Genomic DNA, 57671 nt, shown 5'->3' on the forward strand with positions numbered 1-57671 from the left:
GGGGCGCCCCCGACCCCGGGGACCCGCCTCCCGGCCGCCCCCCCCGGGGCCCGCGGCTCACATCGCGACGGGCTGCGGCCGGGGCGCGGTGAGGCGTCCCGTCCGGGCGAGGGCGGCGACCGCCGCGGCGCAGGCCGTCCCGGTCGCCGTAAGAGCCGCCCAGGTCAGCCAGGCGGCGTCATGGCGTCCGGCGAGGTCCCACAGCGCCCCGGTCCCGAGGTTGCCCAGGGTGATGCCGAGTCCGGAGACGGTGTTGTAGAGGCCATAGTGCGTGGCGACCAGGCGGTTGCCGGACAGGGCGACGACCGTGTCCATCTCGAAGGGATAGACGATCGCGGATCCGGCCGCCAGCAGCACCACGGCCACGACCAGGGACACGAGTACGGCCGCTGTGGAGCCGCGCGGGCTGAGGGCGAGCGGCACGAACGCGAGCCCCATGGCCGACAGCCCGCGTACCAGGGCCTCACTGGGCTGCCAGCGGTCCTTGGCCCAGCCGGTGAGCCTTAGCTGGCCCACGACGGAGACCGCGGCCGAGACGACGAACAGTCCGCTGGTGACCGCGGTCCCCTGGGCGCCGAGGGCCTCGGACGCGGCGAGCGGCAGCGCGAGATAGACCTGGAAGGCCAGGACGTACGAGCCGGTCATCGCGGCGGAGAAGAGGAGGAACGGACGGTTGGCCACGACGCCCCGCCACTGCGCCGGCACACTGTCCCGCCCGCTGTCCCTCGTCTCTCGGTGACGTGCGGGCAGCGCGCGCCACTGCAGCAGGGTGAGGACGGCGAAGACGGCGGCGGCGACCGTGCACACGAGCCGGAAGTCGGCGGCCAGCAGGACCAATCCCACCAGCGGGCCGAGCAGCATGCCCGCCTGGTAGTAGACGTTGAAGGTGGCGAAGGCGTCCACGCGCCGTTCGCCCGCCTCGTCGGCGAGGTAGGCGCGGACCGCCGGGTTGAACAGGGCGCCGGCGAAGCCCGTGGCGGCAGAGGCCACGACGAGTGCGGGCAGGCTGCCGACCCAGCCGAGCAGGCCGAAGCCCAGGGTGCGCAGCAGGCACCCCGCCATGATCGGGGCCTTGTAGCCGAGGCGGTCGGCGAGGGTGCCGCCGATGAGGAACAGGCCCTGCTGGGAGAAGTTGCGCACGCCGAGCACGAGCCCGACGGCCCAGGCGGCGAGGCCGAGTCCGTCGGACAGGTGGGTGGCAAGGTAGGGCATGAGCATGTAGAAGGCGAGGTTGATGCCGAACTGGTTGGCCATCAGCAGCCTCGCCGCGGGCGGGAAGGAACGGGTCTGCCGCCACAGCTGCTTCATCGGGTCGCTCCCGCCAGGTCGTGGCGTTCGTCGCCGGTGAGGGGGTCGGTGACGTGGGTGCAGCGGGTCCAGCGGGTGACGGTGCGCTCCCGGGTGTCGGTGATCTCGTCCGGGTCGTCGGCCGGAGGGGCGCCCAGGAGTCCGTGGCGGCGGCAGTAGGCGTCGTCGAAGACCGTGCCCACGTAGCGTTGCGGGCCGTCGGGGAAGACGGCGACGATCCGGTTCTCCGCGGGCAGGATGCGGGCCAGCCAGCGTGCGACGAGGGCGACGGCGCCGACGCTCCAGCCACCGCCCGCGTAGTGGCGGCGGGCCAGGTGCCGGGCGGCCCACACGGCCTCGGGGGCGGCGACCCAGTGCACCTCGTCGAAGAGGCCGTAGGCGACGTTGCGGGGGTGGATGCTGGAGCCCAGGCCGCGCATGAGGCGGGATGCGGCGGGCTGGCCGAAGATCGTCGAACCGGTGGCGTCGACCCCGACGATCCGCAGGCGGGGGAAGAAGCCGCGCAGCACGGAACCGATGCCGGCCGAGTGGCCGCCGGTGCCGACGGAGACCACCAGGGTGTCGGCGCGGCCCAGCTGGGCGACGAGTTCGTGGGCGAGCGGGGCGTAGGCGACGACGTTGTCCGGGTTGTTGTACTGGTCCGGGCACCATGCGCCCCGATGGACGGCGAGCAGCTCCTCGACGCGCTGTCGGCGGGCCTGCTGCCAGCCGCCTTGCGGATGGGGCGTGGTGACGACGTCGACCCGCGCCCCGTACGCGGAGAGCAGGCCCGTCATCAACGGCTCGATGCCGGGATCGGTGACGACGGTGACCGGATGGCCGTATGTCGCACCGGCCAGGGCCAGGCCGAGCCCGAGGGTGCCCGAGGTCGATTCGATGATCCGGGCACCGGGCCGGAGCCGGCCTCGCTCACGAGCGGCTCGGACCATGTACAGGGCGCTGCGGTCCTTGATGCCGCCCGGGTTGTGACCTTCGAGCTTGGCCCAGAAGCCGCGGCCGGCGGCGGTGAAGGGTTCGCCGATCCAGAGGACGGGGGTGTCACCGACGAGGCCGGCCGGTGTGTGCAGAGGGTGCCTGGCGTCGGCCGGCGAATGGTCCGCAGGCATCGGGCGTGCGGTGTGTGGGGGCTGGTTCATGGCGTGCTTCTCCTGCGACCGGCGCCGGGTCCGGCGGCCGGCCGATGGTGGGAACGGGGGCGGAGTCGATCGGTCGCCGTGGGCTCACGTCGTGTGGAACACGGCGAGGTGCCGATCAGGTCCGCCACACGCCCAGAAGCGCACGCCCATGTCCTGCGGAGGACTCGGCGGGGACAGCGGGGGAGTGGTGATGTGCCGACGAGGGGGCGGCCGCGGCGGGGCCGGGAGGATCGGGCAGCACGAGGTCGGGGAGCGGCGGTCCGGTCGGACGGGGGTGACGCGGCGGCTGTACGGTCGGCTCGTCCAGGGCGCAGCAGTGAGCATCCTCGTCGGACGCGGGTGTGCCCTGCCCGGCTGTGCTCTCGCCGGCTGTGCTCTGCTCGTCCGTGCCCTGCCCGTATGCGCTCCGCCCGGCGGTGCCCGGCCCGGACGTGGTGTCCCGATGCCAGTCGGCGGGCCGCGGTCCGTGGCTGCCGGGCGCCACCTGCGACAGGGCGTCGGTGCGCAGGGCCTCGGCTGCCGCAGGACCGTGACAGCAGCCGAGCAGATGCAGGAGCGTGGCCAGCAACACGACGACCACCGCTCCGGCCCGCGGCACGGAGCGGCCGCTTCGGGCGATGACCGACCCAGCACGCACGAACGCACAGCGTAGTTGGCCGTGTACGCAAAGTCCTGATCGGAAAGCCCGGGGCTTCCCCGTGCTGTCCGGCGGCGGAGCCGCGCTGGTTCCGGTGCTGCCGGGCCTGGGCGGGACCGACTCGCCCGCCGTCCGGGAGACGGATTTGGTGCCGGCGTCCACCACATCGGGTGAATCCGGGCTCCGGGCGTGCCTCGTGCTCGAGGCGGTCGGCGCCCCGGGAGTGTCCTGCCCACGGCGCGCGCAGCGGTCACGGCGGGCCGTACGACGCGCGAGCGCGAGCAAAGCACGATAGAAGTGGGGTATGGGGTCGGCGTGGCGAGGCCGGCCGTCCCGGGCGGCCCGTGACCCCCGTGGCGTTCGCCCGGGGCCATGCGGTCCGAGCGGGCGGAACGGGTGGTGAACCGTCGTGGTCGATTCCACACCGCTCGGCGCAGCCCCCGATCCCGCGGACGCGGCCACGGCGGTCGTCGATGCCCACGGGATCGTGACGGCATGGAGTGCGGGTGCCGAGCGGCTGCTCGGCTACGCCCGTCAGGAGGCCGTCGGGAGCCCCGTCACCCGGCTGATCGTCTCGGACGCGGCCCTCGGGGACCGCTCTGACACCGCCCTGCACGGGTACGGCACGACGACCTTGCTCCGGCACCGCGACGGCCGGCACATGGCGGTCCACGTGTACGCGTACCCGTCGGTCGACGCCGAAGGCCGCGCCCAGCAGCTCCTCGTGGTCGCACCAGCGCACCGGCCGGGACCGGAGCCGGTGTCGGCGGAGGAGGCGTTCGCGCAGTGCCGGCTGCCCGTGATGGTCTACGACTCGGCGCTGCGGGCCGTCCGCGCCAGTGCCGGCGCCGTGCGTGAACTCGGCCTGAACGAGGGGCAGATGTACGGTCAGCGGGTCACCGACATCCTGCCGCCCCACATCTGCCGCACCGTCGAGGACGGCATGCACCGCGTGCTCATGACGGGCGAGGCCGAACGGTTCCACGTGCGGGGCAGGGCCCGGCCGGAAGCACACGAAAGGGTCTGGTCCATCACGGTCTCCCCGCTCACGACCACGGCAGGGCGGGTCGGGTGCCTGGAGCTCTCCGCGCTCGACGTCACCGAACAGCACCTGGCGCGGGAGCGGCTCACCCTGCTGAACGACATCAGCGCACAGGTCGGCAGCACCCTGGACGTGATGCGCACGGCCCAGGAGATGGCCGACGTCGCGGTGGGCCGGCTCGCCGACTTCATCACCATCGACCTGCTCGACTCCCTGTTCCGAGGAGTCGAACCGAGGCTCTCCACGACGGGCAGGGTCCCCCTGCGCCGCGCGGCGCACCAGTCCGTCCTGCCCGGCGTACCCGAGTCGTTGGTCAAGCCGGGAGCCGTGGACGACTACCCGGAGGACTCACCTCCCATCCGCTGCCTGGCCACCGGCAGAGCCTCGCTGCACCGCATGGAGGACCCGACGGTCAGGGACTGGGAGCAGGCGGATCCCGAGCGGGCGGGCGTGGTCCGGAAGTTCGGCATGCACTCCCTGCTGATCGTTCCCCTGCGCGCCCGCGGCATCACCCTCGGCATCGCGGTCCTCGTCCGCCACCGGCGCGAGGAGCCCTTCACCGAGGACGACCTGCTCCTGGCCGAGGAGATCGCCGCGCGGGCCGCCGTGGCCGTGGACAACGCCCGCCGCTACACCCTCGAACGCGGCACCGCCCTGGCCCTGCAGCGCAGCCTTCTCCCGCGCCGGATCGCCGCCCAGGCAGCGGTCGAGGCCGCACATCGCTATCTTCCGGCCCGCACCCGGGCGGGACTGGGCGGCGACTGGTTCGATGTGATCCCCCTGTCGGGCGCCAGGGTGGCGCTGGTCGTGGGCGACGTGGTGGGTCACGGGCTGCGGGCGTCGGCCACGATGGGGCGGCTGCGGACCGCGGTGCGCACCCTGGCCGACGTCGACCTTCCCGCCGACGAACTCCTCACCCATCTCGACGACCTCGTCACCCACCTGGCGGCCGAGGAGGACGGCCCCACGGAGCGCGAGCCCGCCCTCGAGGCCTCCACCGGCCTCGTCGCCACGTGCCTGTACCTGGTCTACGACCCGGTGGCGCGCCGTTGCACGGCAGCCAGCGCCGGCCACCCGCCGCCCGCGGTCGTCACGCCGGCCGGCTCGGCGGAGTTCGCCGGCATTCCTCCCGGCCCTCCGCTGGGTGTGGGTGGGCTGCCCTTCGAGCCCTTCGAGTGGGAACTGCCGCCGGGCAGCCTTCTCGCGCTGTACACGGACGGCCTCGTCCAGGGCGCCGATCGCGATCTGGGCAGGGGCCTGGCGCTGCTGCGCCGATGCCTCGACCGGACCGACTCCCGGTCGCTGGAAGCGCTGTGCGACGACCTGATCCACCGTCTGCTGCCCGAACAGCCCGAGGACGACGTGGCTCTGCTCGTCGCCCGTACCCGAGCCCTCGACGCGGGCCGGATCGCCGCCTGGGACCTGCCCTCCGACCCGGCCGCGGTGGCCGACGCCCGGGCGCACGTGCTCGCCCGGCTGGACGCCTGGGAGCTGGACGAGGTGGCGTTCACCGCCGAACTCGTGGTCAGCGAACTCGTCACGAACGCGATCCGCTACGGGCAACCGCCCATCCAACTGCGTCTGATCCGTGAGGCGGCACTCATCTGCGAGGTGTCCGACGGCAGCGGCACCGCCCCCCATCTGCGGCGGGCCCGCACCTTCGACGAGGGCGGCCGCGGCCTGCTGCTCGTCGCCCAGCTCGCCCGGCGCTGGGGTACGCGCCACCTCGCCCAGGGGAAGACCATCTGGGCGGAGATCGAACTTCCCACCGCGGCACATGACGGCACCGGCCTCGTGGAGTGAGTGCCTGAACCTCCCGTGCGTTCAAGACGTCCGGCCCGCTCTCGCGCTCACCGCCGCTGCCACTGCCGCCATGCTGACCACCGGACTGCTCTCCTGGCCCGGTGTCGGGCGGGCGGCGGCCGCTCCTGCCGCCTTCGTCCACCCGGGCGTCACCGTCTCGCGTGCTCAACTCGACTTCGCCCGCAGCAAGGTTCTGGCGGGCGCCCAGCCCTGGAAGGCCGCCTACGACCAGATGATGGCCGGCCGGTACGCAAGCCTCGGCCGCACCCCCGAACTCCGTGCCGTCGTCGAGTGCGGCCCCTACTCCGACCCCGACCACGGCTGCACGGACGAACGCGAGGACGCCATCGCGGCGTACACCGACGCCCTCGCCTGGTACATCACCCGTGACGAGCGGTACGCGAGAAAGGCGATCGAGCTGATGGACGCCTGGTCCGCCACGCTCACGGACCACACCGACAGCAACGCGCCACTCCAGACCGCCTGGGCGGAGCCTCCTGGGCCAAGGCCGCCGAGCTCATCAAGTCCTGCCCAAAATCATCAACGGCTCCCATTCCAACGGGAACTGGGAGCTGACGATGATGGAGGCGGCCGTCGGCATCTCGGTCTTCCTCGAGGACAAGGCCTCCTACGACTCGGCCATGGCCCGCTTCCGCACCCGCACCGCCGCCTACGTGTACCTCTCCTCCGACGGCGACCTGCCGAAGACCGTGCCGAGCCAGAACCTGAACACCCGGGGCAAGATCGTCTCGTACTGGCAGGGCCAGTCCACCTTCGTGACCGGACTCACCCAGGAGACCTGCCGCGACTTCGTGCACACCGGATACGGCATCTCCGCCATCTCGCACGTCGCCGAGACCAGCCGGATCCAGGGGCAGGACCTCTACGGCACCGACGTCGGGGAACGGCTGCGGCAGGCGCTCGGCTTCCAGTCCCGGTACGAGCTGGGCGCACCGGTCCCGAGCTGGCTGTGCTGCGGATCCGTCAGGCGAGGGCTCGGCCCCGTCACCGAGGTCGGCTACAACGCCCTGCACAACCGACGGGGCATCGCCATGACCAACACCCAGACCCTGACCGAGCGGAACCGCCCGGCCGGCACCGACAACCTCTTCGTGGCGTGGGAGACGCTCACCAGCGGTGACAATCCCAACTGACCGTGGAATCAAGCCGCAACGGGGAGCCGACAACCTCGGCCCGCAACAGAATGCCCCGACCGGTTCGCCTACGGGACGAGGCTGGTGCGGACGAGACGGAACGCGGCCGCCGGATCCGGGGCACGCGTCACCGCTCGCCCCACGACGACATGCGACGCGCCGGCGGCGATCGCGGCACGCGGTGTTCCAGGGCGGACATGTTCGGCCGGAGAGCCACCGGGCAGGGTGACTCCCGGGGTGACGATCAGGGGATCGGCCCCCAGCGCGCTCCGCAGGGCCGCGACCTCCCGGGGCGAGGCGATCAGACCGTGACAGCCGGCCTTGCCCGCCAGCCGGGCCAGTCTGAGCACCTGCTCCTCGGCCGAGTCCGCGATCCCGATGTCGGTGAGGTCCTCGTCGGTCATGCTGGTCACCACGGTCAGCGCGAGGACCCGCAGTCCGGGGAAGGCACGGGCGGCGTCGACGGCGGCGGTCATGATGCGCGGGCCGCCCATGCCGTGCACCGTCACCATGGAGACGCCCAGCGCTCCCGCGGCACGGACCGCGCCGGCGACCGAGTGGGGGATCTCGAAGAGCTTGAGATCCAGGAACACCTCCTTGCCCTGTGCGACCAGGCCCTTGACGAGGTCGGGGCCGGCCACGGTGAGCAGTTCCAGGCCGACCTTGTAGAAACGGCACTCGCCGCCCAGCCGATCGACGATGCCTTCGGCCGTGGCCCGGTCGTCGCAGTCCAGGGCGACGATGATCTGATGGCGCGTATCCACGGAGCCATTGTGCCCGCCGCCGGCTGTCGCCCGGTCAGAGGAAGCTGACGCCCTGGGCGAGGTTCAGTTCGCTGGAGTAGTTGACGGTGTTGGTGGCCGAGCGCATGTAGGACTTCCAGGCGTCGGAGCCGGACTCCCGGCCGCCGCCGGTGTCCTTCTCGCCGCCGAAGGCACCGCCGATCTCGGCCCCGGAGGTACCGATGTTGACGTTGGCGATGCCGCAGTCGGAGCCGGCGGCGGACAGGAACAGCTCGGCCTCCTGCTGGTCGCGGGTGAAGATGCTGGACGACAGGCCCTGGGGCACGTCGTTGTGCAGGGTGATCGCCTCGTCGAGGGTGTCGTAGGTGAGGACGTACAGGATCGGTGCGAAGGTCTCCTCCCGTACGACGTCGCTCTGTTCGTCGGCGCGGACGAGGACCGGCTCGGTGTACGCCGCCGCGGGTGCCGCGTCGGCGAGGCGCCGGTTTCCGCCGGCCAGGATCTTTCCGCCCTGGGCCTGGACGCGGGTCAGGGCGGCCCGCATGGCGTCGAGCGCCGCGGTGGAGATGAGCGGGCCGACCAGCGTGCTGTCGTCGAACGGGTTGCCGACGGGCAGCCTCGTGTAGGCGGCCGTCAGCCGCTCGGTGAGGGTGTCGGCGATGTCGCGGTGCACGATGAGGCGGCGCAGCGTCGTACAGCGCTGGCCCGCGGTGCCGGCCGCGGCGAAGACGATGGCCGGGACGGCCAGGTCGAGGTCGGCGGAAGGAGCGACGATCGCGGCGTTGTTGCCGCCGAGTTCCAGCAGGCTCCGGCCGAAGCGGGCGGCGACGCGGGGGCCGACCTCGCGGCCCATGCGGGTGGAGCCGGTGGCACTGACGAGGGCGACGCGCGGATCGTCGACGAGCCTCTCGCCGACCGTGCGGTCCCCGAGGAGCAGACGGTGCACGTCACGGGGTGCCCCTACGTCGCCGGCCGCTCGGGTGAGCAGATGGCCGCAGGCCAGGGAGATCAGCGGCGTGAGCTCCGAGGGCTTCCAGACCACGGTGTCCCCGCAGACGAGGGCGATCGCGGTGTTCCAGGACCACACGGCGGCCGGGAAGTTGAAGGCGGAGATGACACCGACCACCCCGAGCGGATGCCAGGTCTCGGCCAGCCGGTGGCCGGGGCGCTCGGAGGCGATCGTACGGCCGTACAGCTGACGGGACAGGCCGACCGCGAAGTCGCAGATGTCGATCATTTCCTGGATCTCGCCGAGCGCCTCGGAGCGGATCTTGCCCGCCTCGAGGGTGACGAGGTCCGCCAGGTCGCTCTTGTGCTCGCGCAGCAACTCACCCAGACGGCGCACGAGTTCACCACGGCGCGGGGCGGGCGTGGTGCGCCAGGCGAGGAAGGCCGTACGGGCGGCGGCGACGGCCTCTTCGGCGTCGGCGTCGGTGGCGGCCCGCAGGCCGAAGAGGTGCTCGCCGGTGATGGGCGTGCGCGCGTGGAGGCCGGTGCCCTCGGCCACGTCGACGCCGATGTTCCGAAGGGCGGCACGGGCGCGGGCACGCAGGTCGTCCGTGGCGGGCAGGACGGTGCTGGTCATGGTGGTCCTTGACGGTGTGAGGGGGTGGTGTCAGCGGAGGGTTTCGGTGAGGCCGAGTTCGCGGGCGACGCGGGCGAGGGAGCGGTTCTGCTGCCGCTCGTAGAGGTCGAACGGGTCCAGGACGTCCCGGCCGATGGCGCCGGAGAGCCAGGCGGCGTCGTAGGCCGTGCCCTGCCGGTCGTTGTCGCGGGTGCCCTCGCCGCCGAGGTTGGACTGGAAGATGCCGGCCGCCGAGCGGGGCAGAAAGTCCTCGTAGACGAGGGGCTGGGCGTGCACCCACCCCTCCCGCAGCAGGCCTTCGAGGTCCGCCGGCGGCCGGCTTCCGTCGCGGGGCCGATCGGGGTCGAGCCGGTACGTGAAGTAGGCCAGCCCCTCGGCGGCGAGTTCCTGTTCGCTGCCGGGCATGTGCCGCTCCCATACGGCGCGCGCGATGTCGCTGCGGGCCTCCGAGGGTTTCTGGGCCGCCTGTTCGTCGACGAGGCCGAGGAGTTCGTCGTACAGGGCGCGGCCCTCGCGCGTGAGGGCGATGCCGCGGGCCTCGACCTCGCCGAAGCGGACCCGCAGGGAGCCGCTGACGACGCCGCCGTCCGGGGTGCGCATGGCGCGGGGCTCGGCCAGGGCCCGGAAGGAGGTCTGCCGCAGCAGCACATCGGGGCCCTTCCAGGCCGGCGGGCCCTGGATGGTGTCGATCATCTCGATGCCGCGCTCGGTCATACGCCGGTACAGCTCGTCGATGTCCAGGACGCGCGGGGTGAGGTGGTTGATGTGGGTGCTGCGCACGCCGCCGATGTCCGCGGCGACGGCGGAGATTCGCTCCAGGGTCCCGTACCAGGCCTTGTCGACCGGTTCGGGAGACAACTCGAAGGCCTGCACGGCCAGTTGGAGGAAGCGTTCGGCCTGCTCCCCGGGCAGCTCCTGCTCGGCTGCGGCGCGGTCGGCCAGGGCGAGCAGCTCCGGCGGAAAGAGCTCGCGGCCCGCGAGGAACGCTTCGAGGCGTGTGCGCAGATCGGTGTCGAAGAAGCGGGGGTCGGCCGGGGTGAGCATCGAGGTGAACACCCGGAAGGGGTTGCGTGCCAGCTCCGCGCCGTCGACCGGCCGGAACGCGGTGGAGACGACGGGTACGGCGCTGGCCGCGGCCTCCCTCAGGTCGTAGAACCCGACCGGGTGCATGCCGAGGGCGGCGAAGACGCGGGCCACCTGCTGCAGTTCCCGCGGCGTGCCGACGCGGATGGCTCCGTGCCGCTCGGCGGTCACCCGGCCGATGGATCCGAGACGTTGGGCGTCGGCGCCCCGCGCGCGCAGGACGTCCTCGTTGACCTCGCGGGAGACGTCCACGAGCGTGGTGTAGGCGGGCACCTCCTGCCCGTACATGTGCGACAGCCGCTCCGCGAACGCGGCCCGCAGCTGCCACTGACTGATCGTCGACATGGTTCGGCCTCTCGATCGGGGTTCACACCACGTGAGCTTCGGGGCGGACGTCGGCGCCATGGCGGAACCGGTCGGCGCTGAGCGGGGAGATGTCGGTGAACGGCTCGCGCTCCAGGTACAGGTCGCGCATGACCTCGCCGACCGCGGGCGCCTGCAGGAAGCCGTGGCCGGAGAACCCCGTGGCGTACAGGAAGCCGGTCAGCTCACCGGAGCGGCCGATCAGCGCGTTGTGGTCGGGTGTGACCTCGTACAGGCCCGCCCAGCCCCCGACGGTCTCCATGCCGGCCAGGGCCGGGGCGCGGCGGCGGGCGGCGGTGCGAAACAGCTCCAGCCAGTCCGGGGTCCAGGTGGTGTCGAAGCCGTCCTCCTGGCCGGGATCGGCCAGCCCGAACAGCAGGCCGTCGTCGCTGTTGTGGAAGTAGGCGGTCGAGGAGAAGTCGATGGTGAACGGGATACGCGGAGCGGGCGGCGTGAGCGGCACGGTGAACGCCAGCTGCCGCTTCACCGGCCGTACCGGGAGGTCGACGCCGGCCATGTCGCCGATCCGCGCCGACCAGGCCCCTGCCGTGCAGATGACGGTGGAGCACGCGATGCGGCCTCGGCAGGTGTGTACGCCGACGACGCGGTTCCCGGCGGTGTCGATGCCGGAGACCTCGGTGTGCGTGGCAAGGGTGACTCCGGCCCCGGCCGCGGCCCGCGCGTAGCCCTGGACGACCAGTCCGGGGCGGGCGTGCCCGTCGGCGGGGGAGTACGCGGCGGCCACGAGTCCCTCGGTGCTGAGGTAGGGACACAGGCGCCCGGCCTCGCCGGGGCTGATCACGCGGCTCGGCACACCCAGACCGTTCTGCAGCTCGACGCCGGCCTCGAAGTCGCTCGCCTGCTGTCGGCTGTCGAGCAGGAAGAGATAGCCGACCGTGTCCAGCCGGATGGCGGAGCCGGGGCGCTGGGGGAACTCCCGGTAGGCGCGCAGGCTGCGGCTGCCCAGTTCGATGTTGAGCGGATCGGAGAACTGGGCACGTACGCCGCCGATCGGCTTGCCGGAACTGCCGCAGCCGAGTTCTCCGCGCTCCACGACGACGATGTCGGTCACCCCGGCTTCGGCGAGGTGGAACGCGGTGCTCACCCCCATCACGCCGCCACCGATGATCACGACATCGGCGGAGGCCGGAACGGTGCGGAAGACCGAGGAGGACAACGGGCCACTCCCTTCCGGAGACACCCCGTCGGCCGGATCCGATTCCGGGGCGGCGGGGCTGTCAGTGACAGAGTCGTGCCGATCAGCCGTCCGTGCGTCATCGTGCAGCAAGCCGACCGTTGACGTCCATCAACGGTTGGTGCTTCCGAACTTTGGGCATTCCTGAATGGACTGGACGAGTGGGGTGGGACGCCGCGTGGAACTCACCGAGGCCGGGGCGACCCTCGCCCTGCGCGTCGGCCTCTTCGCCACGGCCGCCGCCGAGATCCTGCCGCCGGCCCTGCGCCAGGTACGCCGGTTGCACCCCGGCACTTCCGGACGTGCCCATTCCGCGGGATCCGCCCCCGCGGGTCAGGGAGTTGTCCAGGAACGGTTCTCGCTCGCGGCTCCCACCGGGGCCATGCCCGGCCGGCACAAGGTCTCCCTCTCCTTCGCCGAGCACCGGCCGACGGTGGCCGCCCTGGTGGATGTCCTGCGAGCCTCCGCGGGCCACCACTCCCGGCCTGGTGGGAGCAGCTGAGGCGCAACACGCTCGGGTCCCGCTGAGCCCGGGCGGCGCATCCCGCGGACGTCGGCGCGAACGCACACGCCCATGGCACTGTCAGTGGTGGCTGCGAGGCTGGCGGCATGGACAGGGACGATGAGCAACTGCTGCGCGGCCGGGTCTACGGCCAGGACCACGACCGACCGGGCCCGCGGCCGGGACGCCGGTACGCCGAACTGGTCGGCGGGCCGTTGGACGGGCTCCTGCTCGACATAACCGACTGGACAGGAGACGAGAGCGGTTCCGGCGCCGCCCTCCCCACCGAACTGGGCCGCTTCGGTGCCGGTGGCCGGGCGATGTACACCCCGCGCCCCGGCGACCCGCGCCACTTCGACTGGGACGGGGATGTCCCGTGACGGCAGTCGGCCGGCCACGGCGGCGCCGCTCGGCCGGATGAACGTCCCGCACCCGGTGCGTGTGCGTCGGCGAGCACGTGCGCGTCGCGTCGCCGCCGGCCTCAGGACGTGGCCCGGGCCAGTGCCGAGAGGGTTTCGAAGTCCCAGGTGAGCGCGCCGGAGCGGAGGTCGGACGTGACCGCGTCGAGCCAGTCGAGCTCCGCGGTCAGTACGGCGCGGCGGTACTCGTCCTCGAGCATGGTGACACGCGGCAGCGCCAGTTGCCGCGCTCCCTCGGCGGCGGCCTCCAACTCGGCGAGCCGCGCGCGTACTTGTGCGGCCCGAGCGGACAGATCGGCCTCCGCCTCCTGCGGCAGCAGCATCATCGTGAAGGAGAGCGCGGCGGGGAACTCCGGGTACTCCGCCCGCGGCGCGACCAGCATGTCCCGCAGCCACTCACGCGTTGCCGCACGGCCCGCGTCGGTCACCTCGTAGACCGTGCGTTCCGGGTACTGCTGATCCCGGCTGGTCTCGCGTACGGCGATCAGTCCCGCCTCGAGGAGCCGGTCGATGGTCCGGTACAGGCTCGCGCGCTGACTGACGTTGACGACCTGGTCCTTCCCCCACTGCTTGATCAGCCGCTGGATGCCGTACGGGTGCAGCGGCTGCAGGTGCAGCAGCGAGAGAACGGTGAGGCCGAGAGGGGAGCTGCGCATGCCGAGAGCCTACCGGAGCCAATCTCAGATGAACTAGTTGACGCGAGACTAGTTTCATTGCAACTATCGAACCATGAAGACAGCGACTCCGCTCGAGTCCGCCGAGCGCATCCATGCGGACCACGCCACCGTGAAGCGTCTGGGTCACTGGACCGAGGCCACCGAGTTCGACGTGCGCGCCCGCCGCGCCCTCGTCGTTCTGGACCTCCGCTCGCCGCAGATCGGCTGGGACGAGCCGGTCACCCTGAGGCTGGAGCTCGTCTCGGGCGCGGTCGGCCTGCTGCTGCCCGAAGACACCGCCGTGGACTGCTGGGACCTCGCCTTCGCCCGCCGTGGCCGGGTGAAGGACGCGCAGCCGGGCGCCGGCCCGGCACTGCTGCGGCTGACCGGAGAGGTCACCGACGGCGAGATCCGGATCCGGCGCGGCGGCATCGCGCAGCTCACCGCCATGTGCTCGCGGGCCTATCTGGACGACCTGCGCCGCGCCCACCGCGAGGGCGGCCTGCCGTCCGTGGACGACCCGAATCGAGAGAGGACCCGCTGACATGACCCGCACCCGCACCGCGATCGTGGTGGGCGGCGGCATCGCCGGCCCGGTCGCAGCCCTCGCGCTGCGCCGGGCCGGGATCGAGGCCACCGTGCACGAGTCCCACGCGACGACCGCCGACGGCATCGGCGGAGCCCTGAGCATCGCCCCCAACGGCCGGGCCGCCCTCGAGCTCGTCGGACTCGAGCGCATCGGCGCCCCGATGAACGCCATCGTGCTGCAGAACCACAAGGGCCGGACCATCACCGAGATCCGCCAGCCCATGCAGTTCAGCTGGCGTGCCGATCTGTACCGGCGGCTCTACGAACTGGCCCTGAGCCAGGGCGTCCACGTCCAGCACGGCTACGAGTTGGTGGACGTGCGCGAGAGCGGCACCGGCATCCGGGCCGTCTTCGCCGACGGCACCACCAGTGCCGAGGCCGACGTCCTGATCGGCGCCGACGGCCTGCGCTCCACCGTGCGCCGGTTGATCGACCCCCAGGCGCCCCGGCCGCGCTACTCAGGACTGCTGGGCTTCGGCGCACGGGTCGACGGCGCGGGACTGCCGCCCACCGGGGACCGGATGTACATGGCCTTCGGCCGCCGAGCCTTCTTCGGCTACCAGTCCTTCGACGACGGCACCGGCGTATGGTTCGCCAACCTGCCCCATCCCCACCTGACGTCGAACCAGGTGCGCCAGACCTCCGACGAGGAGTGGCTGCACCGGCTGGGCGAGGCCTTCGCCGGGGATTCCGTACCGGCTCTCGACCTGCTGCGGCGCACCCCGCCCGAAGACCTGGTCAGCGCCGGACCCATGGAGGATCTCCCGCACGTCCCACACTGGTATCGCGGCCGGATGGTGCTGGTGGGCGACTCCGCCCACGCCACCTCGCCCAGCTCCGGCCAGGGTGCCTCGCTCGCCGCGGAGAGCGCCGTGGAACTCGCCCGCGCCCTGCGGGACCTGCCGCACCCTCAGGCCTTCGCCGCGTACGAGCACGCCCGCCGTGCCCGGGTCGAGCGAGTGATCGCCCAGGCCGCCCGCACCAACAGCGGGAAGGCCGCCGGGCCGGTCGGGCGGGTGCTCCGTGACGCCCTGCTGCCGCTGTTCGCCCGCCTCGCCACTCCCGAGAAGATGGCCTGGCAGTACGACCACCGGATCCACTGGGAGGCCCCGATCGCCGCTTGAGGAACCGGATCCGCTGCGCCACGGCGTCCGTGGTGACGACTGTCCCGCCGGACCGCGCCCGCTGAAGGCTCCCGGCCCACCCGCCGGGAGCCAGCCGTGTGGTCGACCGGATGCCTTTGCCGCTGGACGCGGACGGGCAGACAGTACAGAGGCGCCGTACCGGACGGCCTTCACAAACGCCCGGCAGATCACCATGAGGGCTCGGTCGGCCGGGCCACTACCGAGGAGTCGTCACGTGAGGGTCGTCATCACCGGTGGGTTCGGCTTCCTGGGCTGTCGGCTCGCCGCCGCGCTGCTCCGGACGCGGACGCTCGGCGGCGCACCGATCGAGCGTCTGGTGCTCGCCGACCGCACCGTACAGCCCGACTCCCCACCGGCGACCGACCCCCTCGTGGACATCGTGCACGGCGACCTGATCGACCGCCTGGACGACCTGTTCGCGCAGCCGGTCGACGTGCTGTTCCACCTCGCCGCCGCGGTGTCGGCCGAGTGCGAGGCCGACGTCGACCTCGGCATGCGCGCCAACGTGGACACGACCCGCGCCCTGCTCGATGCCGCCCGGGCACAGTCGGCCACCGGCGGCCCGAAGCCGCGGGTGGTGTTCTCCAGCAGCCTCGCCGTCTACGGCGGCGGCCCCGGGCTGCCGCTGCCCCCGGTGGTCGACGAATCGACCCTGCCCCTGCCGCAGTCGAGCTACGGCACGCAGAAGCTCATCTGCGAGCACCTGATCGCCGACCACACCCGCCACGGCTTCCTCGACGGGCGTATCGCCCGTCTGATGACCGTCTCGGTACGGCCAGGGAAACCGAACGCCGCCGCATCCGGCTTCCTGTCCGGCATCGTCCGTGAACCGCTCGCGGGACTCCCGGCGACCTGCCCGGTGAACCCCGGCCTACGGGTGGCCCTGTCCTCACCACGCCGCACGGTCCACGGACTGCTCCGCATCGCCGAAGCCGAGCGCGGCACCGGACCGGGACGGCTCGAAGGCACGGTGCCGGTCAACCTTCCCGCGCTCACCGTCTCGGTCGGCGGCATGCTCGCCACCCTGCGGCAGGTGGCCGGCGACGCCGTCGCCGACCTCGTGAGCATCAGGCCCGATCCGGCCGTCGAAGCCATCGTGGCCTCATGGCCGGCCGTCTTCGACAACCAACGCGCCGCCGCACTCGGTCTCCAGGCCGACCCGGACTTCCTGTCGGTCGTACAGGACTACGTGGCCGAGCACGCCGACGCGGTACGCGTCGACCCGCCTCCGTGGCGGGTGCGGCGGCGAGATTCGTGATCATGCGAGAATTCCGGGCACGGCGCCGACGCAGGCCGGACGGCTCCCGGTGCCGACCCCGACCACGAGGAGGGCCGCGATCATGCGTGAACTGGCCGAGACAGCACGGCAGTGGGCGGCTCAGGGGCGTACGGGCTTCCTCGTCCGCCCCCTCACCGAGCGGGGCTTCGGACCCCGGCGCCCCGCTGACGCCCTGCTGATCGACGAGGACGGTCACTGCCACGGCACACTGTACGGCGGGGCGTTCGACGCGTACCTGGCGGCGGAGGCCGCAGCCCTGCCCGCGGACCACACGGCGGGCGTGCGCGAGGTGTCCGTCCATGACGACGAGGTGAAGCGGGCGGGCCTGACCTGCGGTGGCCACGCCGAAGTGCTGCTGCAGTCCCTGCACACCGTTCCCGCCCGCTGGTGGGACCTGCTGGCGGACGGAACCGACGCCGCGCTGATCACGCGGCTGGACGAGGCGCGGACCCGGGCGGCCGGCACCGTGACGGCACCCGGGCCGGAGGCCGACGGCGGGCCCGCGGAGGCCGTCGAACGTGCTCGGGAACTGCTCAGCCGCCGCCGGACCGGCCGGGACATCCGCCCCACGGACGACGGCCTGATCCTCATCGAGACGTTCCCGGCCGTACCCCACCTGGTCATCGTCGGAGGAGGCGAACTGGCCGAGCTGCTCGCCCGGCAGGCCCGCCTGCTGGACTGGCACGCCACGGTGGAGTCCGCCGCCGAGGACGCCGTCCGGCTGCTCGCCCAGCGCCCGGCCGCCGCCTGCCTGATCGTCCTCAGCCACGAACCGGACGTCGACGTCCCCGTCCTGTCCGCCGCGCTGACCACCGGCGTCCCCTACGTCGGTGCGCTCGGCTCACGCCACACCCAGGACCGCCGTGCCGCGGATCTCGCCAAGGCCGGCCTCGACGAGGAACTCCTCGGTCGCATCCACGGCCCCATCGGCCTCGACCTGGGCGCGCGCACCCCGGCCGAGACGGCACTGGCCATCTGCGCCGAGGTGCTCGCCGCTCTCGACGCCCGTGAGGTCCGGGTACTGCGCGACGCATCTGCGTGACCTGTCAGGCGGAACCGGTCGCAGATGCGAGCTGTTGCGGCAATCGGTTCTCGTATCTGCGTTTCCCGGTCGCTGCCGTCCGGGTACGGTCGTGCGGGAGGTGGTGGGCCGGTGATCCAGATCGTGGAGCAGGCACCGCAGGAAGGGCCGTACGCCGTCGGCGCCGCGCTGGGGAAGGCCGGAGTGCGGGTCCAGGTCTGCCGGACCTGGGCGGGTGACCGGGTACCGGAGACGGTGGACGGCATGGTGGCCCTGATCGTGCTGGGCGCACCGGTGGGCGTCCGCGAGGACCTCCTCGGACAGAGCGCGGAACTGGCCCTGTTGAGGGCCGCGTTGGAGGCCGAGGTGCCGGTGCTCGGCCTGTGCCTGGGCGCCCGACTGCTGGCGGTCGCGGCGGGTGGTCTCGCCCGGCCCGGCGGCACCGGCGCGCGGCTCGGCTGGGGCGACGTACGGATGACGGCGGCCGCGCTCACCGATCCGCTGTTCGCGACCGTGCCCGACCGGCTGCGGGCACTGCACTGGCACAGCGGCACCCTGGACCTTCCGCAGACCGCGACAGTGCTGGCGTCCTGCGGCCACCAGCCCGCGCAGGCGTTCCGGATCGGCGGCTCGGCATGGGGGATCCAGTTCCCCTTGGACGCGGACGAGGCAACGGCGGAGGGGGCCGTCGTGCCCTGCCCGGAAGACGCGGCCTCGGTACCGGACTTCGTGGAGACCCGGTCGACGGAACCGCCGGCAGCGCCGGCCCGGCACCGCGACACCGTGGTGAAGTGCTTCGCCGACTTCGTCGCGGGACGGGCCGAACAGACGGCGACCCGCGCGTTCTTCACCCGGCGGGCGGCCACCTGGGAGGAGCGGTTCGCCGTCGACGGCCCCCGGTACGCGGCCGCCGCCGGGCGCATGGGGCTGCGCCCCGGCCAGCGCGTCCTGGACCTGGGCTGCGGCACCGGCCGGGTACTCCCCGCTCTGCGCGCCCAGGTCGGTGACGGGGGCGTCGTCGTCGGGATCGACCTGACACCCGCGATGCTCACCGCCGCGGCGCGCGAAGGCCGTACGGCGGACGGCTCCTTGCTGCTGGCCGACGCCTGCCGGCTGCCGCTGCCGGCCGGCGCGGTGGACGGCGTCTTCAGCGCGGGCCTGATCAACCACGTTCCCGACCCCGCGGCGGCACTGCGTGAGTGGGCCAGGGTGACCGCCCCCGGCGGCGTACTGCTGCTCTACCACCCCTCCGGCCGTGCCGAACGCGCCGCCCGCCACGGACGTCCACTCGACCCCGAGGACCCACTCGCCGAGGAGAACCTCCGGCCCGCCCTGGACGCCACGGGCTGGGACCTCTCCTGCTACGAGGACGCACCCCGCCACTCCCTCGCGCGCGCGGTCCGCGCCGACGGATGAGCGTCCCCGGAGGTGCGCCTGAGCCGCGCCTTCGACGAGGAGGCGGAGCTGTACGACCGGGCCGGGCCGGGATGTCCGCCGAAGCTGTACGACGGCCTCGCGGACGGCGTTGCCTCGTCGGTCTCGGGCCGTCACGGCGTCGGTGACCGCCTCGGGCCGTGCGTCCGGCGGCCGGTGTCAGGTGCGCAGCAGCCGCAGGTCCACCGCGTCGGCCATGGCCTTCATGCCCGCGTCGCCGGGGTGGAGGTGGTCGCCCGAGTCGTAGGCCGGGTCGAGGGCGGCCGGGTTCGCGGGGTCCCGCATGGCCCGGTCGAAGTCGATGACGCCGTCGAAGGCGCCGCCGGTGCGGATCCACCGGTTGACGCTCTGGCGGATCGCCTCGGCGGCAGGCGTGTAGTACCCGTTGCCCTTGTCGGGCATCAGGGTCGCACCGATGACGCGGACGTGCGCGGCATGCGCCTGATCGATCAGGGTGCGGTAGCCGTTGATGAGGTCCTGGGCGGTCAGCGGCCTGCCGTCGGGGCCGGCGTTGTTGCCGATGTCGTTGATGCCTTCGAAGAGGATCACGTCCCTGACCCCCCTCTGGCCGAGCGCGTCATGCCCGAACCGTTTGAGGGCGCTGACGCCCTGCCAGAGGTTGGGGACGTCGGTGAGGACCCGGTTGCCGCCGATCCCGGCGTCGACGACGCTCAGCCTCTGCGGACCCGGTCCGGCGGCGAGCCGGCGCCCGAGGAAGTCGGGCCACCGGCTGTAGGTGCCGGTCGAGGAGTGGTAGCCGTCCGTGATGGAGTCACCGAAGGCGACGACGGTGCCCCGCGCGGTCGGTGACACGACGTCCAGCCCCGCCAGGTAGTACCAGGAGGTCGTGGTGGTGCCGAAGGCGGCGGCGCTGTCGTCACCGGTGTGGTTGCCGGAGGCGATGTAGGTGGTGTCGAACGCGTCGGAGTGCCAGGTCGACACCCCCGTCGTACCGGGGACGTAGAGGCTGACGAGCAGGTTCTCCCCGGCGCCGACCGGGATCGGGACGACGTTGCTGACCACCTCTGCACCGGCCGGGATCGCGACGTGGCGGGATCCGCCGAAGGTGACGTTGCGCGTGGTGCCGCGCTTGGCCTCGCCACCGCTCGCCTGGACGGCCACGTCCACGGCGCTGACGTCGAGCGGGGTGGGGCTGTACCGGTTGGACAGGGTGATGCGGGCGCCCGAGCCCGAGACGCTGCTGTGCACCACCATCCGGATGGTCCGGTCGGTGAAGGACGGCCCGCCGGTCGTCATGCTGGGCGACCAGGCGCTGACCCGGGTTCCCTTGCTCTGCTGTGAGGAAGTGGCGGCGCTCGCCACCTGCGCGGTGCTCAGCGGAACGACCGCCAGGGCACATCCGGTCAGCGCGCCGCACACGGACAGCAGGGTTCTGCGACGCGGTCGGCGACCCGTCGCCATGGTTCTCTCTTCCGGGGACATCCTCGATCTCTCCACTCTTCTCGTGGTCCGCGTCCTCAGCCGAAAGTGCCCAGAGTGACGGACTCTCCGGGCTTGAGGCTGATCTTCCGTGAGGTACCGCCCGAGACGACGGTCGTGTCCCGGCCGCCGACGCTCTTCAGCGTCACCTGTGTGACCTTGCCGTTCTTCCACTTCAGGCCGGCCACGAAGCCGCCGCGGACTCCGACGCCGGACACCGAGCCGGACGCCGCCCAGGCGGAAGGCAGCGCGGGCAGCAACTCGACGTGGCCCGGGCGTGAGTAGACGAGCATCTCGATGATCGCGGAGGGTGTGCCGAAGTTGGCGTCGATCTGGAAGATGCCGCGGCCCTGCCCCATGTCCATGATGTCGAAGAGGTTCGGCGCGGTGCCGTTGCCGCCGTTCACCGAGGGCTTGAGATTGTTGACGACGAGCTGGTAGGCCTTCTCCGCGTTCTTCAGCCGGGCCCAGCACAGGCTGCGCCAGGCGTTGGACCAGCCGTAGCTGTTCATGCCGCGGGCGGTCAGCAGGGCCGTGGCGCCGGCGAGGATGTCCTTCGGGGTGGAGTCGTCCGGGCGGATCCGGTCGCCGGGGAAGAGGCCGATGAGCGGCGAGAGATGCCGGTGTGTGGTCTCGCCGAGGTTGTCGGGCGACATCCACTCCTCCAGCCACCCGGTCCTGGGGCTGACCACGGGCAGGTACAGGCGCCGGCGCAGACCGTCGATGGTCGCGCTGTAGGAGGTGTCCTTGCCGAGCACCTGGGTCGCGGTGTGGTAGTTGCCGAAGAGGTTCCACACCAGTTCCTGGGCGTAGGTGATGCCCTTCGCGTCCAGCGGCCCCTGCTCGGGCGACCAGTCGCTGTCGGCGATGAGGACCTCGCGCGAGGCTCCGGAGGCGTCGGTGACGGTCGTGGTGACGAGGCGGGCCTCCCAGAACTCCACGGCGCCCTTGACGAGGGGGTAGATCTTCTGCAGGTAGGCGCGGTCCTGGGTGTACTCGTAGTGCTCGAACAGGCTCTGGCACAGCCAGGCGTTGCCGGCCGGATGCCACCACCAGCCGCCACCGCCGTAGGGGTTGGTGGAGATGGCCACGGTCCAACCGGCCAGCTTCCCGCTGGAGTTGCGGTATCTGTTGGCCGGGCTGTTGAACAGCCGTTGTGTGATGTCCGTCCAGGAGGGCAGCTGCGCGAGGCAGTAGTCCGCGAAGGCGTCGAAGCAGCCGGACAGGCCGGCACGGTCGGCCATCCAGTAGTTCATCTGGACGTTGATGTCGGTGTGGTAGTCGCCCATCCAGTCCGGGTCGTTGCCGTCCAGCCAGGGGCCCTGCAGGCCCATCGGCAGCGTGCCCCGCGATCCGGAGATCATCAGGTATCGGCCGAACTGGAGGTAGGCGGCCTCGAGTTCGGGGTCGGGGACGTCGTCCCGGTAGCGGGCCTGCACCCGTTGCCAGGTGTCCAGCCTGCGCTGTGCGGCGGACGACGTGCCGAGGTCGATGTCCAACTGCTCGAACACCGGGCGGAAGTCGGCGACATGGGTGTGCAGCAGGGTGGTCGCGGAGTGCCCGGCCGCGGCGGCGACCTTGGTCCGCGCCAGGCGCTCCGGGTCCATGGACGGGTCGCGGAACCCGGCGGCCGCGTCGGGCGCGTAGTCGCTGCCGCCGCTGACCACCACCGTGAGGTCCATGCAGCCCCTGAAGGAGATCGACGTACCGTCGACGGCGACCGTGCCGCTGCTGCTGCGGGCCGTGACGGCGGCGCCGTACTTCAGCCCGTTGGGCAAGCAGGCGCCGAACGACGCGCAGCGCCCGGCGCTGTCGGCCGTGGTGGTCTCCCCGTGGGTCCCGGCGAGGGTCACGGTACCGGTGTAGGTGCCGCCGCCCTGCTGGGAGAAGTGCAGGACGATGACGTCGTCCGGGCGGCTGGCGAAGATCTGCCGCTGGTAGGTGACGCCGGACAGGTCGTAGGAGGCGCTGACGAGGCCCTGGGCCAGGTCGAGGGAGCGGCGGTAGTTGTCGACCGATCCCAGGTCGTGCCCGTCGATGGTGACGGTGAGCTCGGCCAGCAGGGTCAGGGAGCCGAAGTCGTCCCGGCCGTAGGGGAATTGGCCGTCGCTCTGCAGGGTGTCGTTGCGGCCGCCGGTCCACAGGGTGGCGTCGCTGATCGTCAGCAGTTCGGCGGCGGGGTCGTTGCCCGCGAGCGCTCCGAGGCGCCCGTTGCCCACCGGCAGGCCCTGCCGGATCATCGAGTTGGCGGAGCCGGGAGCCTGCCACCACAGCTGGTTCCTGGCGGCGGCGGCCGCGGACAGCAGCGGCGAGGAGGTGGGGCGGACGGGGGCCGCCGATGCGGTGAAGGCGGGCAGACCGCCGAGGGCGGCGGCCGCGCCGCCGGCGGCGGCGAGAGCGAGAAAGCCCCTGCGGCTCGGGTGGTTGTCGCGCGATTCGGTGTGCTCGGTGTGCTCGGTGTCCACGTGGTGCACTCCATGTGAGGGGAACGGCGCGGTGCGGGGCGGTGCGGCACCGGGGGGCGTGTCCCACCCCGGCCCCGCGCGAATGGTCAGGCTGACTTGGGTACGTCGATCCTGTCGATGTCAGGGGAGTAGTCCCAGCCGCTGTCGAACGTGATGGTGTTGGAGCCCGCCTTCAGCGCCAGCTGGACGCTGACCGTGTCGACGGTGTCCCAGTCGCCCGTCGAGGGGAACTTCAGGCTGGTGCCGTTGCCGCTGTTGGAGTAGACGGTGACCGAGCGGGGATCACCGCTGACGTAGGCGACGTTGACGGTGTAGATGCCGTCCTTCTTCACCGTGATGTCGTTGAACTGCAGCTTGCTGTCGAGATAGAGGTTGCCGACCTTCTTGCCGCCGGAACAGGAGCCGCACGCGGCTGTGGAGGCGTTGCCGGTGAGGGTGTTGTCGGCGGACTCGGCCTCGTAGCGGGTGGTCGCCGGCGGCGTGCCGCCGGGCTTGACGGTGAACAACCGTGAGCCGTGCGCGGGCAGCGTCGCGGTGATCCTGTTCTTGTACGTGCCGAGGTTCCGGTGGTTCCACAGGTCGCGCACGGAGGCCGCGCCGGTGAAGCCGAAGGACGCCCAGTCGGCGGTGACGGAGGCCGGTGAACCGCCGAGATCGAACAGGGCCACGGTGTACGTGCCGTCGGCGTTCCTGGTTCCCCAGACCTGCTGATCGCCCAGCGGCGTGACGGGGCGTGCGACGGGCGAGTCGTTCTGGTCGACGCCGATGACTTCCTGGTTGGTCAGCAGGGAGAGGCCGTAGCTGTCCAGCTTGGTGAGGTCGTCACCGGTGAACAAGGGCGACTTGTTGATGGCCCACAGGGTCATGTAGCTCTGTCGCTCGGCGTTGGTGAGACCGTCCATCGCGCCGTTGCCGACGTCGATCGCGTCGAGGTCGTTCCAGCCGCCCGGGCCCGCCCTGTGGCTCCACGCGGGGGCGTCGTTCCACCGGTCGTTGACCGAGTTCTCCCAGGTGACCAGGGTGTTGCAGTAGCACTCCACATCGGTGTCGATGCGCCAGCCGTTGGAGTACTTCTTCCAGTCGGCGGCGTGGCCGATGTCGAGCGACCAGGACAGCTCCAGATGGATCGGGCGCCCGGTGCCGGCGATGGCCTGGTGCCAGGCGGCCACGTCCGCGACGTTGTTGTAGTTGTCACCGGACTTGAACGAGCCGGGGCCCACCCCGTCCAGTTTGAGGAAGTCGTAGCCCCAGTCCGCGAGCATCTGCGCCTGCGAGTCGACGTACTTCTGCGCGCACGGGTTGTCGAAGTCCAGCTTGTAGGCGCTGTCCCAGCCGTTGGTGGTGCGCAGATCCGGGTAGACGATGTCCGCCGTGGTGCAGCCGGGGGCGTTGTGGACCGGAACCTTGCCGTCGCCGTACGCCCCCTTCTCCAGGCCGACGGGCAGATAGATGCCGGCCTTGAGACCCTTGGCGTGGATGTGGTCGGCGACCGACTTCATACCGTCGGGGAACCGGACCGGGTCGGGTGTCTGCCGGCCGTACTGGTCGAACTCGGACGTCCAGTTCTTGTCCATCCACCAGCCGGCGTCGATGTTGACATGGTCGTAGCCGTACTTCTTGAGCGTGGCGGCGAGGGCGTCGGTCTGCTTCAGGACGTTCGCCTCGGTGAGGTAGCTGTAGTTGCCGTCCGGGTTGAGGCCCGGGTACTGGGAGGACTGCATACTCCAACTGGACCAGCCCATGTACGGCTTGGCCGCGATACCGGAGGCGGCGCCGTCCGTGGTAGCGGCCGAGGTGACGGCTGTACTCGGGGAGCCGGAAGCGACGGCCTGGGTGGCGACGGCCGGGGCCACTGTGGCGAGTCCGGCGGTGACGGCCAGGACCAGCGCCGCTCTGACGGTGCGGCGCGGAAGGCCGGGGAGGGCTCCGCGCAGGACTCTGTACGGGGATGACCGCATGGGTCGCCTCCTGAGGTGAGGTGGGGTGGGGCTGAGGGAGCGGGAACGCGCGGTGGCACCCGGTGGGGGGCGGGCGTGGTTCAGGGTGGGGGAGGGGCGTCGTACGAGGCCCGAAGGCGGGCCGGAGAGGGCGGCCGGCCGGGCAGGACACGCCGCGTGCGGCGGGGCTCAGCCCTCGCCCGAGCCGATGGGGAGCCCGCTGATGAACCGGCGCTGCACCGTCGGGCACATCAGGAACATGGGGATCGCGGTCATGAAAAGCCCTGCCGCGATGAGGTGGCCGGACTGTGGGGGCTGCGGCTCTGCAGCGTCATCGCTCCTCCTTCTCACATGCCCGATCCCATGAAGGACTGGATGGCGGTGGCCGCGGCTCCGCGCGCCCACTCCTCGAACGGCAGGGGACGTGTCACCACGTCGCACTGCGCAGCGGTGCCGAAGGCGGACGCGGCGAACGCGTCCCGGATGCCCTCGGCGACCAGGTCGTAGGCGGCCAGGCCCTCGCCGGAGATGACCACCCGCTCGGGACCGAGGATGTTCACCAGGAAGCCGATGGCCTTGCCGACGGCTTCGCCGGCTCGTGCGTAGACCTCTCTGACACCGGGCTCTCCGCTGTGGGCCAGTGCCAGCGCCTCGGCCGCGTCGCTCACCTGCTTGTCGGTGGCCGCGCACACCGCGCGGAGTATCGCCGGATCCGCCGCGATCGCCTCCACACATCCCCGGTTGCCGCAGTGGCACAGCGGGCCGAGCGGGTCGAGTGAGAGATGCCCGATCTCGCCGGCCACGCCGTGCGCGCCCGACACCACCTGCCCATGCACCACCAGGCCACATCCGATGCCGGCGCCCACGGTCACCAGGGCGAAGTCCGAGAGACCGACTCCGGCCCCGAACCAGTGCTCGGCGACCGTGAGCGCCCGTACGTCGTTGTCGACCGTGACCGGCAGCCCGGTCGCGGTCCCGGCGATCGCGGCCAGCGGTACGTCCCGCCACTCCAGGAAGGGCGAGTAGCGGACCACACCGTCCGCGCGGTCCACATCCCCCGAGATTGCGATGCCCAGGCCCCGTACCTGCACACCGAAACCGTCGGCCTCCGTGAGCAACTCCTGTACCAGCGCGGTGATGACGGGGAGCACCGCCCCCGGCTCGCGGCCCGTGAGCCGTACGTGCCGGGACAACCGGACACGGCAACACAGGTCGGCCAGTACGGCGATGATCTCGTCGCCTGTCACCTTGATCCCGATGAACAGCGCCCTCCCCCCGTCCACCCACACCAGGCTGGCCGGGCGTCCCACCGCGGGACGCGCCTCTTCGTCCACGCCCTCGACCAGGTAGCCGAGTTCCATCAGCGGACGGACCGCCTTGGTGACGGCGGCCGGAGAGAGCTGGGTGCGCCGCCCCACCTCGGCCCGGGTGAGCGGACCGTGGGAGAGCAGCGTGGTGAAGACCAGGGAGGTGGCCGGCGTCATGGCCGGAAACCTAGAGAGGTTCTTTTTCGCTGTCAATGAATAAAGCAGATGTCTTTCCATAGGCGCCTGTTGGTCACGGTAAACCTGGAAAACGCAGGCAGATTGTGCGAGTTGGCGCATGATGAAAGATGTGGATGGCGGGCGGTCCGCCTCCGCGCCGAGGTCGGCCGGGAGGAACTGACCAACCACATGGCCGGCGGCGCCGAACTCGCCGCCCTCACACACGAACTGGCCCAGGTGCGCGGCGTCGACACCGACGAACTCCCCGAGGAGGAGGACCTCACCGTGTAGCAACGCCGCGCGAGCCGGCGTGTGGGGACCGGCCCAGGGCCGGTCCCCACACGTCACCCGGCAGGCCGCTCCGGCAGCAGCGACCGCAATGCCATCCGGGTCAGTTCTGCCTCGACGGTGTCGCGGTCCGGGACGACGGCCGCGCGGAAGGAGCGCCCGGCGAGGAGCGAGACGAGCCACCAGGCGGCCGTGTGCGGCTGGATGTCGTCGCGGACGTCTCCGGCGGCCTGGCCGCGGCGGAGCAGGTCGGCGAGCGTGTCGGCGAGATGCTGATGGACCTGGCGGAGGGCCTCGCCGAGGTCCGGGTCATGGGCCAGGGCGGTGGCGTCGGCGAAGAGGAAGCCGTGGGAGCCGGGCCGGTGGAAGTGGTCCATGCGGGCGGGGTCCAGGAATGCCGCCAGCACCTCGGGGACCGGCCGGCCCGCATCGGCCGCCCGGTGCAGAAGGGCGGAGACCGCGTCGGTGGCGTGGTCGAGGACCGCCCGGTACAGCGCGGACTTGGAGCCGAAGTTCTGGAAGACGACGGGCTCGGTGACGCCCACCCGCCGGGCGATGTCGGATACCTTGCCGCGCTGGTAGCCGGCCTCGGAGAAGACCTCGGTGGCCGCGGTGAGGATCGAGGCACGGCGCTCGGCGGCGCTCAGCCGGGTACGCGTGCGGGATCGGGGCTCGGTCACACCGATCATCGTATGCCCCCTTGCCGTTTTTCTTAGTCATGACTAAGTTGGGCTTGGGCTTAGTCGTGACTAAGTTAAGAAGGAGGATCATGCCTCTCGGACACCTCATGCAGGGCAGGCCGCACGCGGACACCCCCGGAGTGACCATCGCAACCCCGCGGGCGTACGAAGTCTTCGGCGCCCTCTGCTTCGCCGGCCGCCGCGGACGCGTCTTCTCCCGCCTCGCGGAGCTGAGCGGCGCCGCACCGGGCGACCGCGTCCTGGACGTGGGATGCGGCACCGGCTACCTGACCCGGCACATGGCCGCGCGGGTCGGCCCGGAGGGCGCGGTGACCGGCGTGGATCCCTCCCCGCCGGTCCTCGACTACGCCCGCACCAGGACCCGGCGCCCCGGCAGCGCCCGCTGTGACTACCGTGAGGGCGTCGCCGAGGCCCTCGACTTTCCGGACGGTTCCTTCGACACCGTCGTCACGAGTCTGATGCTGCACCATCTGCCGGAGGAGCTGCGGCCCACGGCACTGCGCGAGATGCACCGCGTCCTGCGACCCGGCGGGCGGCTGCTCGTCGTGGAGTTCCGGCCGCCGAAGACCCGGATCGGCCGGCACCTGGTACACGGCGGTGTGGGCCACGCCATGGCGCACCACCGGGTCGATCTGCTGGACACCCTCGTCACCGACGCCGGCTTCGAGCTGCTCGGACGCGGTGACCTGCGGCCATGGCTGACCTACGTGCAGGCGCAACGGACGCGCTGGTGACTCGGCGGGGCGCGCCGTTCGTCCTCGTCGAAGAGCACGTCCGCGACCGGCGCCGCCGGTGACGGTGGACAGGGCGTGGCCGCACCGCAGCGGTGGACGTTCTCCGGGCGGCGCGTGGAACTCGCAGTGAGGGGCAGCCCCGTACCACCCTCAGCGGGGCGCGTCGCTCGGCAGCTGTTGTTCCGCCCAGATGGTCTTGCCGGTGGCGGTGTACCGCGTGCCCCAGTGCTGGGCGAGCTGCGCGACCAGGAAGAGACCTCGCCCTCCCTCGTCGGTGCTGCGGGCACGGCGCATATGGGGGGAGGTGTTGCTGGCGTCCGACACCTCGCAGATGAGAGTCCGTTCGTGGATCAGCCGCAGGCCGATCGGTGCGCAGGCATGTGTGATGGCGTTGGTGACCAGCTCGCTCACTATCAGCTCGGTGGTGAAGGCGATGTCCTCCAGACCCCACGCGGCCAGGCAGCGGGCGGTGTTGTCGCGTGCCTCGTGCACCGCCTCGGGATCGGCGGGCACGTCCCAGGCGGCCACCCGGTCGGGGGAGAGGGCGCGTGTGCGGGCGATGAGGAAGGCGACGTCGTCGTGCGGATGGTCCGGCAGAAGAATGCGGACCATCGTGTCGCAGATCTCCTCCAGCGGCCGGTCGGGATGGGCCAGGGCGAAGCAGAGTCGCTCGAAGCCGACGTCGACATCGCGGTCCGAGGCCTCGATCAGCCCGTCGGTGTACAGGGCGACGACGCTGCCCTCCTCCAGCTCGATCTCGGCCGACTCGAAGGGCAGACCGCCCAGCCCCAGCGGGGGGCCGGCGGGGATGTCGGGCAGTTCGACCGGCTCGCTGAGGTGCGCGATGGCGGGGGTGGGGTGTCCGGCGCGGGCCACGTTCAGTTTCCGCGAGATCGGGTCGTACACCGCGTAGACGCAGGTGGCGCCGAACACCACCGGCCCGCTCTCGGACGCTTCCGCCTCGTCCGCCAGGCGCAGGACGAGGTCGTCGACATGGGCGAGAAGCTCGTCGGGGGGCAGGTCCATGTCGGCCAGTGTCTGCACCGCCGCGCGCAGCCGGCCCATGCTGGCCGCGGCGTGGATGCCATGGCCCACCACGTCCCCCACGACCAGGGCGATGCGGGCGCCGGACAGCGGGATGACGTCGAACCAGTCGCCGCCCACCCCGGCCTCCGCGTCGGTCGGCAGATAGCGGTATGCGGCCTCGACGGCGCAGTGATCGGGCAGATCCGGGGGCAGCAGACTGGTCTGGAGGGCGAGGGCGGCGTTGTGCTCGCGGACGAACCGCCGGGCATTGTCCACGCACACCGCGGCCCGCGCCACCAGCTCCTCCACGAGCAGCAGGTCGTCCTCGTCGAACGGGCTGGGGTTCTCCCAGCGCAGCAGCGTGACCACGCCCATGGTCGAGCCCCGCGCCCGGAGCGGCACCACCAGGTGCGTGTGCACACCCAGTCTGACGATCCTGGACAGGCGCTGCTCATCGCCGGCCAGCCACCACGTCGTCGGGTCCAGCACCGGATCGAGGATCGGCCGGCCCGTGGCGAGGCACCGTTGCTGCGGGGACTGCGACGGATACCCGCTGGACTCCCCGATGGGAACGATCGCCTCCGGCACCTCCTCGTGGATCGACAGGTGCACCGCCCGCTGGAGCGTGCCGCCGGTGACCGGTCCGGGGGTGAGGTCCCTGGCCGCGAGGACGCCCTGGAAGAGATCGATCGCCACGAAGTCGGCGAACTGCGGCACCAGCACCTCGGCCAGTTCCTGCACCGTGCCGTCGAGGTCCAGGGTGGTGCCGATGCGCTGCGCCGCCTCGTTGACCAGGGCGAGCCGCTCGCGTGCGCGGTCCTGGGCGGTGAAGTCGACGGCGGTGTGACACACCCCGAGCGTCTTGCCGCCGACGTCCCTCAGCGGGAACGACGAGCGGAGCCTGAGCCGGCCCTGCGAGTTCCGGCGGGACATGCCGTGCCGGGGCGCCACGTGTTCCACGGCCGGCGTGACCCGGCCCGACACCAGCGCCTGGCGCGCCTGCCAGTCCACGGCCGAGGGCACCTGCTCCGCTCCGGCGAGCGCGGCCGCGCCCGGGGCCGCGAGGTCGGTCGGCATGCCCTCCATGGCGGCCAGCGCCTGGTTCACCCACTGGAAGCGCAGCTCACCGTCGAGGACGGCGATGCCGATCGGCGACTCCTCCAGGAGGCCGCGCACCACGGCCTGATCGAGTTCCCACCGGCGCGAGTCGGAGACCTCACAGGCCACGGCGAGCCAGACGGAACCCTGCTCCGCATGCAGCGGACACACCCGCAGGGCCAGCTCGACCGGGTGGCCCGCCCGGTGACGCGCGGTGATCAGGCCCTCCCAGCCCTCCCCGACCGGCTGCGCCGCGGCGAGCAAGGACGCCGGTGAACGGTCGCTCGTCAGGAGGGAGGTCGCGGGCCGCCCCAGCACGCTGGGCGCCGGATACCCGAGGAGCTCTTCCGCCCTGCGGCTCCAGTAGCGGATCAGGCCGTGTACGTCCGTGAGGGCGACGGCGGCAGACGTGATGCCGAACGGATCGCCCCCGTGCTTGTCGGCCAGATCCCTGAGATCCATCGTGTCGGCCGCATCCGCGGGCGGGGTCACTGACACCACGGTCTCATACGGACCCGGGTGTGTCTTCGGACCGGCGGCCGCCCACGCATGCGCGCGGGCGGCACACGATCTCACTGCCGCGGGCGCTCGAAGGTCAGCAGCAGCCCTTCCACGGCTCCGGGCCCTATGCGGCCCTTGACGTCGGCGGAGGTGATGGCCTTCAGGCCCCATCCCTCCTCGGCGTGCTTGTTCAGGACCTTCTCCAGCTTGTCGCTGTCCAGCGCGTCGCCGATCAGCGACTCCCGGAAGGTGACGACCTTGTACTCGTACGTGTGGCCACTGCTCATGGTGCGGAGTCCTCCAGACTGCCGGGGGCGGGGTGGCGCGAAGGCCGGGGCAAGCTAATCATCAACGGGCCCCGCAACTCTTCATCGGGCCCCGCGACAGAAGGACGTAGCCTGGTCGGCGGCAGAGGCGAAAGGCCGGTGACCGACCGCTCGGCGGCGACCCCTTGGCGGCGTGATGTGCTGGAGTGCGACGGCGGACCTCGCGGCGGGCAGCGGTGTCGCCGCGGTGGGCGTGGCTTGCGTGGCGCTCGTGCGCCAGGGCCGGGAACTCCCGCTTGCCGCGATGCCGTTGCTGCTGGGGGTTCACCAGATCGTCGAGTCGGTGGTGTGGCGCTCGGGCGGGGGCGGCGGCGGACCCGCGACCGTCGTATGGGCCGTCATCGCCCTGCCGCTGCTGGCGGTATGGGTCCCGGCGGGAGTGATGTGGGTGGCCCCGCCCCACGCCCGGTTCCGGCTGGTTGTTCCGCTCGCCGCAGGATCGCTGACCGCCGTGTCGCTCGCCCGTGGCCTTGCCACCGGACCGGTGACGGCCGAGATCCACGGCCACACCCTCGCATACGTGTTGCACGTTTCCCCGGTACCCCTGCTCGTCATCGGCTACTTGCTGGGCACGGTGGGCTCCCTGCTGCTGTCCGGTGACCGGTGGCTGCTCGTGCTGGGCATCCTGGTCGCCGTGGGCGCGTCGGCGTGCTGGGTGTTGTGGCGGCTGGCGTTCGTGTCGACGTGGTGCGCCGTCGCCGCGCTGTGCTCGGTGGTGCTCTTCGGCTGGATGCGGGCACGCCGGACGTCCGCGTAGAGCAGGCGCGCCGTGGCGTAGCCGAGCCGGCACCCGGCGCGGATGCGGATCAACGCGTTCGGGTTCTCCTCCGTACGTCTCTTTCTGTGTACGCCGTGAGTCGTAACAAGTCCGGCCTGTAGAGGGATTCGCGCGCCCGCGCCGACACGAAATGGTCGTTCCGTCCTGGAAGTTGACCGAAAGGAACGGCCATCGTGCGGATAGGACGCATGGCGCCCTTGCTCGCCGTGGGGGTCACGGCAACGCTGGTGCCCGCCCTCGCCCCGGCGCAGGCATCCGCGGCGGAACCGCTGCAGAGATTCGCGAACCAGAAGCCCGCGTGGCACAGGTGCGACACGTCGCAGCCCGCCGCGTTCCAGTGCGCGACGATCGACGTCCCGCTCGACTACCGCCGGCCCGACGCCGAGACGATCAAGCTGGCCATCTCGCGCATCAGGACCAGTGTCCCCGCCGAGCGGCACGGCGCGCTCCTCTTCAACCCCGGCGGCCCGGGCGGCGAGGGCCTGGACATGCCGGTCATGATGAAGGACACGTTGCCCAAGGAGGTGCGCCGGCAGTACGACCTCATCGGGTTCGATCCGCGCGGGGTGGGGCGGAGCAGCCCGCTCAGCTGCGGTCTCACGGCAGGCGAGCAGGCCTTCGAACACGCCTACAAACCGGAGACGTTCAGCCATGACGTGAAGTGGGCGCGGACCGTCGCCGACAAGTGCCGTGCCAGGAACGGCGACAGACTCGCGCACTTCACCACCCGCAACACCGCCCGCGACATGGATGTCATCCGCGCCGTTCTGGGCGAGCGGAAGATCTCCTACCTGGGCTACTCCTACGGCACGTACCTCGGAGCCGTCTTCGCGCAGATGTTCCCCCAGCGGGCCGACCGTATCGTGCTGGACAGCGCCGTCGACCCCGCACGGGTCTGGCGCGGCATGATCCAGGTCTGGGCGGAGGGCACCGAGCCGGCGTTCACGCGCTGGACGAGGTGGACCGCGCAGCGCGACCGCACCTACCGGCTCGGCGACACCCCGGCCAAGGTGAAGAAGACGTTCTGGGACCTGGTCGCCCGAGCCGACCGCACCCCCATCGACGACGGCGGCGAAAAGCTCACCGGGGACGACATCCGGGCCAGGCTGCGCCCCGAGTTCTTCAGCCCCAAGGCGGCGGCCGCGGCGGTCGTCAGCCTCAGGAAGGCCGCCGACGGCCATGCGGCTCCCGGCCGTTCCCTCGTGCCGGACGGCCGGCAGGAACCGCGCCGGTCCGGGTCGGCCGCCGTGCAGCCGCCGGACGACAACGGCTCCGTCGTCTTCTGGACCGTGGTCTGCGGCGACACCGCGGCCTGGCCACACGACCCCCAGCAGTACCGGCGTGACGCGATCCGGGACAAGGCCAAGTACCCCCTCTACGGCGACTTCGGCTCCAACATCACGCCCTGCGCGTTCTGGGGCAAGCCGGCCGAGCCGGTCACCGCGGTGGACAACACCGTGGGCGTGCTCACCGTCCAGAACCAGTGGGACCCCCAGACGCCCCTGGTCAGCGGCCTCGGCATGCACCGCGCACTGAAGGGCTCGCGCATGGTGTACGTCAAGGGCGGCGAGGGCCACGGCGTCTACTCCGGTGACCCGCGGGCCTGCGCCAACCGCACCGTCAACGCCTACCTGAGCAGCGGGAGGCTTCCGGCACACGACGTCACCTGTGAGCCGTCCGGCCGCCAGAACCCCGGTGTGAACCCACGGATCACCCCGGCACCGCAGCACACACCGCAGACACCCCGCTTCTGAGCCGGTTCCCTGAGCCCGGCCGGCCCCCCTCACCGGCCCCGCACGGTCGGTGAGAGGGCCGGACGGGCCGGTTCCGGGAGGCGGTCGGCGCGAACCGGGGGTCGTCGCCGTCGCAGGGACGCTGCCGACGCTCCGCCTACAGCGACGCCAGGTTGTCGGCCAGGTCGGCGAGGCCGAGAGAGCCCTGGGTGAGCGCGTTCATGTGCCAGGTCCGCAGGTCGAAACCGGTGCCGTGGCGGCGACGGGAGGCCTCGCGCCCCTCCAGCCAGGCGCGCTCTCCCAGTTTGTAGCCGATGGCCTGGCCGGGCCAGCCGAGGTAACGGTCGATCTCGCTGGTGCGGCGCGCGGTGTCGCTGCCGTGGTGGGCGGCCATGAACGCGGTGGCGAGCTCCGGGGTCCAGCGTTCGCCGGGATGAAAGCCCGAGTCGGTAGGGACGGCGAGTTCCAGGTGCATGCCGATGTCCACGATCACGCGGATGATCCGGAGCATCTGTTTGTCCAGATAGCCGAGGCGGCGGGCGGGGTCCGTGAGGAAGCCCAGTTCGTCCATCAGGCGCTCGGCGTACAGGGCCCAGCCCTCCTTGTCGGCGCTGACCGCGCCGAGGGTGATCTGGTAGCTGCTGAGGCGGTCCGCGGCAGCGGTCCACCGGGCGGTCTGCAGGTGGTGCCCCGGAACGCCCTCGTGGTACCAGGTGCTGACGATCTCCCAGGTGGGGAAGGTCTGTTGGCCGAGCGTGGGCAGGTAGGTGCGCCCGGGGCGGCTGAAGTCGAGGCTGGGGCCGTTGTAGTAGGGAGCGCCCGAGCTGCCCCGAGGCGCGATCCTCGTCTCGACCCGGCGCAGTGGGCCGGAGATGTCGAAATGGGTGCCGTCGAGGGCGTCGATCGCCTCGTCCGTGATCTCCTGGAGCCAGGCGCGGATGTTCTCCTCACCCGTGATGGCATGGCCGTGCCGGTTGAGGTGGTCCACGGTCTCCCGGACGGTGGCACCGGGCAGGATCCGGTCGGCCTCGGACCGCATCTCGGCGACCGTCCGGTGGAACTCCTCCCAGCCCCAGGCGTAGGCCTCGGCCGGGTCCACGGCGATGCCGTTGGCCCAGCGGGCCGCGCGCAGGTAGCGCTCGCGGCCGACGGCGTCCGGGGTGCCGTCCGCGGCGGGCAGGTAGGTGTGGCACAGCCAGTCGCGGAACCCGGCCACCGAGGCCGTCGCACGGCCGGCGGCGGCGTCCAGTTCGTGCCTGAGCCGATCCGGACCCGCGGCCACGAAGGTGGCGAACCAGCTCGCCCCGCCGGCGTCCTGGCCGGTCCAGGCCGCGAGTTGCCCGATGACGGCCCGGACCTGGCGCGGAGCGCACAGCAGCCCGCGGGCGACGCCCTCGGTCAGGGTGGCCCGGTAGCCGTCCAGCGCGCCGGGCAGGTTGCGCAGCCGTCCGGCCACGGCCGCCCAGTCCTCGTCGGTGTCGGTCGGCATCAGGGTGAAGATGCTCCGCACCTTGTGCAGGGGCGAGTTGACGTTGCGCAGCTCGCGGAACCGGTCACCCGCCGCCTGCAGGGCGAGTTCCGCGGTGAGCCGCTCCCGCAGCAGCCGGGCGCAGTTCCGCTCGGCGCCCTCGAACACCACACCGTTCTTCTCGGCATCCCGCTCGGTGGCGTCGAGCACGGACAGCGTTCGGCGGTCCAGTTCGGCGAGCGCCTCGAAGCCCTCCGGTGACAGATCCGGCTGCCGGTCGTCCTCGGGATGCAGACCGAGTCGGGCCGAGGTCATGGGGTCGAGGGCGGCAACCTGCGCGACGTGGTCGTCGGCGATCCGGCGGGGGGTGCTCGGCTTCTCGGACACGCTCCCATGCTGATGTGCCGTCACCGGTCTTGTCAGCACCGCGCGTCGGCTTTCGGCCGACATGGCCGTGCACGGACGACGGTGTGTGTGGGGCGACCATCTCGCCTCGGCCGACACCCGGACCGACGAGGGCCGCGCCCGGAGCGCCGAGCAGCCCCGGGCGCGCCCACCGAGTGTCATCCCGTGGTCAGGACGGTCCGCTCCGTACCGTCCTCCGCCGGCGACGCGCCCGCCTCGGCTGTACGCCCGCGCAGTGCCGTCACCACCAGCAGTGCCGAGAACAGGGCTGCCGAACCGCACACGGCGAATCCGATCGCGTAACCGTGGCCCAGAGCGTCCAGGGCGTACGCGCGGGCCGCGCCCGGCGGGGAGGCGGCGGGGACGGAGTTCAGGGCGAGCGGGCCGCCCTCCTTCAGCACCTCGTGCGCCGCGGCCCTCGACTCGGCGTTCAGGGACGACGAGGTGGCCAGCGCGGAGGTCACCCGGGAAGCCGCCCGGCTCAGCGCGACCGCCCCGATGACCGCGGGCCCGAGGGTGAAGCCGAAGTCGCGCAGCAGGTTGGTCGCCGCGCTCGCCATGCCGGCCAGGGGCAGCGGCACCGTGTTGACGGCGGTCGCGGTGATGGACGACACCGTGAAGGCGAAGCCGACGCCGACCAGCCCGAGCGGCAGGATCAGCGAGGTCAGGTTCCGGTCGCCTGCATCGAGTCCGGCGGCCAGGAAGTCGCCCGCGGCGATCAGTGCCAGCCCGCCGGTGAGCAGCGCCCGCGCGGGCAGCCGGTGCAGCAGCCGGGAGGTCAGCGGGGTGAGGACCGGGGCGATGCCGTTGAGCAGGAGGAACGCGAAGGCGGTGCGCATCGGGCTCTGGTGCTGGATGGGACCGAGCCGGATGCTCGCCGCGTACGCCGTGCCCAGGAAGCTGAACATGCCCACGACCGCGACGACCGACGCGATCGCGAAGGAGCGGTTGCGGAACAGGTCCAGGCGCAGGAGCGGCGAGCGGGCCCGGCTCTCGGCGGCCACGAACAGGCCCACGAACACCGCGGCGATCACGAACGCCACGACCACCGGAGCCGACCCCCAGCCGTCCGTCGGCCCCTGGATGACGGCGTACAGCAGGGCGAACAGACCGGCACCGATGGTGAGCTGGCCGCCGACGTCCAGCGAACGGCCTTCCGGTGACCGGGAGTTGGTGGCGAGCCACAGACTCACCAGGGCGCTCACCGCGGCCAGCACGGCGACCACCACGAACGCCGAGCGCCACGAGCCGTAGGTGCCGGTGATACCGCCGAGCAACGGGGCGAGGAAGCCGCCCGCGGACAGGCTGGAGGCCCATACGGCGATGGCGCGGGCGCGCTGCGGGCCGGTGTGCGTACCGGCCGCGATCATGGCCAGCGAGGTGGGGAAGAGCGCGGCGGCGCCGAGCCCGGCCAGCACCTGCCCCACCCACAGCTGATGGATGCCGGAGGAACTCGCGGCGACGACCTCGCCCGCGCACAACAGCGCGGCGCCGCCGACGAGGAGCTGTTTGCGGCCGAAGAGGTCGCCGAGCACGCCGAAGGAGAGTTCCAGCACGGCGACGGGCAGCAGGAACGCGTCGGAGATCCAGGTGAGTTGGGAGCCGACGGGGTGGAGGTGTTCCTGGAACAGACCGTTGAGGGTGGCCGGTATGGCGAGGCCGATCTGCGCGAGACAGACCGCGAGACAGCCGGCGACGAGGGTGCCGAGGGGAAGGGAACTGCGCGGGGTGACGGATGCGTCGGACATGGGCGGGTCCCGGTGTCAGTGGTGGGTGGGGTGCGCCGGGCGGTCGCGGCCGACCGTCAGGTGTGCCGGGCGGTAGGGGATGTACGCCGCCCCGTCCGGCCCGAGCGCCGTGGCGGTCCGCTGGAGCGCGGCCGGCGTCGCGGCGTCGTCCCAGTGGCCGGTGGTGACGCGGTGTTCGAGCGCGCGCAGGGCGGCCACGGTCTCGGCGGTGGTGAACGTGCAGTGGCCCTGCCGCTCGACGTAGGCCTGCCGCAGCAGCGCTCCGTCCCCGGCCGCGCGCACCCGGTCGCCGAACCGCCGCTCCTGTTCGACCGGGACCAGGTTGTCGGCGATCGTGTGCACGTCCAGCAGCGGTACGCCGAGTCCTTGACCGGCAGAAGAGGTGCGCTGGGCGGCACGGACCGCTGCGGGGTCCGCGGTGATCGCGGCGCCCCGGGTCAGGGATGTCAGGTCGGCGCGCAGGTCGAGTCCGGCCGCCCGGTACAGCGCGCGGACCTGCGGCGCGTGGACGGATCCGGCGAGCAGACGGGCGTAGTCGACGCCCGCGTTCCAGGAGTTGTTGCCGCCGGCCGACTGCTCGACGGCGTACCGGCCGCCCTCGACGAACGACAGGATGCCCTGCGCGAACCACGCGTACTGCTGCTCCTCCTGGCCCGCCCAGTCCGCCGGTGCGGGCCGGCCTTGTCCGGGCGCCCAGGCGGGGAGGTTGAGGAAGGCCGCGGCCAGTGCGATCCGGGCGCGGCCCTGCGGGGTGGTCTGTGCGGCGGTGACGGCATCGGTCAGCCGCTTGGCGGTGGCGGCCGCGGCGTCGGCGGAGCCGAAGCGGACCAGGCCGACGTCCTGCCCGGGCAGGAGCAGCCGGGCGAGGGCGTACTCGGCGTCGAGCTGGTAGTTGTCCAGGTCGGTGCCGCCCGCGACGAGGCCGCACAGGCCGAGCGCGCCGTCCACGCGGCCGGCGCCGTCGCGGGCGATCTGCGCGTTGACGAGCCCGCCCATCGACTGGCCGACGGCGAGGGTGCGCCGCGGTGCGCCGATCTTCGCGGTGATGGCGTCGAGCGTGGCGAACTGGTCGCGTTCGGCGCTGTCCAGGGCCCACATCGAGCCATGGGGGTCGTACGACGACCCGGCCATCGCATAGCCCTCGGCGAGCAACGCGGTGCGTACGGCGTCGGACGGGGCGTCCTTGGCGACGGTGGGGCCGAAGCCGTGGCTGAACAGCAGCAGGGTGCCGTTCCAGTGGGCGGGGACGTCAGCGACCCAGGTCGCGTCGTCGGAGAGGGTGCCGGTGAGGTGGCCGGTGGCCGGCGTGTCCGCCTGGGCGGCCGGCGCGGGGCTGGTGGTGAGGCCCGCGGACGCCAGCGTGGCCAGGGCGGCCAGGGCGATGCGCAGACGGGTGCGGGAAGTCCGGGGGCGGGTGCTGGCAGGCATGGAGGTGGCTCCTTGTGGGCGGCTGCGGAGCGGAGACCCTGGCAGATCGGCAGATGCTCAGTGCACTGAACGAAGCGTGGAGGAATGTAGGGCCGATTTCTTACGGCGGTCAAGACAGTGCACAACATTGCTTTCGGGCGGCAGGGAGCGGAGATGCGTCACGTGCCCACGGCGCTACGCCGTCGGAATCGTCTCGATGAGCCGGCGCGCCGCGTCCCGGGCGGGCGCCTCCAGCAGGGCGTGGACCGTGCGGAACGTCTTCTCCGCCGCGGCCGCCGGCCAGTCCGCGGGCAGGTGCCGCACGGGCAACCGGGGGTCGCTGCGGATGACTTGGAGCCACTCGGCGGTCAGCCGGAGGCGCAGCGCGAGGGCGTCCTCGGCGGTCAGGTCCGCCCGGCCCGACGTGTACGGCCGCCAGGACGCCTCGAACTCCCGGTAATGAGCGGCCAGTTCACCCAGGTCCCAGGTGTCGTCGATCATCTCGGCGATGTCCGTGCCGGTGTCCGCGTGCGCCCGGAAGACCTTCACCTGCGTCCGCAGGCCCAACTCGGCGACGATCCCGGAGACGTCGACCTCGCCGGGCGCGATCCACAGCCCGCTGAACAGTGCGCCGAAGCCCGCCCAGGTCAACTGGGAACGCAGATCGTGCCGCTGGCGCTGCCACGACTCCGGCAGGGAGAAGCCGAGCAGGGTCCAGGTGCCGTCCCAGTCCCGGTTGACCGCGCCGGACTTCCAGATGCGCCGCTCGCCGTCGCGCAGGATCGCCTCGGAGCGGTCGGTGAGGCCGACATAGGTCCGCCGGCCCTCGCGTCGGCGGCTCAGCAGGCCGCGGCCGACCATGCGGGTGAGGGTGGACCGGGTGGCCTGCTCTCCGACGCCGGCCCGCCGGAACACCTCGATGACGCTCCCCGTGTACACGCACACCCCGCGACCCAGCACCTCGTCACCGAGGAAGCTGAGCAGGAGCGACTGGGGGCGGGGGACGGGACCGGTCACGCGGATACCTTACGAGGCCGCGTGCCCCTGCATGCACGCGGCGACCGAAGCGTCAGGCGAGCCCGTTGCCGGCGACGCGCAGCAGAAGGGCGTGCAGCGTCTGCCGTTCGCCGGAGTCGAGCGGGGTGAGCAGTTCGTCGGTCACGCGTTGGCCCGCCTGGTCCGTGTCGCGGAGGAATGCGCGGCCCTCCTCGGTGAGGACGACGATGCGACTGCGGCGGTCCTCGGGGGCGGGGCGGCGCTCGGCGAAGCCCAGCTTCTCCAGGTCGTCCACCAGGCCGACGATCGCGCTCGGGTCGTAGCCGAGCCGGGCGCTGAGCTCGCGCTGGAGAGCGCCCTCGCAGGTGGCGAGGAAGCGCAGCACGGCGTAGTGCCGCAGCCGTACCCCCGACTCCTGCAGGAACGTGTTGAACAACTGACCGGAGCGCAGTCCCAGGCGGTACAGCAGGTATCCCGTGTCCGCGTGCAGCCCCCGCATCCACGGTTCGTCGGCGTCGATGGGAGTCGGGTGGTCGGTGTGCTGGCCGGCTATGGCGGGCTCCCTGGTCTCGGTCCCGGGGCGCCGGTCTCGGCTTCCCCGGGGATGGCTTCTCGCGTGCGGAGTCCAGCATGACGCACCGCAAGGTCGGCAACAACTATTGACGGCAACAATTATTGCTCTTAGCTTCGATCTCCCCGACCACACCCCATGCGAAGGGACCGCTCGTGCCCACCATCGATCTGACCGGGAAGGCCGCCGTCGTCACCGGAAGCGGCCGTGGCCTCGGCCTCGCCTATGCGCACGCCCTCGCCGCCCACGGCGCGTCCGTGGTCGTCAACGACATCGACGAAGCCGTGGCCGAGCAGGCGGTCAAGTCCCTCACCGAGGCCGGTGGCACCGCCGTGGCCGAAGTGGTCCCGGTCGGCACGGCCGAGGCCGCCGACCGGCTGGTCAACCGCGCCGTCGAGGAGTTCGGCCGACTCGACATCCTGGTCACCAACGCGGGCATCCTGCGCGACAAGGTGCTGTGGAAGATGACCGACGACGACTTCGACGCGGTGCTCACCACCCATCTCCGGGGCACCTTCACCTGCGCCCGCGCCGCCGCCGTCCGCATGCGCGAGCAGGGCGAGGGCGGCACGCTCGTCCTCGTCGGCTCCCCGGCCGGGCAGCGCGGCAACTTCGGCCAGACCAACTACGCCGCCGCCAAGGCCGGGATCGCCGCGATGGCCCGCACCTGGTCCATGGAACTGGCCCGCGCGCACATCACCGTCAACGCGATCGTGCCGGTCGCCGCGACCGCGATGACCGAGACCATCCCCGCCTTCGCCCCGTACATCGAGGCCATGAGGAACGGCGAACCGCTGCCGGCGTTCCTGCGCAAGGGGGAGGGCTTCGGCACCCCCGAGGACTGCGCGGCCCTCGTCCCCTTCCTGGCCTCCGCGGCCGCCCGCGGCATCACCGGCCAGTGCATCGGCATCGGCGGCGACAAGGTGACGCTGTGGTCGCATCCCCAGGAGATCAGGACCGCCTACGCCGACGGCGGCTGGACCCCCGACGCCCTGGCAGACGCCTGGCCCACCTCGGTCGGCGCCGAGCCGCAGACCGTCGGCATCCCCGCCCCGAAGCTCCCGGAGGCGTGATGGCACCCGCACCGAGGCCGGACGAGCTCGTCGCGATCGACGTCCACACCCACGCGGAGGTGTCCTCCAAGGGGCACTCCTCCCTGGACGACCACCTGCACGACGCCTCCTCCGCCTACTTCAAGGTCGAGGGCAAACGGAAGCCCACGCTCGAGGAGACCGCCGCGTACTACCGCGAGCGGCGGATGGCCGCCGTCGTCTTCACGGTGGACGCCGAGTCCGCGACCGGCACCGAGCCCGTCCCCAACGAGGAGGTGGCCGAAGCCGCGGCCGCGAACTCCGACGTACTGATCCCGTTCGCCTCCATCGACCCCTTCCGCGGGAAGGCGGGCGTGCGGCAGGCCCGGCGGCTGGTCGAGGAGTACGGGGTGCGGGGTTTCAAGTTCCACCCCAGCATCCAGGGCTTCTTCCCCAACGACCGCTCCGTGGCGTACGGCCTGTACGAGGTGATCGAGGAGACGGGTACCGTCGCGCTCTTCCACACCGGTCAGACCGGCATCGGTGCCGGCGTTCCCGGCGGGGGCGGCATCCGCCTGAAGTACTCCAACCCGCTCCACGTGGACGACGTGGCCGCCGACTTCCCGCACCTGAAGATCATCCTGGCGCACCCGTCGTTCCCCTGGCAGGACGAGGCCCTGGCGGTGGCGACCCACAAGCCCGGCGTGCACATCGACCTCTCGGGCTGGTCGCCGAAGTACTTCCCGCCGCAGCTGGTGCAGTACGCCAACACGCTGCTGAAGGACAAGGTCCTGTTCGGCTCCGACTTCCCGGTGCTCACCCCGGACCGGTGGCTCGCCGACTTCGCGAAGCTGTCCGTCAAGGACGAGGTCAGGCCGAAGATCCTCAAGGAGAACGCGGCCCGGTTGCTCGGGCTGACGAAACCGTAAGGGGTGTCAGATGCGCAACCAGGGACTGGGGTCGTGGCCCGTACGCCGGGCCCGCAAGACCCCGCACCGCACGGCCCTGATCCACGGCGAGCAGCCGACCGACTACCGCACCCTGTACACACGGGTCACCCGCCTCGCCCACGCCCTGCGCGCCCGGGGCGTCAGGCGCGGCGACCGCATCGCCCACCTCGGCCCCAACCACCCCGCCTACCTGGAGACCCTGTTCGCCGCAGGCACCCTCGGCGCGGTCTTCGTACCCCTCAACACCCGCCTCGCCGGCCCCGAGATCGCCTACCAGCTCGCCGACTCAGGCGCCAAGGCGCTCGTCCACGGCCCCGCGTACGCCGGGCTCGTCGCGGGACTGCCGGACGGGACGGACGTACGGACGTGCCTCGAGACCGGCGACGCCTACGAACAGGCCCTGGCGGCCGCGCCGGACGACCCGATCGACGAACCGGTCACTCCCGACGACACCTGCATCATCATGTACACCTCGGGGACGACCGGCCGCCCCAAGGGCGCGATGCTCACCCACGGCAACCTCACCTGGAACGCCGTCAACGTCCTGGTCGACCACGACCTGACAGCCGACGAACGTGCCCTGGTCTCCGCTCCGCTGTTCCACACCGCGGGTCTCAACATGCTGACCCTGCCGGTGCTGCTCAAGGGCGGCACCTGCGTCCTGGTCGAGGCCTTCGACCCGGAGACCACCCTCGACCTGGTCGAACGGCACCGGATCACCTTCATGTTCGGCGTGCCGACGATGTTCGACCAGGTCGCCCGGCACCCCCGCTGGCCGAACGCCGACCTGTCGTCCCTCCGCATCCTCACCTGTGGCGGATCACCGGTGCCGACCACGCTCATCGCCACGTACCAGCAGCGCGGGCTCACCTTCCTCCAGGGCTACGGCATGACGGAGGCCGCGCCCGGCACACTCTTCCTGGACGCGGAGCACGCGGTCGAGAAGGCGGGCTCGGCGGGCGTACCCCACTTCTTCAGCGACGTACGGGTCGTACGGCCCGATCTCACCCCGGTCGACGTCGGCGAGACGGGGGAGGTCGTGGTGCGCGGACCGCATGTCATGGCCGGCTACTGGGGGCTGCCTGAGGAGACCGAGGCCGCCTTCGCCGACGGCTGGTTCCGCAGCGGGGACGCGGCCCGGGTGGACGAGGACGGTTACGTGCACATCGTCGACCGGATCAAGGACATGATCATCTCCGGCGGCGAGAACATCTACCCCGCCGAGATCGAGGACATCCTCCTCGCCCACCCCGGCATCGCCGAGTGCGCGGTGATCGGTGTCCCGGACGACAAGTGGGGCGAGGTGCCCCGCGCGGTCGTCGTCCCCGCCCCGGGAGCCGAACTCGACCCGGACGAGGTGCTGGCCTCGCTGACCGGGAAGCTCGCCAAGTACAAGATCCCCAAGTCGGTGGTGGTCACGGACGAACTCCCGCGCACCGCCTCCGGAAAGCTCCTCAAGTCCCGGGTGCGGCACCGCTACGGCACCCCAACTCCCTGAAAAGGAAAAGCGACTTATGAGCATCACCGTCAACGGCCTGGACGAACTGAAGAAGCTCGCCGGCAGCGACCTCGGCACCAGCGAGTGGATCGAGGTCACCCAGGAGCGCATCGACACCTTCGCCGACGCCACCGGCGACCACCAGTGGATCCACACCGACCCGGAGCGGGCGGCCCAGGGCCCCTTCGGCGCGCCGATCGCGCACGGCTACCTCACCCTGTCCCTCTTCATCCCTCTCTTCACCGGACTGCTGGACGTGCAGGGCGTGACCACCAAGGTCAACTACGGCCTGAACAAGGTGCGTTTCCCCGCGCCGGTGAAGGCCGGATCCCGCATCCGGCTCGCCGCCCGGCTCACCTCGGTCGAGGACGTGCCCGGGGGTGTCCAGATCACCGTCGACGGCACGATCGAGGTGGAGGACTGCACCAAGCCCGCCGCGGTCCTCCAGAGCCTGTCCCGGTTCCATGCCTGACCCATGCCCAGTGAGCGGAGGTCTGCCAAGCCTCCGCCTTGCCCACCACGCAGTCGGCGAAGGGCGCGTCCGCGCGCGGCGCCTGGGGACCGGCATCGCCGCCGCGGGTCGAAGAGCTCGCGCCGTTCCTCGGCCGGCTCCATCGCCTGCACCCGCCCGAGGACTCCCGGCGAGATCCACGAACGGGCGGAACCCGTCGGCCTCGGGCAGGTTGCCGCTCGCCGCCTGTCCGGCCTCCGGCCAGGCGCCACACGTACCGTGCGCGGCGCCCGGGGTCCCACCGCCGGCCTCACCCGTGCCGCCGTGTCGGGGCGGGAATGATCACGACCGGTGGCCTCGTCTCAACCGGCTCCGCGGTCCAGGACGCGGCGGGCGGCCTCGGCTTCCGCGGCGGGCGGGGAGAGCTCGTCGAGGACGTCGAGCTCGTCATCGGATTCCAGTTCCCGTTCCCAGGCCGCTGCGAGCCGTTCCTGCTCCTGGCGCGGTTTGGCGCCGACCGTGTCCCGGTGATCGGGGTCCAGGGCCGCCAGGAATCGTACGACCGGATCTGTGGGCATGCCGTGCTCCTTGTCGCATGGAGGGGTGCCACCCTTGTCCAGCATCGCTGAACGAGCCCGCGTTGTCTGCTCGGCATCGCCCGGGGAGCGCTACTCGACGGCCGGGTCCTCTTGGCTGCGCCGCACAGCTTTCTGTACGGCCTGCTCAACCTCGTGCGGACTGGACTCGGTGGCTGCGGCGTGCGCGGCGATGGCCGCCTGTACGGCGTCGGACGCCTCGCGCCAGCGGTGCAGCTGAGCGTCGTACTCGTCACCGGTGAGGCCCGCGAGTTTCGCGCGCTCCTGCTCGGCGGTTCGTTCCAGCTTGATCAACTCATCGGGGACCTCTGCCACGGGTACGGATCCTAGGCGGCGACGCCGGCGCCTCCACCGTCTCACTTACCGCCCGATCGGGTGGAGCCGCACACCGCAGAGGCTCGGCGCCTCATCGCAGGGCGATCTGCCAGACGAGGAGCAGTGTGCTCAGCACGGCGGTGACGATGGCGCCGCGGAGTGTGGCGCCCATGCCGCCGTAGGGGTCCATCGGACTGTGGGGGTGGTCCGGGGAGACGAGGACGGTCATCGAGGAGCCGACGTCGGCGGGGCGGCCGGAGGACGCGTTGGCGAGCTCGGTCTCGTAGCGTTTGCCGTCGATGAAGTAGCGGACGACCGGCGTGAGGAAGTACGCGCCCGGCTTCCCGCTCTGCGTGGCGCTGTGGTCGATCACCTCGGCCTGCAGCTCGAGCGCCGTCGGCCGAATCTGCCGGAGCGTCACGTTCTGTCGCAGTTCGTGCGCCATGGTGGCGAGCGATGCCACGAGAACTCCCACTGTCACCAGCAACCACACCATGGGGTATCTATAGCGCACGACGAGGGGCCGGACACCAGGGGGTCACGGGGGAGGCCAGGCGATGCCGCACAGTCTGCGCATCTCGTCCATGACTCGGAGCGTGGTGAACGAGTCGGCAAGTGACCGGTGTTCGGTCTGCGGCCGGCCCGCGGTGATGCGGTCGGCGGCGGCCCGTTCCTCGTCGATGTGGGCGACGCTCACGACCTCGGCGCCGGACACCCAGGGGTGCAGTGTGTGCACAGGGTCGGTGCCCGTGTCGCCCGCGCCGACGACCCCGATGCGTACGGTGGTCACCCCAGATGCACCCACGTCCCCCGCTCGGCCGAGCGCGCCATCGCATCCAGAGCCACGGCACTGGCCACGGCGTCGCCGAGCGTGGCGCCGACCGCGGTTCCCTCGGCGATGGAGCGCAGGAAGCGGTGGGCCTCGATGACCTTCAGGTCGTCGTAGCCCATCGCGTTGGCCGCGCCCGGCTGGAACGCGGCGTACTCGCCGGCGCCCGGGCCGACGTACACCGTGCTGAACGGCTGGTCCTGATAGGTCGTGCCGCGGCTGACGGCGAGTTCGCCCATGCGGCGGAAGTCCCAGGAGACGGCGCCCCTCGTGCCGTGCACCTCGAAGCCGTAGTTGTTCTGCTCGCCGACCGAGACACGGCAGGCCTCCAGGACGCCGCGGGCGCCGGAGGCGAAACGCAGCAGGCAGTTGACGTAGTCCTCGTTCTCGACCGGCCCGGGCTCGCCGCCGGTGGCGAGGGCGTGGCCGGCGGTGGCGCCGGTCGGCCGGGCGCGTTCAGGCAGGAAGATCGCGCTGTCGGCGGTGAGCGCGGTGATGTCGCCGAGCAGGAACCGGGCCAGGTCGGCGCCGTGCGAGGCCAGGTCGCCCAGGACTCCGCTGCCGCCGTGTGCCCGCTCGTAGCGCCAGGTCAGGGCACCGTCCGGGTGGGCGGCGTAGTCGCTGAAGAGGCGGATGCGGGCGTGGGTGACCGTGCCGATCTCGCCTGAGGCGATCAGGTCGCGTGCGGCCTCGACGGCGGGCGCGTTGCGGTAGTTGAAGCCGACGGTGCCCTGGACGCCGGCCTTGGCGGCGGCGTCGGCGACCGCCCGGGCGTCGTCGGCGGTGAGCCCGACGGGCTTCTCGATCCAGATGTGCTTGCCGGCCTCGGTCATCGCCACGCCGATCTCGCGGTGCAGGAAGTTCGGGGCGGTGATGCTGACCGCCTGGATCCGCGGATCGGCGGCCACCGCCCGCCAGTCCCGGGTCGCCGCGGCGAACCCGAACCGCTCCGCGGCCTCCTCCGCCCGGCCGGGTACCTCGTCCGCGACGACGAGCAGTTCCGGCCGCACGGACAGCTGGGGGAAGTGGTGCGGCAGGCGGGCGTACGCCTGGGTGTGCACCCGTCCCATCCAGCCGAATCCCACGACGCCGACGCCGAGCGTATTCACCATGAGCGCCCTTCTTTGGACCGTTCCAGAGCCTGGTGGCCCACCATGAGTCCCACTTGAGCCGGATGTCAAGGGGCTTTACAGGAGCAGACGCGCTATGGAACGGTCCATGCCATGAGCGCTCCGACCATCCGTGACGTCGCCGAACGGGCCGGCGTGTCCAAATCCCTGGTCTCGCTCGTGCTGCGCGGCTCGGAGGGTGTCCGGCCGGAGAAGCGCGAGGCCGTCCTCGCGGCGGTCGAAGCGCTCGGTTACCGGCCCAACGCGGCCGCGCGCAGCCTGAGCGAGCGGCGCACCCGCACGGTGGGGGTGCTGCTCGACGACATGCGCAACCCCTGGTTCGTGGAGCTGCTCGACGGCCTCAACGCCCGGCTGTACGACAACGGCCTGCACATGCTGCTGGCCGACGGCCACCTCAACCGGCGCCTCGGCGAGGACCTCACCCGGACCTTCACCGAACTCCGCGTCGACGGCCTGATCGCCGTCGGCACGCTCCAGGACCCCCAGGCCCTGCGCACCGCCGCCGGACTGGTCCCCACGGTCGTCGCCGGCACCCGCGAACCGGTGCTGCCCGGCGTGGACATCGTCGCCAACGACGACGAGCACGGAGCCCGTCTGGCCACCGAGCACCTCATCGGCCTCGGTCACCGGCACATCGCCCACATCGCCGGGCAGGGCGCCGTCGGCGACCTGCGCCGGCGCAGCTTCGAGGCCACCATGCGCGAGCACGGTCTCGCCGGCACGGCGGTCGTGGAACAGGGCGACCTCACCGAGGAGGGCGGCTACCGGGCGGCCGTCCGGCTCCTGAGCCGCCCGCGGCGCCCGACCGCCGTCTTCGCGGTCAACGACATGACCTGCGTCGGCGCGCTCTCCGCCGCCGAGGAGACCGGGCTCCGGGTACCGCGGGACCTCTCCCTGGTCGGCTACGACAACACCTACCTCTCCCGGCTGCGCCATCTGTGGCTGACCACCGTGGACAACGCCAGCCATGACGTGGGCCGGCGCGCCGCGCAGCGCCTGCTCGACCGGATCGACGAGCCGGACCGCCCGAGCGAGGTCGACCTCGCCACCCCTTTCCTGGAAGTCAGGGGCACGACGGCCCCGCCGCTCGCCGGCATCTGACGGTCGTCGCCGCGAAGTCGCCTCGTTGTTGTGCGCCCAAAAACGATAGAAAGGTGACATGGGTGAAGTTTCGGGTCAGTCCGGGCGGGGTGCGCCTGATACGTCCAGGAGCACTCATGGGCCGGACCGGCGCCGCCGGAGAGGGGAGGCGTGGCGGTCGCTGCTGAGCGTGCGCAGCCTCGCCGGCCAGGTCTTCCTTCTTCAGCTGGCGGTCGTGGTGCTCCTCGTCGCCGCCACCTTGCTGGCCCTCGTGGTGCAGGCCCGACGCGACACCATGGCGGACGCCCGGACCCGGACGCTCGCCACGGCGCAGGCATTCGCCCACTCTCCGGGAATCGTGGCGGCGCTGCAGAGCACCCACCCGTCGGCGCTGCTGCAACCGCACGCCGAGGCGGCCCGTAAGGCCGCGGGCGTCGACGCCATCATCGTGTACGGACTGAACGGCATCACCCTCACCCACAGCGACCCGCACCAGATCGGCAAACGCGTCATCGGGCCTTACGCGCAGGCGGCGAACGGCCAACCGTTCACGAGCACCTTCCACGGGTCCCTGGGCCTCTCCGTGATCTCGGCGGTCCCTGTCGAGCGACCCGACGGCACGGTCATCGCCATCGTCTCCGTGCCCGTCACGGTCGAGCAGGTGCAGCACATGGTGAACCGGCAACTGCCGGTCCTCTTCGGCGGCGCCGCCATGGCCCTCGCCGTCGCCGCGGGCGGGGCGGCCCTGGTGAGCCGCCGATTGCGGCGGCAGACCCATGGCCTGGGGCCGGTGGAGATGACCCGGATGTACGAGCACCACGACGCGGTCCTGCATGCCGTGCGGGAAGGGGTGCTGATCGTCGGCGATGACGGCCGGCTGCTGCTGGCCAACGACGAGGCGCGGCGGCTGCTGGACCTGCCGACGGACGCGGAGCGGCGGCACGTCACCGATCTGGGGCTGGAGGAGGACCTCGCCGGGCTGCTGGCCTCCGACCACCCCGTCACCGACAAGGTGTACCGGGCGGGCGACCGGCTGCTCGCGGTCAACAAGCGGCTCACCGCACCGCACGGATCGGCCGGCAGCGTGGTGACGCTCCGGGACACCACGGAGCTGCTGGCTGTCTCCGGCCGGGCGGAGGTGGCGCGCGAACGGCTGAGGTCGCTCTACGACGCCGGGCTGCGGATCGGCACCACGCTCGATGTGAAGCGGACGGCCGAGGAACTGGCCGAGGTGGCGGTGCCCCGGTTCGCCGACATCGTCACCGTCGAACTGGTGGACCCGGTCCTGCGCGGCGAGGAGCCCCCCGCTGCGACCACCCGGATCACCGATCTGCGGCGCAGCGCCGTCACCGGTCTGGACGCGCGCCATCTCCTCCACCCCGTCGGCGAACTGATCCGGTTCGTCCCGGGCCACCCCGTCTCCATGGCGATGGCCCACGGCCGACCGGTTCTGGTCGGAGACCTCAGCGCCTCCGAAGGCTGGCTGGCCCAGCACCCGGAGCGTGCCCGGCGGATCCTCGAGCACGGCATCCACTCGATGCTCGTGGTTCCGCTGCGAGCCCGCGGCGTGGTGCTGGGCGTGGTGGACTACTGGCGCGCCGAGGGCTCCCCGCCGTTCGAGGACGACGACGTGTCCTTCGCCGAGGAACTGGCCGCCAGGGCAGCTCTGTGCATCGACAACGCCCGCCGCTACACCCGCGAACACGCCATGGCCGTCACGCTGCAGCACAGCCTGCTGCCACGCGGGCTGCCCGAACAGTCCGCCCTCGAGGTGGCCTACCGCTACCTGCCGGCCCAGGCCGGGGTGGGCGGGGACTGGTTCGACGTCATCCCGCTGTCCGGCGCCCGGGTGGCGCTGGTCGTGGGCGATGTCGTCGGCCACGGCCTGCACGCCGCGGCGACCATGGGCCGGCTGCGCACCGCCGTTCACAACTTCGCCGGCCTGGACCTGCCCGTGGAGGAGCTGCTGGTCCGGCTGGACGAGCTGGTGGCCCAGATCGACGCCGAGGAGACCGCCACCGCCGGGGACGGGCAGGGGATGATCACCGGGGCGACCTGCCAGTACGCCGTCTACGACCCCACCTCCGGGCGGCTGGACCTGGCCACCGCCGGCCATCCGGGACCGGCGGTGGTCCGGCCCGACGGGACCGTCGACTTCCCCCAGCTGCCCGTCTCCCCGCCCCTCGGGCTCGGCGCCGGCCTGCCTGTCGAGACCACCGCACTCACCGTCCCCGAGGGTTCCCGGCTGGTGCTCTTCACCGACGGGCTGATCGAGGACCGCACCCGCGACCTGGACGCCGGTCTTCAGGCCCTGGGCGAGGCGCTGTCGGGGCCCGAGCGCACGCCGGAGGCCACGTGCGCGGCGGTGATGGACGCCATGCTGTCCGACCGGCCCCGGGATGACATCGCACTCCTGGTTGCCCGCACGTGCCGACTCGGTCCGGCGCAGGTCGCCGAGTGGGACGTGCCCCGCGACCCGGCGGCGGTGGCCCCGGTGCGCGCCGCCTGCGCCCGCCGGCTGACGGAGTGGGGCCTGGAGCAGGTCGTCTTCACCGCCGAACTCATCCTCAGCGAGCTGATCACCAACGCCGTCCGCTACGGCGCCGAACCCATCGCCGTCCGGCTGCTCCGCACGGAGCCGGTCAGCGGCCCGGCCGCGGGCGCCCTGATCTTCGAGGTCGCCGACGGGAGCAGCACCTCGCCCCGGCTGCGCCGGGCGAAGGCCACCGACGAAGGCGGCCGCGGCCTCTTCCTGGTCGCCCAGTTCGCCGAGCGATGGGGGACCCGCTACACGCCCACCGGCAAGGTCATCTGGGCCGAACAGTCCCTCAACGACGGCGCCACGCCGGAGGTGGAGGGATTCGGCGACATCCTGCTCGACCAGTGGGACGACACGGCGCTGTGAGCGTGGGGAGGCCGCGTGCCACCGGGGCAACACGCCGATCCGCGGGCTTCCCGGGCGCGATTCCGTCGGCGAGGCGGCCGGGTACTCTGGCCTCGATGACCACTTCGTGGACGCAGTAGACCCAAGGAAGCCAGGAGACACGACGCGAGGCCCGCCGCTTCGGACCCCCGGTGGAGCTGCGGCGGCCGGTCGGAGCGTGTGTGCCGGCGGACCGGAGTACGTCGGACCTCGGCCGCTCACGGAACACCACGACCGCGCCACGGCGGCACCGGGCATTCCCCGGTGGTTCGGCACACATCCTGCGACACGCCGGACTCCGTCGGCGACAACCGTTCCCCTACCCCAGGAGCAGTCGTGACCACACCCCGTGTCCGAGCGGCGGCAGTCTTCGGCTGCTCCGCCCTCGTGGCACTGGGCCTGAGCGCCTGCGAGCACACACCGACCGCCAGACCCCAGAAGCCGTCGGTGGCCACTTCCGCCGAGAACATGGGTGGCATGCGCGCACTGATCGCCGCGGCGAAACGGGAGGGCAGGCTCAGGGCGATCGCGCTGCCGCGTGACTGGGCCGACTACGGCGGCCTGATCGTCGGCTTCGAGAAGAAGTACGGGATCAAGGTCACGGTCGACAAGCCGCACGGCCACAGCGAGGACGAGATCGACGCCCTGCGGAAGAAGGGGAGCAGCCCGACAGCCCCCGACGTGATCGACGTCGGCGACACGTTCGCGCGGAGCGCGGCGCAGCAGAGTCTGCTGGCGCCGTACCAGGTCGTCCCTTTCGACTCGATCCCCGACAACCAGAAGGACGCCAACGCCTACTGGTCCAACAACTACGGGGGCTACATCTCCATCGGCTGTGACGCCAAGCGGGTCAAGATCTGTCCGGAGACCTTCGCCGACCTGCTGAAGCCCGCTTACAAGGGCAAGGTCGCGCTCGAAGGCGACCCGCCCCGGTCGGCCACCGCCTTCGACAGCGTCTACGCGGCCGCGCTGGCGAACAACGGGTCGTTCGACAACATCCAGCCCGGCATCGACTTCTTCGCCGAGCTGAAGAGGATCGGCAATTTCAACCCCGTCAATTCCACCACGGCAACGGTCGAGGACGGCCGTACCCCCATCAGCATCAACTGGGACTACATCAACCTCCACTACGCCGACGAACTCCGCGACAAGGGCGTCAACTGGCAGGTCGCGATCCCCTTCGACGGCAGCTTCGCCCAGTACTTCGCGCTGGCGGTCAACAAGCACGCCCCGCACCCGGCGGCCGCCCGTCTGTGGCAGGAGTACCTCTTCAGCCCGGAGGGCCAGAACCTCCGGCTGCTCGGCTACGCCCGCCCGGTGCTCATGGACGTCATGAGGCAGGACGGCACCCTCGACAAGGCCGCCGCCGCGCGCCTGCCGTCGGTGGAGGGGACGCCGCAGTTCCCGACGGACGCGCAACTGGAGAAGGCGAGGAAGACGGTCGACCAGGGCTGGGCGAAGGCCGTCTCCGGCTAGCTCGGAGGTCCGGCCGGGGGGAGGTGGAAAGTCCGGCCACGCCTCCGCACCGGACTCTCATCACCGGACTCTCACCGGACGACGGGCTTCATGTCAGCGGACGCCAGACGATGTCGTCTCGGGCGGTGAGTGCCGTGACCGCGTCGGCGGCGCCGAGCGACAGGGGCAGCGGGTAGCGGGCGCGGATCTTGCTCAGTTCCCGGTGGGAGCGGACGAAGGCGGCGAAGTCGCGTGGGTATGCGGCGGCATCCACTCCCGCCAGGAGGCCGATCTTGCGTGCGCGGGCGGCCGTACGCTGCCGGGCCCGTGCGTCGGCCGGGCCGATGGAGTCGGTGCCGTGGTTGAACAGCAGGATCCGGATCTCGTCGTACGGGGCGGAGGCGTCCGGGTAGGACTCCAGGTACGCGCGGGACGCCTCCGTCCCGAAGGCGGTCCAGTACGGCACCGATCCGGTGCGCAGGGTCCACCAGGGTTCGAGCAGGAGGAACGATTCGACCAGGAGCCGACCGTTGGGCAGGCCACGGTCGGCGTACCAGGACCGGTAGAGGTCGGCCACGGCGGGGCTGAGCCGCTGCGGCGTGTCGAAGCGCAGCAGATGTGCGTCGAGCCGGTGCTGACCGGCGTAGGCCGAGATGTCGTCGAGCAGCGTGGGATCCAGGCCCCATTCCGCTTCCGGGCTCTCGCCGTCGGCGGCGGGCGGGTCCCAGTGGCGCACCGGGGCGCCGTAGCGGGCGAGCAGGTCGGCGACGCGGGGGCCGCCCTGGCGGTATTCCTCGGGCGTGGCATCGCCGAGGGCACCGAACTGGAACACATACCGGTCGTCGACCCTCGTGGTGGGCCGGCGCAGCGTGCAGTCGACGACGACGAGCAGGCCGCCCGGGGCCAGGTGGTCCCGGATGAACCGGCGGTAGGCGGCGGGCAGGCGGCGCCACTTGACCCGGAAGTACGTCATTCCGGCGATCATGAGACGGTCCTGGTTGGGATCGTGCATGTGGTGCAGGACGAGGTCCGGGTTGGCCCCGAGCAGCGCCCGGCCGGACTCGCGGACGGCGGCCAGGTCGCCGCGTGGATCGTCCGGGGCGACACCCCGGCGGCGCACCGGCAGCAGCAGTGTCCGCGGCAGCCAGGCCGCGTCGAGGGCGGCGGCGAGGTGTACCAGGGCGCCGTTGGCGGACCCGATGAAGATCACTGGGTAGCGGTGCCGGGGGTAGTGACCGATGATCCACTCGGCGAGTGCCTCCGCACGCACGTCGCCGACGCGGTGCCGCGGGACGGCCTCCGCCCAGCCGCTCGCGGCGTACACCCGTTCCCGGACCGCGACCGGCAGCCGGTTCAGCGCACCGAGGAGGCCGGACAGCGGCAACTCGAAGGCGGCGGGGAACGTGCCGAGGGCCGGGACGTCCCGGCCCGCGAGGAAACGCGACAAGGCACGCAGCATGCCGGTGGCCGAGTCGAACGAGGCGACCGCCCTGGCCGCCTTCATGGCGCCGGCCTCTGCTCCCGGGGTCCCGTGCCACCGCCCGCACCGGCGGCCGCGCATGTGTGAGCGAGGAAGTCGGTGACCAGCCGGACCAGCGAGTGCGCCTGCCGGTAGGGGACCATGTGACCGGCCTTCTCCACCACGGCCAGCCGCCCCGCGGGCAGCAGCCGGGTCACCTCCTCCGCCCACTCCTGGGGAACCATCCGGTCCTGCGCCCCGCGCACCACGAGCGTCGGCATGACGACATGCGGCAGCTTGTCCTCGATACGGTCGCGCAGCGACTCGGCGAATGCGCCGGCGACGTGGCGTCCGCCCGCGTCCCGGTGGTCGGCGAGGTCGAGCGCCGCCATCGAGACGCGCTCGTGGGGCGCGTTGCGCATCCAGCGCAGCAGCTGACGCAGGAAGCCGCGGGCGGCCGGGTCGAGGGCCGGTCCCACGAGCACCAGCGCGGCGATGCGGTCCGGATGCCGGACGGCGGCATCGACGGCCATCTGACAGCCGAAGGACCCGCCGAGAAGCACCACTTGGTCGAGTCCGACGGCGGCCGGCCACTCCACGAGCGCGTCGGCCAGCGCCCGCAATCCCAGCGGCTGCCGGGGGCCGGCGCTGGCACCGAACCCGGGAAGATCGACGGTCCACGCGTCGTGGTGGGGGCCAAGGGCCGCTATGAACGGCTGGAACTCCCGGCTGGAGACCCCGGCACCGTGGACGCACACCACCGGCGGTCCCGTCCGGCGATCCGCCAGGCCGCCATCGGCCGGCCACTCACCTCCGCCGTGATCCGTTGCATGATCCATCCCTGCCCCGGAGTCCGCGGTCGTCCGCGGGGCGGGGCGCCGGACCACTCCCAGCGGCACGATCAGCCCACCCCGGTCGTCCGTCGGCTCACGACTGCGCACACGACCCAACACCCGTCATGGAAGGCCGTGTCGACGGCGTCAGGGAAGGGCGGGACGGCGGGGGCAGGGGACGCACGTCACGGCACATCACGCGCCTGGCAGCCACCTCCGGCCGGGGATCTCCTCCAGCCCGGCCACGGACAGTGTGGACGCCGCCGGGGTGACGCGCATGCCGGCCGTACGTGGTCAGCGCTGGTACAGCCCCACGATGGTGCCGCTGGCCAGCTGCTCCCGCTCCAGGACGGCGTGGGCCTCGTCGGCGGTGGCGCGGTCCGGGAGCGAGACCGGGGCGGGGAGGGCGTAGAGCCGGAAGAAGTAACGATGGGCCTCGTCGCCGACCGGGGGCTGCGGGCCGCCCCAGCCCCGCTCCCCGAAGCCGTTGCGATGCGCCTGGCTGCCCTGCGGGGTCTCACCGGCGCCCAAACCCCCGACGCGGGGGTCGATGCCGGTGACGAGCCAGTGCACGAAGGTTCCGGACGGCGCGTCCGGGTCCTCGCACAGCAGGGCCAGTTCCGCCGCGTCGTCCGGTACTCCGGACCAGGTGAGCGGGGGAGAGACGTTGTCCGCGTCATGAGCGTAGTGGCGCGGGATCATGCTGTGATCACTGAAGGCTGCGCTTCTGAGTTCGATACCGGCCATGCGACCGGAGTACCCGCCGCGCGCCGGGCCATACGACCGAACCGCAGGGGATGACCGCAGAGGCGTGGGGTACCCGCCTGACACACCCCCGTGCGAGGAGATGACTGGCATGCGGTTCATCGGACTGCTCCTTCTCGCGGGCGCGGCGGCTTTCACGGCCCTCGCGATCGCGGGCAACCTGTCCGGCGGGCCCCAGTACACGGTGTCCGTCCTCGATCACAACGTCGCCACCATGAGCGGCCTCGCCCTGTTCAGCTCCGGACTCGCCCTGGCGCTCATCTTCTGCGCGGGTCTGGCGATCATGGTGGGTGGCGCGGCACACGCCGGACGCCACCGGAGTACCCGGCCGCGCCGGACGCGGAACACCACGCTCGGCGGGACACCGGGCCCCGGCGCCCGGGGCTGACCAGCGCCCGGGCGCGGCAGCTCGAGCGGTGCCGCACCAGCTCGCCCGGTCCAGGTCAGCCCGCCCAGTCCAGCAGGCGCTCGCCCGTCTCGGGTGGCCGAAGCTGCTTCTCCAGTGGCGTACGCGTTCCCGGGCCAGTCCCACCTGGTCGGCCACCTGTTGCAGGGTGCGCGGGTGCCCGTCGTGCAGCCCGTAGCGCAGGCTGAGGATCATGGCTTCGCGGGGTGCCGGCACGCCCAGGGCGTCCCTGAGTTCCTCGGCCAACGCCCGGTACTCGGCGACCCGCGGAGCGTGGAGCACGTCGGTGGCGGGGATGAGGTCGCCGACCCGTCTCCCCGGTCTCGTCCACCGGCGTGTCCAGGCTCAGCGTCTGCCGCCCGACCCGGCGCAGCCAGGCGACCCGTTCCTCGTCGAGCCCGCTCTCCCGGGCGACCTCGCCGTCCGTCGGCTTGTGGTCGTGGCGCACCTGGAGGTGCCGTTCGACTTTCGCGAGCTTCTGCAGCTGCTCCACGAGGTGGGTGGCGGGTACCCGGCCGGAGCATCGGGACACGTGCACTGCCCGCACACGGACGTCTCCCGCTCCTGGTGCGGGGGGGGGCGCACGCCGTTTGGGCCCGCGGCGGAGCGGGAACCCGGTCCGGCGTCCGCGGAAAGGGGACGCGCCGTGCCCGACACCGACAGGGACCACATCCGGAACCAGGCCCTGCCGCTGACTGATCCGGCGTCGCTGGACCCGCTGCTGGAGCGCATCGGCGACGCCCGCTACGTGCTGCTCGGCGAGGCGTCCCACGGCACCGCCGACTACTACCGGCTCCGGGACACGCTCACGCGCCGGCTGATCGAGGAGAAGGGCTTCTCCTTCGTCGCGGTCGAGGGCGACTGGCCGGACTGCCAGGCCGTGCACTGCTCCGTGGTCGCCGCGCCGGACGCGCCCGACGATCCCCGCGAGGTCCTGGCGGGCTTCAGGCGCTGGCCGGCGTGGCTGTGGGGCAACACCGACGTGGCCGCGTTCACCCGGTGGCTGCGCCGGCACAACGAGGCCCTGCCGCCCGAGCGGCGCGTCGGATTCTTCGGGCTGGACGTCTACAGCCTGTGGGAGTCGCTGCACGCGGTGCTGTCCCACCTGCGCGAGCACGACCCCGACCGGGTGCAGGACGCCCTGGAGGCGTACCGCTGCTTCGAGCCGTACGCGCGGGATCCGCAGTCCTACGCGCCGGCCACGCGCTACCTGCCCGAGCGCTGTGAGCCACAGGTGGTGTCCCTGCTCACCGAGCTGCGGCGGCGGGCTGCGCAGGCGGCCGCCATGGACGGCTCGCACGCGGAGTTCGCCGCCCGGCAGAACGCCGAGGTGCTGGCCGGGGCCGAGGCCTACTACCGGGTCATGCTCGACAGCGGGCTCGAGTCGTGGAACATCCGGGACCGCCACATGGCCGACACGCTGGACCGGCTGATGGAGCATCATGGCCCCGATGCCAAGGCGGTGGTGTGGGAGCACAACACCCACATCGGTGACGCGCGCGCCACGGACATGGCCGACGTCGGCGAAGTCAACGTCGGCCAGCTGGTGCGCGAGCGGCACATGGGCAGGGGCGTGGTGCTGGTCGGGTTCGGCTCGTACTCCGGGACCGTGATCGCCGCGTACGCGTGGGGTGACGTGCCGAGGATCATGGCGATGCCGTCCGCGCGCCGGGGCAGTGTGGAGGATCTGCTGCACCGGGCGCTGCCCGGCGAGCGCGTCCTGTTCGTCTTCCCGCATGTGCAGCTCCAGC

Annotated in this window: 48 protein-coding genes and 3 pseudogenes (1 of these 51 running past the window's edge); 22 read left to right on the forward strand and 29 right to left on the reverse strand. The window is 72.0% G+C overall.

The window, feature by feature from the left end; all coding sequences use genetic code 11:
- Positions 1-57 precede the first annotated feature (57 nt).
- The 3 genes from ABT288_RS04330 to ABT288_RS04340 form a co-directional block, all read right to left on the reverse strand.
- Positions 58-1308, reverse strand: a complete 1251-nt coding sequence (locus ABT288_RS04330) for an MFS transporter (RefSeq protein ID WP_351602621.1) — start codon at positions 1306-1308, stop codon at positions 58-60.
- Entirely contained in the window at positions 1305-2444 is a 1140-nt protein-coding gene (locus ABT288_RS04335) for a PLP-dependent cysteine synthase family protein (RefSeq protein WP_351602623.1), read from the reverse strand. The genes ABT288_RS04330 and ABT288_RS04335 overlap by 4 nt, the downstream gene beginning before the upstream one ends.
- Positions 2445-2559: 115 nt before the next feature.
- The gene (locus ABT288_RS04340; RefSeq protein WP_351602625.1) at positions 2560-3081 is read right to left on the reverse strand and encodes a hypothetical protein; all 522 of its coding nucleotides are present in this window, start codon (positions 3079-3081) and stop codon (positions 2560-2562) included.
- 409 nt (positions 3082-3490) lie between these two features.
- Here ABT288_RS04340 and ABT288_RS04345 point away from each other — a divergent pair, with 409 nt between their 5' ends.
- Together ABT288_RS04345 and ABT288_RS04350 are read left to right on the forward strand one after the other, a co-directional pair.
- Positions 3491-5926: an ATP-binding SpoIIE family protein phosphatase gene (locus ABT288_RS04345; RefSeq protein WP_351602627.1), complete on the forward strand. Its 2436-nt coding sequence runs from the start codon at positions 3491-3493 to the stop codon at positions 5924-5926.
- A gap of 70 nt (positions 5927-5996) precedes the next feature.
- Positions 5997-7080: pseudogene (locus tag ABT288_RS04350) on the forward strand (alginate lyase family protein).
- Positions 7081-7148: 68 nt separating this feature from the next.
- Here ABT288_RS04350 and pyrF read toward each other — a convergent pair.
- From pyrF to ABT288_RS04370, 4 genes are read right to left on the reverse strand one after another with little or no spacing between them, the layout of a single operon-like run.
- Positions 7149-7844 carry an orotidine-5'-phosphate decarboxylase gene (pyrF, locus tag ABT288_RS04355; RefSeq protein WP_351602629.1) on the reverse strand — a complete coding sequence of 232 codons (696 nt, stop codon included), beginning with the start codon at positions 7842-7844 and terminating at the stop codon, positions 7149-7151.
- Positions 7845-7878: 34 nt separating this feature from the next.
- Complete coding sequence (gene amaB, locus ABT288_RS04360) at positions 7879-9408, reverse strand: L-piperidine-6-carboxylate dehydrogenase (RefSeq protein ID WP_351602631.1); 1530 nt, start codon at positions 9406-9408, stop codon at positions 7879-7881.
- Positions 9409-9438: 30 nt separating this feature from the next.
- Positions 9439-10836: a 2-oxoadipate dioxygenase/decarboxylase gene (hglS, locus tag ABT288_RS04365; RefSeq protein ID WP_351602633.1), complete on the reverse strand. Its 1398-nt coding sequence runs from the start codon at positions 10834-10836 to the stop codon at positions 9439-9441.
- A 22-nt stretch (positions 10837-10858) separates the two neighbouring features.
- Positions 10859-12031 (reverse strand): NAD(P)/FAD-dependent oxidoreductase, encoded by a 1173-nt coding sequence (locus ABT288_RS04370; protein ID WP_351602635.1) that lies wholly within the window; start codon positions 12029-12031, stop codon positions 10859-10861.
- A 166-nt stretch (positions 12032-12197) separates the two neighbouring features.
- Here ABT288_RS04370 and ABT288_RS04375 point away from each other — a divergent pair, with 166 nt between their 5' ends.
- Positions 12198-12551 (forward strand): LysR family transcriptional regulator, encoded by a 354-nt coding sequence (locus ABT288_RS04375; protein WP_351602637.1) that lies wholly within the window; start codon positions 12198-12200, stop codon positions 12549-12551.
- A gap of 107 nt (positions 12552-12658) precedes the next feature.
- Positions 12659-12931, forward strand: a complete 273-nt coding sequence (locus ABT288_RS04380; RefSeq protein ID WP_351602639.1) for a hypothetical protein — start codon at positions 12659-12661, stop codon at positions 12929-12931.
- A gap of 101 nt (positions 12932-13032) precedes the next feature.
- On the opposite strand, the gene ABT288_RS04385 is transcribed toward ABT288_RS04380, so the two are convergent.
- On the reverse strand, positions 13033-13626 hold the full coding sequence (locus ABT288_RS04385; RefSeq protein WP_351602641.1) for a PadR family transcriptional regulator: 594 nt from the start codon (positions 13624-13626) through the stop codon (positions 13033-13035).
- Between the two features lie 73 nt (positions 13627-13699).
- On the opposite strand from ABT288_RS04385, the gene ABT288_RS04390 reads away from it, so the two are divergent.
- The 5 genes from ABT288_RS04390 to ABT288_RS04410 all read left to right on the forward strand — a co-directional run bounded on the left by ABT288_RS04390 (position 13700) and on the right by ABT288_RS04410 (position 19075).
- Positions 13700-14170: a hypothetical protein gene (locus ABT288_RS04390; protein ID WP_351602643.1), complete on the forward strand. Its 471-nt coding sequence runs from the start codon at positions 13700-13702 to the stop codon at positions 14168-14170.
- A 1-nt stretch (position 14171) separates the two neighbouring features.
- The gene (locus tag ABT288_RS04395; protein ID WP_351602645.1) at positions 14172-15338 is read left to right on the forward strand and encodes an FAD-dependent oxidoreductase; all 1167 of its coding nucleotides are present in this window, start codon (positions 14172-14174) and stop codon (positions 15336-15338) included.
- Between the two features lie 235 nt (positions 15339-15573).
- Positions 15574-16617: a D-erythronate dehydrogenase gene (gene denD / locus ABT288_RS04400; RefSeq protein ID WP_351602647.1), complete on the forward strand. Its 1044-nt coding sequence runs from the start codon at positions 15574-15576 to the stop codon at positions 16615-16617.
- A gap of 82 nt (positions 16618-16699) precedes the next feature.
- Positions 16700-17680 carry an XdhC family protein gene (locus ABT288_RS04405; RefSeq protein ID WP_351602649.1) on the forward strand — a complete coding sequence of 327 codons (981 nt, stop codon included), beginning with the start codon at positions 16700-16702 and terminating at the stop codon, positions 17678-17680.
- A gap of 111 nt (positions 17681-17791) precedes the next feature.
- Complete coding sequence (locus ABT288_RS04410) at positions 17792-19075, forward strand: methyltransferase domain-containing protein (protein WP_351602651.1); 1284 nt, start codon at positions 17792-17794, stop codon at positions 19073-19075.
- 177 nt (positions 19076-19252) lie between these two features.
- Here ABT288_RS04410 and ABT288_RS04415 read toward each other — a convergent pair whose 3' ends face one another.
- The 4 genes from ABT288_RS04415 to ABT288_RS04430 all read right to left on the reverse strand — a co-directional run bounded on the left by ABT288_RS04415 (position 19253) and on the right by ABT288_RS04430 (position 26419).
- Entirely contained in the window at positions 19253-20515 is a 1263-nt protein-coding gene (locus ABT288_RS04415) for an SGNH/GDSL hydrolase family protein (RefSeq protein WP_351602653.1), read from the reverse strand.
- Between the two features lie 56 nt (positions 20516-20571).
- Positions 20572-22998, reverse strand: coding sequence for a glycosyl hydrolase family 95 catalytic domain-containing protein (locus ABT288_RS04420; protein WP_502972722.1), 2427 nt, complete (start codon positions 22996-22998; stop codon positions 20572-20574).
- Positions 22999-23084: 86 nt separating this feature from the next.
- Positions 23085-24956, reverse strand: coding sequence for an alpha-galactosidase D (locus ABT288_RS04425; RefSeq protein WP_351602657.1), 1872 nt, complete (start codon positions 24954-24956; stop codon positions 23085-23087).
- Between the two features lie 326 nt (positions 24957-25282).
- Positions 25283-26419: an ROK family protein gene (locus tag ABT288_RS04430; RefSeq protein WP_351602659.1), complete on the reverse strand. Its 1137-nt coding sequence runs from the start codon at positions 26417-26419 to the stop codon at positions 25283-25285.
- A 153-nt stretch (positions 26420-26572) separates the two neighbouring features.
- Here ABT288_RS04430 and ABT288_RS04435 point away from each other — a divergent pair.
- Positions 26573-26710: pseudogene (locus ABT288_RS04435) on the forward strand (sugar ABC transporter ATP-binding protein); the annotation flags it as partial.
- A 53-nt stretch (positions 26711-26763) separates the two neighbouring features.
- On the opposite strand, the gene ABT288_RS04440 reads toward ABT288_RS04435, so the two are convergent.
- Positions 26764-27387 (reverse strand): TetR family transcriptional regulator, encoded by a 624-nt coding sequence (locus ABT288_RS04440; protein WP_351602661.1) that lies wholly within the window; start codon positions 27385-27387, stop codon positions 26764-26766.
- 89 nt (positions 27388-27476) lie between these two features.
- Here ABT288_RS04440 and ABT288_RS04445 point away from each other — a divergent pair, with 89 nt between their 5' ends.
- Positions 27477-28142 (forward strand): class I SAM-dependent methyltransferase, encoded by a 666-nt coding sequence (locus ABT288_RS04445; protein WP_351602663.1) that lies wholly within the window; start codon positions 27477-27479, stop codon positions 28140-28142.
- Positions 28143-28292: 150 nt separating this feature from the next.
- Here ABT288_RS04445 and ABT288_RS04450 read toward each other — a convergent pair whose 3' ends face one another.
- Both ABT288_RS04450 and ABT288_RS04455 read right to left on the reverse strand, forming a co-directional pair.
- Complete coding sequence (locus ABT288_RS04450; RefSeq protein WP_351602665.1) at positions 28293-30758, reverse strand: SpoIIE family protein phosphatase; 2466 nt, start codon at positions 30756-30758, stop codon at positions 28293-28295.
- A gap of 80 nt (positions 30759-30838) precedes the next feature.
- Positions 30839-31054 (reverse strand): DUF4177 domain-containing protein, encoded by a 216-nt coding sequence (locus ABT288_RS04455; protein WP_351602667.1) that lies wholly within the window; start codon positions 31052-31054, stop codon positions 30839-30841.
- Positions 31055-31229: 175 nt separating this feature from the next.
- Here ABT288_RS04455 and ABT288_RS04460 point away from each other — a divergent pair, with 175 nt between their 5' ends.
- The gene (locus ABT288_RS04460; RefSeq protein ID WP_351602871.1) at positions 31230-31850 is read left to right on the forward strand and encodes a DUF6629 family protein; all 621 of its coding nucleotides are present in this window, start codon (positions 31230-31232) and stop codon (positions 31848-31850) included.
- Positions 31851-32044: 194 nt separating this feature from the next.
- Positions 32045-33625 carry an alpha/beta hydrolase gene (locus tag ABT288_RS04465; protein WP_351602669.1) on the forward strand — a complete coding sequence of 527 codons (1581 nt, stop codon included), beginning with the start codon at positions 32045-32047 and terminating at the stop codon, positions 33623-33625.
- Positions 33626-33761: 136 nt separating this feature from the next.
- Here the strand turns inward: ABT288_RS04465 and ABT288_RS04470 are convergent, their stop codons facing one another.
- From ABT288_RS04470 to ABT288_RS04490, 5 genes are all read right to left on the reverse strand, one after another.
- Positions 33762-35459, reverse strand: a complete 1698-nt coding sequence (locus tag ABT288_RS04470) for a DUF885 domain-containing protein (protein WP_351602671.1) — start codon at positions 35457-35459, stop codon at positions 33762-33764.
- A 176-nt stretch (positions 35460-35635) separates the two neighbouring features.
- Entirely contained in the window at positions 35636-37225 is a 1590-nt protein-coding gene (locus ABT288_RS04475) for an MFS transporter (RefSeq protein WP_351602673.1), read from the reverse strand.
- A gap of 15 nt (positions 37226-37240) precedes the next feature.
- Positions 37241-38653 carry an alpha/beta hydrolase gene (locus ABT288_RS04480; protein WP_351602675.1) on the reverse strand — a complete coding sequence of 471 codons (1413 nt, stop codon included), beginning with the start codon at positions 38651-38653 and terminating at the stop codon, positions 37241-37243.
- A 174-nt stretch (positions 38654-38827) separates the two neighbouring features.
- Complete coding sequence (locus tag ABT288_RS04485; RefSeq protein ID WP_351602873.1) at positions 38828-39655, reverse strand: PaaX family transcriptional regulator; 828 nt, start codon at positions 39653-39655, stop codon at positions 38828-38830.
- 46 nt (positions 39656-39701) lie between these two features.
- A complete protein-coding gene (locus ABT288_RS04490) occupies positions 39702-40127 on the reverse strand; it encodes a MarR family winged helix-turn-helix transcriptional regulator (RefSeq protein ID WP_351602676.1) in 426 nt (141 codons plus the stop codon).
- 227 nt (positions 40128-40354) lie between these two features.
- Here ABT288_RS04490 and ABT288_RS04495 point away from each other — a divergent pair, with 227 nt between their 5' ends.
- The 4 genes from ABT288_RS04495 to ABT288_RS04510 are packed head-to-tail and all read left to right on the forward strand — an operon-like array spanning position 40355 to position 44150.
- Complete coding sequence (locus tag ABT288_RS04495; protein WP_351602678.1) at positions 40355-41272, forward strand: SDR family NAD(P)-dependent oxidoreductase; 918 nt, start codon at positions 40355-40357, stop codon at positions 41270-41272.
- Positions 41272-42159 (forward strand): amidohydrolase family protein, encoded by an 888-nt coding sequence (locus tag ABT288_RS04500; protein WP_351602680.1) that lies wholly within the window; start codon positions 41272-41274, stop codon positions 42157-42159. Before ABT288_RS04495 ends, ABT288_RS04500 begins: the two co-directional genes overlap by 1 nt.
- 10 nt (positions 42160-42169) lie before the next feature.
- Positions 42170-43678 carry an o-succinylbenzoate--CoA ligase gene (gene menE, locus ABT288_RS04505; protein ID WP_351602682.1) on the forward strand — a complete coding sequence of 503 codons (1509 nt, stop codon included), beginning with the start codon at positions 42170-42172 and terminating at the stop codon, positions 43676-43678.
- 16 nt (positions 43679-43694) lie between these two features.
- On the forward strand, positions 43695-44150 hold the full coding sequence (locus tag ABT288_RS04510) for a MaoC family dehydratase (protein WP_351602684.1): 456 nt from the start codon (positions 43695-43697) through the stop codon (positions 44148-44150).
- A 341-nt stretch (positions 44151-44491) separates the two neighbouring features.
- On the opposite strand, the gene ABT288_RS04515 is transcribed toward ABT288_RS04510, so the two are convergent.
- The 5 genes from ABT288_RS04515 to ABT288_RS04535 all read right to left on the reverse strand — a co-directional run bounded on the left by ABT288_RS04515 (position 44492) and on the right by ABT288_RS04535 (position 46981).
- Positions 44492-44707, reverse strand: a complete 216-nt coding sequence (locus ABT288_RS04515) for a hypothetical protein (protein WP_351602686.1) — start codon at positions 44705-44707, stop codon at positions 44492-44494.
- Positions 44708-44797: 90 nt separating this feature from the next.
- A complete protein-coding gene (locus ABT288_RS04520) occupies positions 44798-45040 on the reverse strand; it encodes a hypothetical protein (RefSeq protein WP_351602688.1) in 243 nt (80 codons plus the stop codon).
- A gap of 91 nt (positions 45041-45131) precedes the next feature.
- The gene (locus ABT288_RS04525) at positions 45132-45503 is read right to left on the reverse strand and encodes a DUF3592 domain-containing protein (RefSeq protein ID WP_502972723.1); all 372 of its coding nucleotides are present in this window, start codon (positions 45501-45503) and stop codon (positions 45132-45134) included.
- A gap of 75 nt (positions 45504-45578) precedes the next feature.
- On the reverse strand, positions 45579-45830 hold the full coding sequence (locus ABT288_RS04530) for a hypothetical protein (RefSeq protein WP_351602692.1): 252 nt from the start codon (positions 45828-45830) through the stop codon (positions 45579-45581).
- Positions 45827-46981: a Gfo/Idh/MocA family protein gene (locus ABT288_RS04535; protein WP_351602694.1), complete on the reverse strand. Its 1155-nt coding sequence runs from the start codon at positions 46979-46981 to the stop codon at positions 45827-45829. Before ABT288_RS04535 ends, ABT288_RS04530 begins: the two co-directional genes overlap by 4 nt.
- Before the next feature lie 111 nt (positions 46982-47092).
- Between ABT288_RS04535 and ABT288_RS04540 the strand changes: the two genes are divergently transcribed.
- The 3 genes from ABT288_RS04540 (at position 47093) to ABT288_RS04550 (ending at position 52478) form a co-directional block, all read left to right on the forward strand.
- Positions 47093-48100: a LacI family DNA-binding transcriptional regulator gene (locus tag ABT288_RS04540; RefSeq protein WP_351602696.1), complete on the forward strand. Its 1008-nt coding sequence runs from the start codon at positions 47093-47095 to the stop codon at positions 48098-48100.
- A 58-nt stretch (positions 48101-48158) separates the two neighbouring features.
- Positions 48159-50984 (forward strand): SpoIIE family protein phosphatase, encoded by a 2826-nt coding sequence (locus tag ABT288_RS04545; protein WP_450860223.1) that lies wholly within the window; start codon positions 48159-48161, stop codon positions 50982-50984.
- Between the two features lie 354 nt (positions 50985-51338).
- On the forward strand, positions 51339-52478 hold the full coding sequence (locus ABT288_RS04550; protein WP_351602700.1) for an ABC transporter substrate-binding protein: 1140 nt from the start codon (positions 51339-51341) through the stop codon (positions 52476-52478).
- Positions 52479-52566: 88 nt separating this feature from the next.
- On the opposite strand, the gene ABT288_RS04555 is transcribed toward ABT288_RS04550, so the two are convergent.
- From ABT288_RS04555 to ABT288_RS04565, 3 genes are all read right to left on the reverse strand, one after another.
- Positions 52567-53961, reverse strand: coding sequence for a hypothetical protein (locus tag ABT288_RS04555; protein WP_351602702.1), 1395 nt, complete (start codon positions 53959-53961; stop codon positions 52567-52569).
- Positions 53958-54674 (reverse strand): alpha/beta fold hydrolase, encoded by a 717-nt coding sequence (locus ABT288_RS04560; RefSeq protein WP_351602704.1) that lies wholly within the window; start codon positions 54672-54674, stop codon positions 53958-53960. The genes ABT288_RS04555 and ABT288_RS04560 overlap by 4 nt, the downstream gene beginning before the upstream one ends.
- 369 nt (positions 54675-55043) lie before the next feature.
- Positions 55044-55496 carry a YbhB/YbcL family Raf kinase inhibitor-like protein gene (locus ABT288_RS04565; protein WP_351602706.1) on the reverse strand — a complete coding sequence of 151 codons (453 nt, stop codon included), beginning with the start codon at positions 55494-55496 and terminating at the stop codon, positions 55044-55046.
- 109 nt (positions 55497-55605) lie between these two features.
- Between ABT288_RS04565 and ABT288_RS04570 the strand changes: the two genes are divergently transcribed.
- Positions 55606-55902: a hypothetical protein gene (locus ABT288_RS04570; protein WP_351602708.1), complete on the forward strand. Its 297-nt coding sequence runs from the start codon at positions 55606-55608 to the stop codon at positions 55900-55902.
- A 55-nt stretch (positions 55903-55957) separates the two neighbouring features.
- Here ABT288_RS04570 and ABT288_RS04575 read toward each other — a convergent pair.
- Positions 55958-56434 (reverse strand): annotated as a pseudogene (locus ABT288_RS04575) (sigma-70 domain-containing protein); the annotation flags it as partial.
- Positions 56435-56566: 132 nt separating this feature from the next.
- On the opposite strand from ABT288_RS04575, the gene ABT288_RS04580 reads away from it, so the two are divergent.
- A protein-coding gene (locus ABT288_RS04580) for an erythromycin esterase family protein (protein WP_351602710.1) crosses the window boundary here: on the forward strand, positions 56567-57671 show its 5' portion. The gene runs 227 nt beyond the window's last position; 1105 of the gene's 1332 nt are visible here — the first part of the coding sequence; it begins with the start codon at positions 56567-56569; the stop codon falls past the right edge of the window.

This window comes from Streptomyces sp. NPDC001093 (assembly GCF_040298985.1).
Lineage (GTDB): Bacteria > Actinomycetota > Actinomycetes > Streptomycetales > Streptomycetaceae > Streptomyces.

What these genes read in the sequence shown, in the direction of transcription:
- ABT288_RS04330 (WP_351602621.1), bottom strand. Translation starts at nt 1,308, where the DNA reads ATGAAGCAGCTGTGGCGGCAGACCCGTTCCTTCCCGCCCGCGGCGAGG.
- ABT288_RS04335 (WP_351602623.1), bottom strand. Translation starts at nt 2,444, where the DNA reads ATGAACCAGCCCCCACACACCGCACGCCCGATGCCTGCGGACCATTCG.
- amaB (WP_351602631.1), bottom strand. Translation starts at nt 9,408, where the DNA reads ATGACCAGCACCGTCCTGCCCGCCACGGACGACCTGCGTGCCCGCGCC.
- hglS (WP_351602633.1), bottom strand. Translation starts at nt 10,836, where the DNA reads ATGTCGACGATCAGTCAGTGGCAGCTGCGGGCCGCGTTCGCGGAGCGG.
- ABT288_RS04375 (WP_351602637.1), top strand. Translation starts at nt 12,198, where the DNA reads ATGGACTGGACGAGTGGGGTGGGACGCCGCGTGGAACTCACCGAGGCC.
- ABT288_RS04380 (WP_351602639.1), top strand. Translation starts at nt 12,659, where the DNA reads ATGGACAGGGACGATGAGCAACTGCTGCGCGGCCGGGTCTACGGCCAG.
- ABT288_RS04385 (WP_351602641.1), bottom strand. Translation starts at nt 13,626, where the DNA reads ATGCGCAGCTCCCCTCTCGGCCTCACCGTTCTCTCGCTGCTGCACCTG.
- ABT288_RS04390 (WP_351602643.1), top strand. Translation starts at nt 13,700, where the DNA reads ATGAAGACAGCGACTCCGCTCGAGTCCGCCGAGCGCATCCATGCGGAC.
- ABT288_RS04395 (WP_351602645.1), top strand. Translation starts at nt 14,172, where the DNA reads ATGACCCGCACCCGCACCGCGATCGTGGTGGGCGGCGGCATCGCCGGC.
- ABT288_RS04405 (WP_351602649.1), top strand. Translation starts at nt 16,700, where the DNA reads ATGCGTGAACTGGCCGAGACAGCACGGCAGTGGGCGGCTCAGGGGCGT.
- ABT288_RS04415 (WP_351602653.1), bottom strand. Translation starts at nt 20,515, where the DNA reads ATGGCGACGGGTCGCCGACCGCGTCGCAGAACCCTGCTGTCCGTGTGC.
- ABT288_RS04425 (WP_351602657.1), bottom strand. Translation starts at nt 24,956, where the DNA reads ATGCGGTCATCCCCGTACAGAGTCCTGCGCGGAGCCCTCCCCGGCCTT.
- ABT288_RS04430 (WP_351602659.1), bottom strand. Translation starts at nt 26,419, where the DNA reads ATGACGCCGGCCACCTCCCTGGTCTTCACCACGCTGCTCTCCCACGGT.
- ABT288_RS04445 (WP_351602663.1), top strand. Translation starts at nt 27,477, where the DNA reads ATGCCTCTCGGACACCTCATGCAGGGCAGGCCGCACGCGGACACCCCC.
- ABT288_RS04455 (WP_351602667.1), bottom strand. Translation starts at nt 31,054, where the DNA reads ATGAGCAGTGGCCACACGTACGAGTACAAGGTCGTCACCTTCCGGGAG.
- ABT288_RS04460 (WP_351602871.1), top strand. Translation starts at nt 31,230, where the DNA reads ATGTGCTGGAGTGCGACGGCGGACCTCGCGGCGGGCAGCGGTGTCGCC.
- ABT288_RS04475 (WP_351602673.1), bottom strand. Translation starts at nt 37,225, where the DNA reads ATGTCCGACGCATCCGTCACCCCGCGCAGTTCCCTTCCCCTCGGCACC.
- ABT288_RS04480 (WP_351602675.1), bottom strand. Translation starts at nt 38,653, where the DNA reads ATGCCTGCCAGCACCCGCCCCCGGACTTCCCGCACCCGTCTGCGCATC.
- ABT288_RS04490 (WP_351602676.1), bottom strand. Translation starts at nt 40,127, where the DNA reads ATGCGGGGGCTGCACGCGGACACGGGATACCTGCTGTACCGCCTGGGA.
- ABT288_RS04500 (WP_351602680.1), top strand. Translation starts at nt 41,272, where the DNA reads ATGGCACCCGCACCGAGGCCGGACGAGCTCGTCGCGATCGACGTCCAC.
- menE (WP_351602682.1), top strand. Translation starts at nt 42,170, where the DNA reads ATGCGCAACCAGGGACTGGGGTCGTGGCCCGTACGCCGGGCCCGCAAG.
- ABT288_RS04510 (WP_351602684.1), top strand. Translation starts at nt 43,695, where the DNA reads ATGAGCATCACCGTCAACGGCCTGGACGAACTGAAGAAGCTCGCCGGC.
- ABT288_RS04515 (WP_351602686.1), bottom strand. Translation starts at nt 44,707, where the DNA reads ATGCCCACAGATCCGGTCGTACGATTCCTGGCGGCCCTGGACCCCGAT.
- ABT288_RS04535 (WP_351602694.1), bottom strand. Translation starts at nt 46,981, where the DNA reads ATGGTGAATACGCTCGGCGTCGGCGTCGTGGGATTCGGCTGGATGGGA.
- ABT288_RS04540 (WP_351602696.1), top strand. Translation starts at nt 47,093, where the DNA reads ATGAGCGCTCCGACCATCCGTGACGTCGCCGAACGGGCCGGCGTGTCC.
- ABT288_RS04545 (WP_450860223.1), top strand. Translation starts at nt 48,159, where the DNA reads ATGGGTGAAGTTTCGGGTCAGTCCGGGCGGGGTGCGCCTGATACGTCC.
- ABT288_RS04555 (WP_351602702.1), bottom strand. Translation starts at nt 53,961, where the DNA reads ATGAAGGCGGCCAGGGCGGTCGCCTCGTTCGACTCGGCCACCGGCATG.
- ABT288_RS04565 (WP_351602706.1), bottom strand. Translation starts at nt 55,496, where the DNA reads ATGGCCGGTATCGAACTCAGAAGCGCAGCCTTCAGTGATCACAGCATG.
- ABT288_RS04570 (WP_351602708.1), top strand. Translation starts at nt 55,606, where the DNA reads ATGCGGTTCATCGGACTGCTCCTTCTCGCGGGCGCGGCGGCTTTCACG.